Source organism: Acidiluteibacter sp., from assembly GCF_055129545.1.
Genome location: NZ_JBSRUB010000005.1, coordinates 1 through 57,671, shown reverse-complemented (window position 1 = coordinate 57,671; position 57,671 = coordinate 1). Strand labels below are relative to the sequence as shown.

Here is a 57,671-nt window from a genome sequence, read left to right as displayed (position 1 = left end):
ATAAATAAATGCCGTTTCGAACCGAATAAATATTTCGCATGGTGTTCTCTACGCCACCTTGTTCGCCCATGTCCATAATAACAGGCGTAAACACATTGCTCAAGGCATAAGAAGCCGTTCGAGCAACTCTAGAAGCTATGTTAGGCACACAATAATGCACCACTCCATGTTTCGTAAAAGTAGGATTGGAGTGAGTGGTTACTTCTGAGGTTTCTATACATCCGCCTTGATCGATACTCACATCAACGATGATGGAACCTTCCTTCATCTTCTCCACCATTTCTTCCGTCACTACAATCGGTGCTCTACCCATTTCTGAGCGCAATGCACCAATCACCACATCTGCCGTTTTCAATGCGGCTTTCAATTCTTGTGGTTGAATGTTGGAAGTATATAATCGTTGGCCTACATCATTTTGTAGTCGTCGTAACTTAAAGATGTTGTTGCTGAATACTTTTACAGAAGCACCTAATCCCAATGCGGCTCTAGTGGCAAATTCGGCTACCGTTCCTGCACCTATAATCACCACTTCTGTTGGTTTTACTCCTGTAATTCCGCCCATCATCAAGCCTTGTCCTTTGTTGACATTGCTCAAATATTCGGCGGCTATTAAAATGGACGTATTTCCTGCAATCTCACTCATGGCGCGTATCACTGGAAATATTCCTTCTCGGTCTTTAATGTAATCGTAAGCAATGGCCGTTACTTTTTTGGCCATCATCTTTTCTAGAAAATTCTTGGGTTGCACTGGCAATTGAATCGCTGAAATCAATGTTTGCCCGTGCTGCATGTATTCAATTTCTGCATGCGACAAAGGCTCTACTTTCAGAATAATATCTGCTTTATATACTTCCTGTGCCGACATGGCTATTTGTGCTCCTGCCTCGCTAAAATCATTGTCACTAAAGTTGGCTTTTTCTCCTGCCTTGGATTCTATCACCACTTGATGCCCATTATTTACCAAGGTACAAACATCATTCGGCACCAACGGAATTCGTTTTTCTTGCAAGGAGGTTTCCTTTGGTATTCCAATGAATAAGTGACACTTTTTTCGTTTCACTTCTAGCATTTCCTCTTGTGGTAGATAACCTGCTGCTGACTTCGCCAGCGATTGTAATAAATCTTTAGACATCCCTATTGTATCGTATAAGTTCGCGCTTCTTCTTTTTGTTCAATCCTGACTGTTACGTATGATTCAGGCAATAGGTTAGAAATTTTCTCTGGCCATTCTACCAAGCAATAATTACCGCTGTAAAAATAGTCTTCCACTCCCATGTCCATCGCCTCTACTTCATCATCAACTCTATAAAAGTCAAAATGATAAACCGACTCTTTCAATAATGGCGAATAATATTCATTCACCAAAGAAAAAGTAGGGCTACTTGTCAAATCTTCAACTTTAAGCAATTTACAAATTATCTTGATTAAAGTCGTTTTTCCGGCCCCCATTTCTCCGTAAAAAAGAACAATTCGTTTATCTTCTGCATGTTCAATTATCTGTTTTGCAATGGGTGCTAAGTCGGTCAATTTAGAAGCGGTTAATCTCATAGTTTTGATGAAAGTGTCACAATAGGAACCAGCATTTCTTCTAAAGAGATTCCTCCATGCTGAAAGGTATCTTTATAGTATTGAACATAATGGTTGTAATTGTTTGGGTATGCAAAAAACAAATCATTTTTTGCAAAAATATAAGATTGACTCATATTGACACGTGGTAAGAAAGCATCTTTCGGCTCTTTTATCAACATAACATCTCCTTTGTCAAAACTCAAATTCTTTCCTTGCTTATACCGCAGATTGGTATTTACATTTTTATCTCCAATCACTTTCGAAGGATATTTTACCTTTATAGATCCGTGATCGGTCGTTAAAATCACTTTCGCTTTCTTACTCGCCAATACTTTGATGGCTTCCATAAAGGACGAATGCTCAAACCAACTCAATGTCAATGAACGATAAGCTGCTTCGTCTTCCGCCAATTCTTTGATCACATTGGTGTCTGTTCTTGCATGTGAAAGCATGTCGATAAAATTGTACACGATGGTATTGAATTTATTCTTCATCATGTTTGGAATTTCATCCACTACTTTTCGACCAAAACTTTGGTTCAACACTTTGTAATAATTGTAACGGATATCTTTACCACCCAATCGCTTTAGATTCAAGCCCAACAATTCTTCTTCGTGCAGATTTTTCCCACCTTCTTCTTCATCGTTCAGCCACAATTTTGGATACATTTTTTCAATTTCTGATGGCATTAAACCAGCAAACAATGAATTACGGGCATATTGTGTGGTTGTTGGCAAAATACTCAAATAAGTATCTTCCTCCTCTATCCAGAAATATTCTCTAATCTTTGGCTTCAAAATCTCCCACTGATCGTATCGTAAATTGTCCACCACAATTAAAAAAGTAGGCACCTCATCGTTGATGTGAGGAAACACTTTTTCCTTTATAACACCCGGCGACATCAATGGCCCTTTTTCTCTTCCGTGCAACCAATCTTCATAATTGTCTTCAATAAATCGTGAAAACAATTGTCTGGCTTCATCCTTTTGAGTTTGTAGAATTTCATTCAAACCAGTCTCTTCGATTCGATCCAATTCTAGTTCCCAGTAAACTAACTTTTTATAGACATCTTGCCATTCATCGAACGTCATGTTTTTATGCATGCTCATTCCGATGTTTCTAAACTCTTGCTGGTAGTTAATCGTCGTTTTCTCACTCACCAATCTAGACGTATCTAAATTCTTTTTAATGGTCAATAAGATTTGCTTTGGATTTACTGGCTTAATCAAATAATCAGAAATCTTCGAACCAATGGCTTCCTCCATGATGAATTCTTCTTCACTTTTGGTGATCATCACCACCGGAAGCGAAGAATGTGTGCTTTTTATTCTGTTCAGTACTTCCAAACCAGAAATTCCAGGCATGTTTTCATCTAAAAAAACTAAATCATATCTGTTTTCATCCACCATTTCAAGTGCATCTGCCCCTGAAGTTGTCGTGCTAACATCATATCCCTTCTCCTCTAAAAAAATTATGTGTGGTTTGAGTAAATGAATTTCATCATCTGCCCAAAGAATTTTTATCTTCGCCATTAATTATTAGTTTTAAATTTCAACTCTCAATATAAGTTCTACAACGCAAGAATATTGTCGAGTATGATTTTAATTTTTCATAAAATTAGTTAAAGGAAAATCCTTGGAAACAACTCAGCCGAATAAAAAGAAAATATTTAATGATCCCATCTATGGATTTATCTCCATTCCTTACGATCTCATTTATGATTTAATAGAACACCCTTACTTTCAAAGATTAAGAAGAATCAACCAACTGGGTTTAACTCATTTGGTTTATCCAGGAGCGCTACACACTCGTTTTCATCATGCTATGGGTGCCATGCATTTGATGCAACGTGCCATAGAAGTCATTCGCTCGAAAGATCACGTAATCACTGCAGAAGAAGCCAAAGGTGTCACTATTGCAATTCTTTTACACGACATTGGCCACGGTCCATTTTCGCATGCTTTGGAGTATTGCATTGTAAAAAATGTGACTCATGAAACCATTTCTGCTTTATTGATGGATCGATTAAACGATCATTTCAATGGGGAATTGGATTTAGCCATTCAAATTTTCAAAAATCAATACCACAAGAAATTCCTACATCAATTGGTTTCTTCTCAATTGGACATGGATCGATTGGATTATTTAAAAAGAGACAGTTTTTACACCGGAGTTTCTGAAGGTGTTATTTCTGCTGATCGAATCATTTCCATGCTGAATGTAAAAGACGATGCCTTGTGTGTGGAAGCAAAAGGAATCTATTCGATAGAAAAATTCATTATCGCAAGAAGACTAATGTATTGGCAAGTGTATTTGCACAAAACAGTTTTATCTGCTGAGCAATTATTGGTTCACATTTTAAAACGTGCGAAAGAATTGGCTAGCAACAAAGTGGAATTGTTCTCCACTCCTACTTTTCGTCGATTCTTATACAATGATTTCGATACGGAATCATTCGCGAAAGACAAATCAGTTTTGAATGATTTTGCCGCCTTGGACGATTTTGACATTACGGCCTCTATTAAAGCTTGGCAGCAGCATGAAGATGCCATTTTGTCCATGTTATGTAAAAGTATGTTGAACCGAAATTTGTATAAAATTGAGTTGTCCAATGACCCAATTTCGGCTGAGCGATTCGATACTATGAAAAAGAAGGTGATGGATGAATTGAATATTACTGAGCACGAAAGTGACTATTTAGTTTTTTCAGGAACCATCGCAAACAATGCCTACAACCCTAAAAATGATAAAATTAACCTACTCTACAAAGACGGAACCATTTTGGACATTGCGGCAGCGGCTGATCAGTTAAATATTTCGATGCTATCCAAATCTGTCACAAAATATTACACTTGTTTTCCTAAACAAAACATGGTTAATAACTTCAAAAAACAGGAAGGATAAGAACGTGTAAATAATTACTATTTTTGAAACATGGAATTTTCTGCGCATCAAATTGCCCAAATGTTAGGCGGAACAGTAGAAGGAAACCCCGAAGCAACTGTTAATACGCTCTCTAAAATCGAGGAAGGAACTAAGAATTCCCTATCCTTTTTAGCAAATCCAAAATATACACATCACATCTATCAAACAGATGCTACAATTGTTATTGTCAACACTACTTTTGTTGCTGAAGAGCCGCTAAAAGAAGGTTGCACTCTGATTCGTGTAGAAGATGCGTATGGAAGTTTTGGAAAATTGTTGGAAGCTTACAATCAAATCAAAAACAATAAGGTAGGAATCGAGAAGCAAACGGCCATCTCAGAATCTGCTCAATTGGGAGAGAATTTATACATTGGTGCTTTTACGTCTATCGGTGACAATGCTAGAATTGGAAACAACGTAAAAATTTATCCTGGATGTTACATTGGTGACAACGTAACCGTTGGAGACAATACCATAATTTTTGCTGATGTAAAAGTTTACACCGATTGTGTGATTGGAGCTGAATGCTTGATTCACGCGGGCGTTGTAATTGGTGCAGATGGATTTGGATTTGTTCCGAATGCAGAAAACCAATACAATAAAGTGCCACAAATCGGCAATGTGATCATTGAAGACCATGTGGAGATTGGCGCCAATACTTGCATCGATCGAGCAACTTTGGGCTCTACCATTATTCGAAAAGGAGTAAAGTTGGACAACCTCGTTCAGATTGCTCACAATGTAGAAGTTGGAGAAAATACAGTTATTGCAGCTCAAACAGGCGTTGCAGGATCTACCAAAATTGGAAAAGATTGTATGATTGGTGGACAAGTTGGTTTCGCAGGTCATTTACTAATTGCCGACAAAGTTAAAATAGCAGCCCAATCAGGTATTGGAAGTAATATTAAAGAGGGAGAAATTGTGCAAGGTTCTCCTGCCTTCCCTATTGGAGATTATAAACGTTCATACGTAATGTTTAGAAATCTACCACAAATGAGCACAGATTTAAGAGATTTAAAATCGGAGATTTCCGAAATGAAAAAATAGAATTTTCGCCACTATGAGTGACAAGCAAAAGACAATTAAAAATGAAGTAAGCGTATCTGGAATAGGCTTACATACAGGAGAAAAAGTAACCCTAACGTTCAAACCAGCTCCTGACAATCATGGTTATAAATTCCAACGAATTGATCTGGAAGGGAAACCAACAATTGATGCAAATGTAGACCTAGTCGTGGATACTTCTAGAGGAACTACATTGGAGCAAAACGGAGCTAGAGTGTATACTACAGAGCATGCATTAGCTGCTGTTTATGGTTTGGGAATTGACAATATCCTAATTGAGTTGGATGGCAAAGAAATTCCGATCATGGATGGAAGTTCTCGCTTTTTTGTGGAAGCTTTGAAGAAAGCGGGTACGGTAGAGCAAACTGAAGAAAAGAATTATTACGTTGTCACTGAAAACTTGGCTTTTGAAGATGTTGAGAAGGGCACGGAGATGTTGATGGTTCCACAAGATGAATTCCGATTAACTGTAATGGTTGATTACAATTCTAAAATACTAGGTACGCAGCATGCTCACATGTATCACATCGGTGAATTTGAAAAAGAGATTTCTACTTGCCGCACATTTGTTTTCTTAAGAGAACTAGAGGTATTGGCAAAACATGGTTTAATAAAAGGTGGAGATTTAGACAATGCGATTGTATTGGTCGATCAAATATTACCTCAAGAAAAAATTGATGAAATCGCTGACTTACTTGGAAAACCAAAAATGGAAATCAAGGAAGCAGGCGTTTTAAATAATTTAGAATTGCATTTCCAAAACGAACCAGCACGACACAAATTATTGGACATGGTGGGTGATTTGGCTTTGGTTGGTCGTCCAATTAAAGGACATGTTTTGGCTGCAAGACCTGGTCATAAAGGAAATACCGATTTTGCTAAATTGATTAAGAAAAGAATCAAAGAGGAAATCAAAAAACCACCTTTATACGATCAGAACAAACCACCAGTATTTAACATCGAAGAGATTCAGAAAATGTTACCTCATCGATATCCTTTTTTATTGGTCGATAAAATAATAGAGCTTTCAGACACCCATGTAGTGGGAGTTAAAAATGTCACCATGAATGAAGATTACTTCCAAGGTCACTTTCCTGGAAGCCCTGTAATGCCTGGCGTACTTCAAATAGAGGCGATGGCACAAACGGGTGGAATTTTAGTGTTAAATTCGGTTCCAGATCCTGAGAATTACTTGACGTATTTTATGAAAATCGACAATGTAAAATTCAAGAATAAAGTTGTGCCAGGTGATACATTAATTTTCAAATTGGAGTTACTTTCACCAATAAGAAGAGGTATTTGCCACATGAAAGGAACAACTTATGTAGGTGATAAAATTGCCACAGAAGGTGAAATGTTGGCACAAATTGTAAAAGTAAAATAGTAGATGAGCCAAAATTATATACATCCTGATGCTAAAATTGGGAAAGACGTAATCGTTGAACCTTTTTCCTATATCGCTGGCGATGTAGAAATTGGAGATGGAACTTGGATTGGACCCAATGTCACCATCATGGATGGAGCTAGAATTGGCAAAAATTGTAAAATATTTCCTGGCGCTGTTATTTCTGCGATTCCACAAGACTTAAAATTTGATGGTGAAATAACCACTGCCGAAATTGGTGACAATACAACCATCAGAGAGTGTGTTACAATCAACAGAGGAACTGTTGATCGAAACAAAACTACGGTTGGAAACAACTGTTTGTTGATGGCTTATGTTCACCTTGGCCACGACGTTTCTGTTGGAAACAATTGCATTTTGGCGAATTCTGCAAACATAGCTGGTCACGTCACCATTGAAGATTTTGTAATCTTGGAAGGAATTGTTGCAGTTCAGCAGTTTATTTCAATCGGAGCACACAGCTTTATAGCCGGTGGATCATTGGTTCGTAAAAATGTTCCTCCATTTGTGAAGGCAGCGAGAGAACCATTGAGTTACGTTGGTGTGAATTCAGTAGGTTTGAGAAGAAGAGGATTCTCCAATGAATCTATTCTACAAATTGAAGACATTTACAGAACACTTTATGTGAAGGGAAAAAATGTATCCACATCACTTGATATCATTTCTCTAGAAGCACCTGAATCTCAAGAAAAAACATTAATTCTAGAATTTATTCGGAATTCTGAAAAAGGCATTATTCGAGGACCGCTGTCTCTTTAATTCATGGAAATTACACTCAATAATTTAGGTAGACGCTTCAATAAAGAGTGGATTTTTAAAGGTATTACTGCGAAAATTGATTCACAACACCCTACCGTGATTTTTGGGTACAATGGTTCAGGAAAAAGCACATTATTGAAACTAATTTCTTCGAGTGAAATTCCTTCAGAAGGATCCATTACTTATAAAAAGAATAATTCAGCCATTCCACCTGAAGAGATTTATAGCGAACTCGGAATCGCCACTCCTTATATGGATTTGCCCGAAGAGTTTACCTTAAGAGAATTGCTTCAATTTAATTTAAAATTCAAGCCCTTTATTGAGGGTCTAAAAGTAGAAGATATCGCTGAGATTGCCTACTTGAGCGAATCCATGCACAAGCAAGTTAAAGTATTTTCATCTGGAATGAAGCAGCGTTTAAAATTGGCGTTGGCTTTCTACACCGAAAATTCGATTTTACTGCTTGATGAACCTACTTCTAATTTAGATCAAAAAGGAATAGACTGGTATCAGGATGAATTAAAAAAGGTAAGTTTCAAAAAAACAATTGTAATTTGTTCCAATGCGAAGGTTGAAGAACACTTTATATGCAATCAAGAAATAGACATTAATCAATATAAATAGAATATAATTTAATTCTCAGATTGCGTAAATTTGGGAAAAATATCAAACAAATAGAATATGGCCAATACATCAGATTTTAGAAACGGACTTTGTATCAAATTTAATCATGACTTATACTCAATCGTAGAATTTCAGCATGTAAAACCCGGAAAAGGAGCTGCTTTCGTTCGTACGAAATTAAAAAGTTTAACTTCAGGAAAAGTGATAGACAACACTTTTAATGCAGGAGTAAAAGTAGAAACGGTAAGAATAGAAAGAAGAAAATACCAATTTTTATTTAAAGATGATAGCGGTTATCACTTCATGGATTCTGAGACCTTTGAGCAAACTTTTTTACCTGAATCATTGATTACAGCGCCAAAATTCTTAAAAGAAGGAAATGATGTAGAAGTAATCTTTCATGCGGAAGAAGAAAAGGCTTTAGAGTGTGAAGTTCCTGCATTTGTTGAATTAGAAATTACTTATTCTGAGCCAGGGATTAAAGGAGATACAGCGACTAACTCAACTAAAAAGGCAACTGTTGAAACCGGTGCAGAAGTAAATGTTCCTTTGTTTATCAATGAAGGCGATAGAATTAAAATTGATACACGTAGTGGAAGCTACGTAGAACGTGTAAAATCATAAGATATTGAAACTAGAACGACCATCTACCTTGCAAACTATTGCAGGTTTACTCGACGCTTCCTATAAAGGTGAAGCTAATTTAGAAGTATTAGGAATCAATGAGATTCACCGCGTAGAGGTTGGTGATATCGTTTTTGTAGATCATCCAAAATATTACGATAAGGCATTAAATTCCAATGCCACTATTGTAATTATCAATAAAGATGTTCCTTTTCCTGCGGGAAAAGGAATCATCATTACTGAAGACCCTTTTAAGAGTTTCAATTTTCTGACTAACTTTTTCAAGCCATTTTCATTCAATTCGGAACAAGTTGCAGACACTGCCGCAATTGGTAACAATTGCCGAATTCACAGCACAGTAGTCATTGGAGATCGAGTGAAGATTGGAAACAATTGCATCATCCATCCCAATGTGACCATTTATGACGATTGCGAAATTGGAAACAATGTGATCATTCATGCGAATACTGTAATTGGTGGACATGCTTTTTATTATAAAAGAAGAGCAGATCACTTCGAGCGCTTAAATAGTTGTGGAACTGTTGTAATTGAGAATGATGTAGAAATCGGAGCTTCTTGTACGATCGATAGAGGTGTTACGGCAATTACTCAAATTGGTGCAGGCACTAAAATAGACAATATGGTACAGATCGGGCACGACACAATTGTAGGGAAAATGTGTCTTTTTGCTGCTCATGTTGGTATTGCAGGCTGCGTAATTATTGAAGACAATGTCACCCTTTGGGGACAAGTTGGGATCGTATCTGGAATCACTTTGAAAAAAGGAACGGTTGTTTTGGGTCAGTCAGGAATTTCAAAAGACACCAAAGAGAATACTGTTTATCTGGGTTCTCCTGCGGATGAAAGTAGATCGAAAATGAAAGAGATGGCAGCATTGAGAAGAATACCTACAATGATTGAGCAACTGAAGGAGAGCAAGTAAATGAAGAAAGAAGTCAAGCCGAATAGAGCCAGTGAGAAGCTTCAGCTCTCAAAAATAAAGCTTGACTCTTTATTGAAAGTCACCATTGGTATCAATGAAAACTTATCGACTAACGAGTTACTATCCTTATTTTTATCAATTCTTTACAATGATTTAAGAATCGGGAAGATTTGTTTGTTCGTCAAAAGAGAACAATGGGAATTAAAACTAAATCAAGGAGTTTCTGAAAGTACACTTAAAATCGACTGGGAGAAAGTAGAAAAAGAAATTCAAGAAATACACGTGGTCAGTAGTTCTGATCTTGAGTTTTTACACCCTTTTGATGTAATCATTCCAATAAGACATAAAAGTAAACCCCTCGCCTACTTATTGCTGGGTGATTTTGATGGCGAAAAGTTAGAAGTTAGCCCGATCATTAGACACTTGCATTACATTCAAACTTTGAGCAACATTATTGTTGTTGCTTTTGAAAATAAAAGATTGTATCAAAACAGCATCAAGAATGCTGCCTTTCAAAAAGAATTGGAAGTGGCTCGTGATATGCAACGTCTGCTCATCCCAAACAACTTACCAAGCAACGAATTCTATCAGTTTAACTCTCTTTATCTTCCCTTTGAGGAAGTAGGCGGCGATTACTTTGATGTAATACCACTAGAAGAAGATCGCATTGCATTTTGCATTGCCGATGTTTCGGGCAAGGGAGTTTCTGCAGCATTATTAATGGCCAATTTTCAAGCTAATTTAAGAGCGTTGATTAACGTTGCAGGTTCTTTAGAGGAACTAATCGTTAAACTGAATCAGAAAGTAATTGAAAGTGGCGGAAGGGAGAAATTCATCACCTTCTTTATAGGTATCTATAATCCCAAAACGAGGAAATTGTATACTGTAAATGCAGGTCACAATCCACCCCTTCTTTTTCAAAACAATGAAGTAGTGGAACTAAAAAAAGGTTGCACCATTTTAGGCATGTTTGATGAATTACCAGAAATATTAGTGGAACAATATCAATTAGAGGTCAATTCAAAGATTCTGTGCTACACAGATGGGATTACAGAGATTACGAATGATAAAAATGAAGAATTCGGTATTGACCCTTTGCGGAATGTTTTGGTCGAAAACAAAGTAAAAAACATCGCTGATGAGTTGAAAAAATCGGCTGATTTATTTAGAGGAAATCGTCCGCTGCCTGATGACATCACCTTACTTGCCGCTATATTCCAGTAAATTCTTTTTGTGGTAAACATCAATCGCCACCAAAATGGCAATAAATCCCCAAAAAGGAACAGCCATTTTATCGGTATCCAAGAAGTTATTTAAAAACCCATGTACAACATAGGTCGTCAAACCTAAAAGAATGGCTAGAACCAAAGATTTCGCCTCCCCCTTTGGCAAACAATGGTACAATTTTGAGCCTCTATAAAAAACAACAATTATGATGATCACATAGGTCAGACTTCCAAATAGACCCATTTCGGCTAAAGGTCCAATGTATTCACTGTGTGCATTCCCTACATCTCCTGAGTTTGTTGAGATAATGGTTAAATCCTCAGCCGACTGAAATGGGGCATATTGAAATTGATAGGTTCCTGGGCCAAATCCAAAAATCGGTCGTTCTTCAAACATTCGAATTGCAGATTTCCATCGATTAATTCGCTCTAAATTCGATGCATCGGTGGTAATATTAGAAATCGATTGAATGTGTTCTGTAATATTAGTTCCTGTGGAATCCTGATTATTTCGCTCTAGGTTTTTTATTATTTGTGTCCAGAATAAGGTAAAAAACAACCCTAGAAAGAGTGCGATTGACATGATCGCACTAAAACGAATCTTGAGCTTGTAAACAAAATAGAGAACCAAAGCCACCACCACACTAATCCAAGCAGCACGACCATAAGACAAAATTAGTCCTGTGGTAAATATTAATATCAGCACAAAACTTGTGATTTGAAATCGTTTAAAGCGAGGGTTAAATGCCAAGTAAAACAATATTGGGTATACCAATGCTAAAACAGCACCATATACCGTGTGATCCTTTAAAAATGGCTGCATCACCCAATGTCCAGATCGCTCGCTGAAGCCATTTAAACTATGATGAATAGATGTATAAACAACTACTGCACCCATTGGAATCACAAACAACCAAAAGAATCGATTAATATTTTTATAATTGACGAATAGTTGTGTCGCAACAAAGTAAAAACTAACGATAAACCATAATCTCGAAACTAAGTATTTCAAAGACACGATAGGCATCTCAGAAGTTAAAGTGGTGATGAATATCCAAAAAAGGTAAAACAGTATAGAGAGGGTAATCGGATGCTGAATAATTCGATAATCAAATTTTCGTTCGTATAATAACCTCAACAAGAAAATGATCATTACCCCAAACATCAATGGTTCTGTGGGTAAAAACATCCCAACACCACCAATCGAAAATTCTTCAATACTCAGTGATAAAGGGGTTGTTAGTACAATAAACAACATTAACTTATCCAAAGCCAAGAAAGCCATCAAACCTAGCGCAAGAGCAAATGGAACTAAAGAAAACCAGTAGTTTTCCATAGCGATTAGCACACCATTTGTCATGATAAAGAGAAAACTCAAAATCAGAACAGCGTTATGTTTGACGTAGTCGGTCATTAATCCTTTAAATTGATTCTACTCACAATTAGAATAGTCGCTGTAAAGATCACAGCCCCAATCATAGACAAGGCCACAATAAGCCATCTAACAGGATATGCTTTCTTATCCGGAACTTCAGGAGTGACCAATACATTTGAATAAGTTACTTCTTTTACCAAATCAATTTTCAACTTTTCAAAATCAGTAAGTAATTCAGCGTATTGTTCATTTAAAAATTCGATTCGACCATTTATGTTTTGAATATAGGCACCATGCTGTGCTACATTCTTGAATAGTGTTTCAGTCTCGTCAAAACTATTCCCTCGAGAACCAGATGACAATGCTTTTAAATATCCTTCGGTTACTCTTTCAGATTGACCAGCATACTCCATTATACTGTATTCTTTTCCGTATTTATTTACAATCCCGAGCAAACTATCTATTTGTCCTGAAAGGTTTGTTAACACCACTTTTTTATACTGATATATTTCTTGCACTTTACTACGGTTTACACTTGTAACCAATTGATTCAATTGCTTTATAATCTCCAAAACCATATCTCTAGCTCGTTCAGGGCTTGTGGAAAGTACAGTAATTTTAATCGATTCGAATTTCGTTTCGCTTGCTCCTACATGCTCTCCGTATGACAACATCATCCATGTTCCAGCATTGATGTCGGCAGTGTCAATTTTATACTCATTATATAAATCAAATTTTCTTACCAATGAGTCTCTTATAATATTTGATTCCAAGTATTGTTGCAATTGTTCTAATGCAGTTTCATCAGAATACTCCCAAACATTGGAAGGATAAATCACTGCAGATGATTCATACTTTGGTGTGATAAATGCCGAACTTGAAAAAACACCAGCTAATATGGCAGCAACAATTGCAACTCCTGCAAGGAGTTTCAAATTTTTAGCACCAAACTCTAGCAAGTTCTTACTTCCTTTCATATAATCTTCTTGATTGTCTTGCGTGTTCATCGGATTAATTTAAATCGAAAAGTGTAATGAGTATTAAAGTGAACAAGAATGTTCCAATTGTAGAGACAAGTACAATTAACCATTTTACAGGGTAAGCTGGTTTTTCAGACTTGTAGGCTTTATTTACAATAAACTTATGCTCCACATTTTGAGTAGCATCTACTTTTGCTTCTTGATATTTGGTTTTTAAGAAATTGAGTTGTTTCAACTTGAATTCTAGATCCAAGGTCATTGTTAAGTATTCTCCACCATACTTAGCCAAAGTATCCAACTGATTCTGCATTTGTTTCATTGCAGATTGGTTGTTCTTTTGCAAAGCAATGGCATGTTGCTCACTCAACACCTCAACCTGGGTAAAATAATCCTGAATCCCCTTCGCTCTCAATTCATCCATCCGCTGATACATTTGATTCAATTCGTACTGAAAGCTATTGTACTCTTCTTCAACAATTTTAAGTGCCTGGTTGGCCACTTGGTGCTGCATCATATTAATAGCAGTATCCAATAAAGAAGAAATATCGTTGGCTATACTCGCAGCAATCTCTGGATTACGATCCAATACACTTATTTCAACTGACATAAATGGAGTCCGTTTAAATGTAATATTTGATTCATACTCATTGTATAGTTCAGTCATTTTGTATTTCTGAACTTGGTCGATTTCATAGTGGGTCAACAAATCATATTTCTCTATAATTCTGTTTCTGATTTCATCAGAATTCAAAATCTGAAGCATTTGTTCAGCTTGCTCTTCTTCACCAAACTCCAATAAACTTTTATCGTCGAATCCTCTTTCTGCGATAAGAGTTTTGGAAATATTAGTAGTGGCAGCAGGAAATAAAATCACACTTGACTCATATTTTTCCTCTATTAAAAAAGAAACCATAATAGAGATAAGAAATGCTAATGCACTAACCGTAATCAATAGTTTCTTCCATTTAATGATCAATGGAACCATTGTCGTAGGCTTTAATTCGTAGGGATTTTCTGATTTCATTCAAAAAAATTTCAAAGGTTCAAAAGTAGTAAATTGATCAGACTAATTGCCTGCTTTATTTTTAAGTATCTGCAACATTGCTTGTGGTTCAATTAACTTTAAAGATAAAGCCAAAGTTCCTCCAATTGCAATGGTTAAAATAGATTGCAACATCCAATCTAAGGTTCTAATTGATATAAAATAACTTATAACAAAAAATAAGATTAAAAAGAAACCCATTCTAATCACGTAATTCAAATGAGTTTTCCATTCTAAGATTCGTTTAACAACAATAATTTGCGCCACTATGACGAATATTTGGGTAATAAGGGTTGCAACGGCTGCCCCATAAGATGCATATTTTGGTATTAAAATATAGTTCAATATCAAATTAATGAGCAACCCAACAATTGCAATTCCATTCAATGCCTTTAGACTACCATTGGCAGTTAAAAATGTACCGAAGATATAGGTTGAAGCAATAGCGACAAAATTCAACATCAATACTTGAAGCACTTTGGCAGATTCAATCGTATTTTCAACGTATAACAATTCCATAATTTCCGTGGCATAGAAAAAACAGACTCCAAATAAAGTAATTGCTGGGATGAATATTAAATTAAATGACAATTTGATCAGTTCACTTGGCGACTCTTTCGTTGAAATCATTTTAGAAAACATCGGTAGCAATAAACCAGCAAACAAATAACCAAAACTAGCGGAAGCCTCCAGTAAACGATATGCTTGAGCATAAATACCCGCTTGTTCCCTGCCGTTGGGCAACAATCGTTCAATCATCACAGAATCTACTCTATAATAAAAAGCCATCAACAAAACGAGTAATGCAAAGGGCATACTTTGTTTAAAAATGACCCTTAAAAGGGGAATATTAAGCGCTAGTTTAAAAGTATTTATGCGATTTCCGAGAATTAGTATCGCAACTATACAACTTAAAACATATGCGAAAGTTTGTGACCAAACAAAGTGATTAATAGTAAATTTAAAATCACTAATTCCCCATAACATTGTTCCGCATACCGCAATCATGGTAATTCGGTCCAACACCGACAAAAAACTATCCCACTTAAATAGTTGCAGCCCTGCGATATTTGATCTTAAGTACAATAAAAAGGATACCAAAAACTGGTTCAAACACAATACCAATAACAGAACTAACTCTTTTCCTTGATAGTCGAAAAGAAAGGCAAATACCAAAGTTGCGATCAAATAAGCAACTCCAAGAAGGAGTTTTAACATAACAATGGACGAAAAGTAACGTCCTAGCATGTGATTGTGCTGCGCTATATTTCGGTTGTTGTAATTAGTAATTCCAACATCGAGAATGATGTTAAGTAAAATTGAGAAACCGAAAAGTGCATAATAAATACCATATTCTTCAGCACCTAACGTGTTTTGAACCGTTCGATCGATGCCAAAAATCCAAAAAGGTTTGATGAGCAGATTGAGAAAAAGTAAGAATAGGAGATTAATTAAAAACTTCCGCTGCATTTGTAATGATGGTAAATCAAATACAATAGTAAGCAAACCCATTCTTTTGGTCTCTATAAATTGATGAAAATACATCAAACAACTCTAAAAGGAATTGATATATTTGCAGGCTTTATTGAAAGCCAACCAATATGGAACTAAAAATGACAGTCGAACAGTTTTTCTCTATTTTCTTGAAAGAATTGGAGCAAAACAAAGACCTGCATTATTACTATAAATTTCTAGATAAACCTGAACGATTCGAATACAGAAAAGCATATTTCTGTCAGCGACTTCAATACATTATAGACCATATCAACGATCCAAAGCTTGACATTTTAGATTTAGGTTGTGGCTTTGGAACTACTGATATTTTTTTATCCATCAATGGGTTTTCCGTTCATGGCACTACATTGGAGCATTATTATAAATTGCTGCCAAAGAGGATGGAATATTGGTCACAATATGGTGATGTTTCTAAATTCACGTATTCCTATGAAAATCTTTTTGACCACAAATTCGAAAGCGAATCTAAAGATTTAATCATTATCCAAGACACCATGCACCATTTGGAACCTTTGGATGATGCCATCAAAATCCTAAATCAAGTATTACGACCTAACGGAAAATTGCTGATTATAGAAGAGAATGGGAATAACATCATTCAAAATGCCAAACTATTCCTGCAAAGAGGCAATAAAAAAATCATTGAAATATATGATGACACACTGAAGAAAAACATCTTGCTGGGCAATGAAAACATCAAAAGTTTAAAGGAATGGCGGAACGCTTTTAGCAAGCAAAACTTAACAATTGATGGGTCTTCAGTTCAATACATCAGGTACTATTTACCATTTAACTTTCCGGCCAATAAACCTGCAGACGCGATTGCAAAAGAGCAACAAATCTGGAAAAAGAGCCCTTTCTTAAAAGAGTATTTTTTCTTTGGAATCAATTTTATGGTGAATAAGAAGTAACTTTCTCTTTTACAAAAAAACATGAAGATAGCTGTAAATACACGTCTATTAGTTCCCAGAAAAATGGACGGTATTGGTTGGTTTACTTTTGAAACGCTAAAGCGAATCACACAGCAACACCCTGAGCACGAGTTTCATTTTATTTTTGACAGAAAAATTGATTCGCAATTTATTTTTGGGTCAAATGTAATTGCTCATGTGCTAAGTCCTCAAGCTCGACATCCCTATTTATGGATTTATTGGTTTGAGTATGCTTTAAAAAGGAAAGTGAACAAAATTGGTGCAGAATTATTGATTAGTACTGAAGGTTGGCTTCCGCCTATGAAGAACATTCCTATGTTAGGAGTAATTCATGACCTTAATTTTGAACATTTTCCTGAAAACATAATCCCTATTCAGCGAAATTATTTATTAAAATATTTTCCAAAATTTGCCAATCGAGCGACACGAATAGCGACTGTTTCTGAATTTTCTAAGCAAGATATAATAAAACAGTACCAACAGAACCCTGAAAAAATTGATGTGGTATATAATGGAGCGAACGAAAGTTTTGTTCCATTGAATGAAGATGAAAAAGCCCTTGCAAAAAGAGATTTCAGTGATGGGAAATCTTACTTTCTATTTGTTGGAACACTGCACCCAAGAAAAAATTTAGAAAACCTCTTTTTAGCATTCGAAATTTTCAAACAAAAAACAGGTGCTGATTTAAAATTATTGATTGGCGGCAATCGAAAATGGTGGCCAAATCAACTCGAAGAAACTTATCAATCGCTTACCCATAAAAAAGACATTGTATTTTTGGGACGAGTAAAAAGCAAGAAACTTCCAGCGTTAGTTGGTGCTGCCTTTTGCTTGAGCTATGTTCCCCAATTTGAAGGTTTCGGTGTGCCGATTATTGAAGCAATGCAATGTAACGTTCCGGTGATTACATCCAATACCTCATCAATGCCAGAAGTGGCCAACGGCGCTGCATTATTGGCTGATCCTTTTTCTGCTGAAGACATTGCCGATAGAATGATTCAATTATACAGTGAACCCAATTTAGAAGCTCAATTAAAAGAAAAAGGATTGAATCAGGCGAAAGAATTTTCTTGGGAAAGAACAGCTAATCTATTGTGGAAGAGCGTTGAAAAAACACTAGAACAATGGCATTAGCATTGCATTTTAATTCAAAATACATAGAAGCCGGATGTGATGAAGCCGGTAGAGGATGCCTTGCAGGACCTGTATACGCCGCAGCAGTAATTCTACCTAAAACATTCAATAACGAATTGCTCAACGACTCTAAAAAACTATCAAAAAAAAATAGAGATCAATTAAGAATTGTCATTGAAAAAGAAGCAATTGCTTGGGCTGTAGGCATTGTTACTGAAAAAGAAATAGATGAGATAAATATTCTAAACGCTTCTTTTTTGGCTATGCACCGAGCTATCGATCAACTTTCTACAAAACCTGAGTTATTATTAATTGACGGCAATAGATTCAATCCATATTTGGGAATTGTGCATCGATGCATCATCAAAGGAGATTCTAAATTTGCACCAATTGCAGCCGCTTCTATTTTGGCGAAGACACATCGAGATGAATATATGCAAGAGATTCATTTAGAGCACCCTGAATACTCTTGGGACAAAAATCAAGGTTACCCTACTATAAAACATAGAGAAGCAATTAAAAAAATTGGCTCTTGTAAATTTCATCGACAATCTTTCACCCTTTTATCGACAAAAAAAGGGCATTAACCTTATTGGAATTTAAAAAAAAGCTTCTATCTTAGCTTTTCACTTCTAGTTCAATAGATACGTTATGAAATTAAAAATACCCAAGATAATAGTATACGGCCTGATTGCTATTTCAATAAATTCTTGTACAGAGGATTATTTCGATTTCGATAAATTAAAACTTGAACCGATTGATCCTGAGTTGGCTATTCCACTTATAAATTCTTCACTTAGCCCTGCAGATTTATTTGCTACGGAAGACGATCTAGAGATTTTGAAAACCGACCAAGATGGACTCATTACCATTCTATACAATAGTGATGCATTTACCATTGATACAAAAGAGGCGTTTGAATTACAAGACCAAGAGTTCAAAGATAAAATAACCCTTAATGGTGTAGAAGTAATTGCTTTACCAATTCAAGGAACGATCACTAAAAATTACAGCACGACGTATCCATTTGACAATGGTAATGGCGCGAGGTTAGATTCAATGATCATAAAATCAGGACTTTTAAAGTGTTCACTAGTTTCTTCAATACAACATGGAGGAAATATAAAAATTACTTTTCCAACTTTTAAGGCAAATGGAACACCACTTAGTTTCAATCTTCCATTAGATTACAATGGAAATATTCCGGTTTATTCGAACAGTACTATATCATTGGATAATTTTAAGATAGAAACTGACCAAAACACGACCAATGATATCCCAGTAGATTATGAAATTACTTTAAACTATTCAGGGCAACCCATCAATTCTAGTGATAGTATAGGGATTACCATACAAACTGAAAACCTAGCGTTCGACTCGTTTTATGGATATACAGGTCAGCAGTCAGTTAACTTTCCTGAGGATACATTGCTTTTATCCGTATTTAAGAATGCAGTAAGTGGTTCCTTTTTTATAGCAGAGCCAAGACTAACCATACAAACGAACAATCAATTTGGAATTCCTTTAGATTTAACCTTCCAAAGATTTGTTGCAACAACGGTAACAAACGGCATAGTTCCACTACAATTGGTACAAAATCCCATTGCAGTGAATGCACCTACAAAACCGGGTGATTCAGCGATTACCGACATTATTTTGGACAAAAACAACAGCAACATTCCAACAGTAATATCTTCCCTCCCCAAGGATTTTATATATGATATTTCTGTGCAGACTAATCCAAATGGGGATGTACAACAGAACTTTATACAATCAACCAATCAGGCTAAAGTGAAAATTAACATGGAATTACCATTAGTTGGCTCTGTAGATAGATATGCATTAGTGGATACGTTAGATTTTAATTTTGATGACTCCGGAGATTTAGTAAGATCTGCCATTTTCAGAACAAACATTACGAACTCTTTTCCCGTTGAGGCAAATCTTCAAATCTATTTTACAACTGAAGACTATGCCGTGTTAGATTCACTGTTTGATGGCTCTAAACAAATCATTCAATCTTCAACTATTGACAATAATGGCAAAACTATCTCTCCAAACAACTTAACGATAGACACTAAGGTCGATGAGTTTGGATTGAAAAATATATTTAAGAGTAAGAAAGTTATTATAAAAGCAGAAATGTCAACTACAAATAGTGGTCAATCAATAGTAAGGTTCTATGATTATTACCGATTAGATGTAAAGTTAGGATTGAAAGCAAAATTTAACATAGAACTTGATTAATATGAGAAAATATATACTATTTGTTATAGTTTCAGTTGCTTTCATAACTCTTAAAGCACAGCAAGAGTTTACATCCTATTACATGGATGCTTTGCCTCAAACAAGTTATTTGAACCCTGCAAAGAAATTCAATGGAAAGTTTTTTATTGGCTTGCCAGCATTATCTTCCACCTACTTGATGTATAGTAACAGCTCCTTTGCATGGTCAGATGTGATCCAAAAAAATAATGATTCACTGGTTTTCAATATGTCAAACCTTGTGTCATCTCTTTCTCCAATTAACTATATGTCATTTGCTGCTCAAACAGATCTACTTTCCTTTGGTTTTCGGATTGGCGATCGTACTTCTTTGAGTTTTAATGTGAGTGAAAAGGTCAGGTTTAAATTTTTATACCCTAAAGATTTCATGCAGTTCATCGATCAGGGAAATGCAGGGTTTGATGACAATACAGCTAATTTTGATGGAATGGGCATTAATATGACCCATTTCAGAGAATATGGAGTGGCTTTTAATCAATCCTTGTTGGATGATCGGTTAGTGGTAGGAGCTAGATTCAAGTACTTATACGGCATGGAAAATATTGATTCTAAGAAATTTGAAGTAGAAGTATTTACAGACCCGACGACCTATGAAATGAGGGCTTCGGGTAGTGTTATTATTAATTCTTCCGGAATAAATGATAGTATTGAAGTTGATCAGGATTATGTATTGAATAGAAAGAATAATGGGTTTGGTATTGATCTAGGAGCCACATTTAAAGTCAATGACAAAATCGAATTAAATGCCTCTATAGTTGATTTAGGTTTTATCAATTGGAAAAATGAAGTGAAAAATTATGTAAATGATGGAAGCACTTTTGATTTTAGTGGAATTGATATTGATGATTTTATACTTAAGAAAAATGTAGACTCTTCCAACAATTCTTCGTTGGAACGTGTGCTAGATTCATTGGGAGAGGCTTTTAGCCTGGAGGAAAAATCTGATGCTTACAGGTCTAACCTAATCGCACAAATATATATCGGAGGATCCTACCAATTCTTCGAAAAAGGAAAAGCAGGAGTATTGATTCAAAATGAATATTTTAAAGGAAAGTTAAATCCTTCTTTGACACTTTCATACAATCATAAATTCAATAAATGGTTTCATGCAACAGCTTCTTATACTGTAATTAATAACAGTTATAACAATATTGGTGGTGGAATTATGGTGCATCCTGGACCTGTTCAACTTTACGTTGTTGCCGATAATATTTTAGGTGCTATTCAACCTCAGAATGCACGCCATATGCAAGTAAGAGCCGGAATAAACCTTGTGTTTGGAAAAGGTAAAATAAATGATGTTTCCCGACAGGAAAAGAAGAAATCTGAAAAATCAATAGAAGAAGAAAAATTAACTCCTCCCAAGCAACCTGCTGAAGAGTCCATTCCAAAAACAAAAGAAGCAGAGCAGCCAATTAATGAAGAACTGGAGAATACTCCTCAAACAGATTCCATTATAGAAGAGGCTATTCCTGAACCACAACAAACAACGCCATCTGAAAATGGCGACTCCATTCAAGAGGAGAGCATTACTCCAAATAATTCAGAGACAGATATTCTATTAAATGAGGCAGATTCGCCTGCGAATGATTCTTTGGCTCCATCAAATGAAGAAGTAATTGAAGAAAATAGTGGGGAAGAAATAATTGAACCATCTTCTGAAACGCAAGAGACATTGCCTTTGGAGGAAGGAGAAGCCATGCAAGAGGAAAATAGTACTCCGAATAATGCAGAGATTCCTTCAGATGAATTGGAAACACCTTCAGATGAAAACACATCTTCACCTGAGGAGATAAATGAGAAAAATGGCGAAGGTTCTGAGGAACCAACTCCTGAATAGTCAGAATAGATTTGATCAAAAAAAGAGCAGCTAAAATAAATTTAGCTGCTCTTTTTGTATGGTTTAGAACGAGACTTATTTTGTTGCTCTTGCTCTTCTTTTTGGTTTTGCCTCTTCTACTACTTCTTCAATTCCTGCAATAGCTGCATCAACTAAAACTCTTCCACAGTGCTCGCAAACGATCACTTTCTTGTGTGTTTTAATATCCAATTGTCGTTGTGGTGGAATCTGATTAAAACAACCTCCACAAGAATCTCTTTCAACTGGCACTACTGCCAAACCATTTCTAGCGTTGGTTCTAATTCTTGTATAAGCAGTCAATAATCTATCATCGATAGACTCCATTGCTTTTTCAGATTGTTTCTGTAAATCTGTTTCTTCCTTTTGAGTTTCTGAAACAATTTCATCAAGCTCACCTTTTTTATGGGTCAACTCTTTTTGACGAGACTCTAGAGTTTCTTTAGCCTCATTGTTGATTACTTTTTTGTCATCAATTTTGACTTTATACTCTTTAATTCTCTTCTCAGCCAATTGAATTTCTAAATTTTGGAATTCAATTTCTTTTGTCAAAGAATCATACTCTCTGTTATTTCTAACGTTATTTTGCTGTTCAGTATACTTTTTTATAGCATCTTTTGAAGCAGACATCGCGTTTTTCTTAGCTGAAATATCAGCTTCTAGTGTATTGATTTCGTCGTCGTACTTAGAAATTCTAGTTTGAAGACCTTCTATTTCGTCTTCTAAATCTTGAACTTCTAATGGTAATTCACCTCGAACTGTTCTAATCTTATCAATTTTAGAATCAATTTCTTGAAGGTTATAAAGTGCCTGTAGTTTTTCTTCTACTGTTTTTACGTCTTTTGAAGAAGCTTTACTCGCCATAGATTAAAGGTAATTAATTGGATTGGTAATTACTTGAGATAAATGAGTGGCAAAATTAGGTATTTTTTTATGAAGAATTTCTTTAATTAAAATTTTCGTGAATTGTTCACTTTCATAATGCCCTACATCTGCTATGATCAGTTTATTCTCAGCATCAAAAAATTCATGGTACTTAAAATCTCCTGTAATAAATACGTCAGCACCCGCTGCAATCGCATTCTTTAATAAAAAGGAACCCGAACCACCGCAAACAGCAATTCTCTTTACTGTTTCTGCAACTACTTTAGTATGTCGGACACAATCCGTATTTAATTGCTTTTTAAGCCCCTTTAAAAAGGTCATTGAATCAATAGGCAATTCTAATTCTCCTATAATTCCACTCCCAATTTCTTGATGGCTATTCTGTAACAACAAAATATCATAAGCCACTTCTTCATAAGGATGACTTGCCTTTAATGCTGAAATTAATCGAGATTCATCCGCTAAACTGAAAATCACTTCCAAACGATGTTCTTTTTCTAAATGCAACTCTCCTACTTTTCCTAATGTTGGATTGGCATTTGAATTCCCACGATAACTGCCTGTACCTTCTGAAACAAATGAGCAACTGTCATAGTTACCAATATTTCCTGCTCCCGCTGCAAAAAGTGCTGACTTCACTTTCTCAACTGATTCAATAGGTAAATAAGTGATTAACTTTTTCAAAAAACCATGTTTAGGAGCCAATATTTGAACGTTTTTGAGGTTCAATCGTTCAACAATCTTATAATTCACGCCTCCTTTTACATTATCCAAATTAGTGTGAATGGCATACAGCGCTATGTCATTTTTTATGGCTTTTAAAACTGTTCGTTCAATATAATTTTTTCCAATCAAACTTTTCATTCCCTTAAAAACAATGGGATGATGGGCAATTATTAAATTACACCCAGCCTTAATTGCTTCGTCTACTACATCCTCAGTACAATCCAAAGTAATCAAAGCTGATGTTGCCTCACGTTCATCATCGCCAACTATCAAAGTACAATTGTCGTAACTTTCTTGATAAACAGGACTGGCAAAATCTTCTAAATGAGCAATAATCTCTTTAATCTTCATAAATTATATTCTTTAAACATCTATCCAATGAAGGACCTATTAAATTATTAAATTTGTCGTAAATTAAACTCAAAAATAGCTTGATTAAATTTCTTCGACTGTTTCTTTTCCCTTTTTCGTTCATTTATGGCCTAATTACAGGGCTCAGAAATAACCTATACAACCTTAACATTCTTAAATCTAAATCATTTGAGATTCCTATCATCTCCGTTGGCAATTTAAGCACAGGTGGCACAGGAAAAACACCACACATTGAATTTCTAATTTCAAATTTATCCAATCAATACAAATTAGCTACACTAAGTCGCGGATATAAACGAAAGACCAATCAATTTATATTGGCTGATGACTCTCATACATCAGAGGACATTGGTGATGAACCCAAACAATTTCAATCTAAGTTCCCCAAGATACAGGTAGCTGTAGATTCTAATCGTGTAAACGGCGTGAAACAACTTTTAAAAGAACATCCTGATTTAGAGATGGTTTTATTAGATGATGCCTACCAGCATCGAAAAATTGGTCGTTCAATTAATATTTTACTTACTGAATATTCCAATCCATTTTTTAAGGATTACATTCTTCCAGTGGGAAATTTGAGAGAATCTAGGTCGGGATACAATCGTGCTAACATAATAATTGTTACCAAATGCCCTACTGTTCTATCTCCTCTAGATATTAGAAGGGTAAAGGCGGAGATAAACCCTAAACCCTATCAAGAAATATACTTTTCATACATTAGCTATAGCAAACCAATAGCTTTAACTGAGTCCGCCCAATCAATTGGCAAAGTTAAAATGGAAGATTATGCGATAACAATTTTAAGTGCGATAGCTAATCCTGAAGCTCTCAAATTTTACGTAAAACGATATGCCAAGGAGGTCAATAGCATTAAATTTCCGGACCATCATTATTTTAACTCTTCCGATATAAAGAAGATAAAATCTAAGTTTGATGAATTATTGCCAACGACCAAAATACTAATTACGACAGAAAAGGATGCGATGCGAATTGATAAAGAAGCTTGCAGAGATTTACCTATATTTTATATTCCAATAAAAATAAAATTCCATCTCAACCATGGAAGTGAACTAATCGATCAAATCAATACCTATGTTAAAGCAAATTCAAGACGCAGCTAACTTTATCAAACAAAAACTTTCAGACCAACCTATCATCGCTATCGTGTTAGGATCAGGACTAGGAGACTTTGAAAAAGAAATAAAAAATGCTGTAGCAATTCCATACAGCGACATCCCTCACTTTCCAAAAAGCACCGTAGAAGGCCATAAAGGTCAACTTTTAATAGGTGTAGTTGATGGCATTTCAGTAATTGCTTTGCAAGGTAGGTTCCACTATTATGAAGGATACACGTTGCAAGAAACAACGTTTCCGATCCGAGTTTTTAAAGCATTGGGAATTCATAACCTTTTGCTGTCAAATGCAAGTGGTGGATTAAATCCTGAACAACGAATAGGTGATTTGATGGTTTTAACAGATCACATTCATTTATTTCCTGACAATCCTTTGAGAGGAATCAACATTGATGAATTAGGTCCTCGTTTCCCTGACATGAGCGAACCTTATTCTTCAAAATTTGTTGATTGGTCGAAAGAAATTAATCAAAAACATAACCTTGAGCTAAAATATGGCGTCTATGCTGGTGTACAAGGGCCAACATATGAAACTAAGGCAGAATATAAGTATCTTCGGATAATTGGAGCGGACGCAGTGGGCATGTCAACAACAGCAGAAACTATTGTAGCCGTGCACAGCGGAATGAAGGTTTTTGGTGTCTCTATTGTATCAGACTTAGGTGTCGAAGGTAAAATAGTGGAGATTAGCCATGAAGAAGTTCAAGAAATTGCCAAACAAGCTGGCCCTAAAATGAATTTGTTATTTAAAGAATTAATTAAACGGATAGGAAATGAAAAGTAAACTACTTGCTCTCGGATTAATTTTAAGCACAGTCGGATTTTCGCAAATCAGCTCTAACATAACATTGGAGTCTAATTGGGAATCACCTGCATTATTGAATGACAATTCGTTCAATACCTATAATGAAATTTGGGGGCATGCCCTCAACGGAAGAGAGTATGCAATCATGGGTTCTGTATTGGGAACTCATTTTGTTGATGTTACTGATCCGAAGAATCCGGTTGAAGTAGATTTTGAGGCAGGAGCTGCTTCAGGTAGTTTTGTTATTCATCGAGATTACCATAACTATAGAAATTACCTTTATGCCGTTTGTGATGAGAGCCAGAATAGTACATTGCAAATATTTGACATGAGTTTCTTGCCAGATTCTGTGCATAAAGTATATGATTCCAACAACCTATTTACCAATTCGCACAACATATACATAGATACAGCTCTTGCGAAACTCTATGTTTGTTATGCCAGAAAACAAGGATCTTCCTTAAATGGAGAATTAGCTGTCTATAGTTTGGCTAACCCTATTTCGCCAACCTATTTGGGTCAAATCCAACACACTCCACATGATGTATTTGTTCAGAATGACACCGCATACCTCAATGACGAAGGAAGAGGTTTAATAATTTACAAGACTACCAATGTTAGCAACCCTGCTTTCTTAGGCTCCTTAGCTAGTTATCCGGATAAGGGATACAACCACAGCGGCTGGCTAGATGACAATGGCAAGAATTACTACTTTGCAGACGAGACACATGGCATGCAAATGAAAGCTACTGATGTTTCAATTATGACGAATATAAATGTGACTGATTTATTTGGGAGCACTTATTCCAATACCTCAATACCGCACAACTTAATTTCTAAAGGCGATTATATATATGTTTCTCATTATTATGATGGACTTAGAGTTTATAACACTTCAGACCCTAGTAACATAACAGAAGCGGGGTTTTACGACACCTATCTAGGTCCTAACGCGTCAGGCTTTAAAGGGGCTTGGGGAGTTTATCCATTCTTACCTTCGGGTAGAGTAATTGTTTCTGATATGCAAGAAGGGCTTTTCGTTTTTGACGTAAGTGCAATTACAGGAATTACTAATGTGAATAAATTAGGCTTGAATGATGAAGTTAGTGTTTATCCAAACCCTGTAACCGATCAGATTAAAATTCATTTTGAAGATGCGACAAATAGTAATTTTCAATACCAGTTGCTCGATATGAAAGGAAATATAATTCGTTCAGGAAGAACAAGTGCTAATCAGAATACGATTGATTTAGATGCAACAATCCAGAACGGACTCTATCTGTTGAAACTTATAAACGAAAACGAAACAACTCATTTAAAAATAGTTAAAAGCAACTAACAGCGAGTCTTTCCAGAGTCTATTTGGGTGATTTTTTTGCTAATTTTGCCCACGATGGAAAAGGAAACGATTTACGACAAATACGAGGCAGTAATTGGTCTCGAAGTACATGCTCAGTTGATGACTGAAAGCAAAATGTACTGTTCAGATTCTACAGAATTTGGGTTAGCCCCAAATACCAACATTAGTCCTATTTCATTAGGTCACCCTGGCACTTTGCCTACCTTTAATACTCGTGCTATGGAGTTCGGTGTTAAGATTGGTTTGGCTTGTGGCTGCGACATTACGTATGAAAATCAATTCGCTAGAAAGAATTATTTCTATGCTGATTTACCAAAAGGATATCAAATCACCCAAGATAAAACACCTATTTGTACAGGTGGACAAATTCTCATTAAAGACGATGCTGGAAATGAAAAGCGCATTGGACTGACAAGAATCCATATGGAAGAAGATTCAGGAAAATCGAATCATGATATGGATCCTTTTAAAACACTAATTGATTTAAATCGTGCAGGTGTTCCTTTACTAGAAATTGTGAGTGAACCTGATTTAAGAACCCCTCAAGAAGCATATAATTACCTGACTGAGGTTCGAAAGCTTGTTCGTTACTTAGAAATTTGTGATGGCAACATGGAAGAAGGAAGTATGCGATGTGATGCCAACGTTTCTGTACGTTTAAAAGGAGCTAAAGACTTTGGGCAACGAACTGAAACAAAAAACCTAAACTCTATCCGCAATGTATTCAGAGCGATCAGTTATGAAATTAAAAGACAAATAGAAGCGGTAGAAGCAGGCGAAGAAATAACCCAACAAACAATGAATTTTGATGCAGTGACAGGCAAAACGGCTGTCATGCGAAGCAAGGAAATGGCACACGATTATCGTTACTTCCCAGAACCAGATTTACAGGCTGTTTATGTGGAACAAGGATACATAGAAGATGTAAAGAAAATGCTACCTAAGCTGCCTGCTGAATTGATTCAGAAATACACTAACGAACTATCATTATCTACTTATGATGCTGAGCTTCTAACTGAAGACAAGTCGATCGCTCTGTATTATGAGGAAATAATAAAGCATACAAAAAATTACAAATCAGCTGCCAACTGGCTAATGGGAAGCATTAAATCTCATTTGAATGAACATGCTATGCTCATCAATCAATTCCCGATTGAGCCAAAAAAGATAGCAGGTTTGATTGATTTAATTGATTCAAATAAAATCAACAATTCTATTGGTGCTCAAAAGGTTTTTCCAGCGATGCTTGAAAATCCAGATAGAACAGCTGAAGAAATAGCAAAAGCGAACAATTGGATTCAGGAATCTGATAGCTCCTCTATTTCAGAATATATTTCAGCAGCAATTGCCAAATATCCTGATAAGGTTACCGCATATAAAAGTGGCAACAAAAACTTGTTGGGTCTGTTTATGGGTGAAGTCATGAAACTTTCGCAAGGAAAAGCGGATCCTAAAATGACCAGTCAAATATTAAGAGAAGAATTAGAGAAATAAAGAACTATGAAAACAATTCTTACAGGATGTATCGGAATTATGTTGTTGGCTTCATGCAATACGGAAGGACAACAAACCAATGATGTTCAAGCTAATATTAAAAACTACAATAACCCTCAAGTTATTTTAGAAAAGTTAGCAGAGGGCAAAGTAACACCTATAGATACCTCAACAGTTGATCCTGAAGGAAATTTCTCCTTTGATGGTAGCATTGATGAAAAATCGTTTTATCGACTAAATTTCAACAACCAAGGATTTGTATTTTTTGTAAGCTCGCCCGACGAAAGCGTAGAAATCAATCTGGATGCTAACAATTATAGAGATTATACGATAACAGGATCAGAAGATGCTGTTATTCTGCATGAATTCAATAATGGACTTGTTAAGTTTTACACTTTTCAAGACAGTTTAAATAAAGCATTTTCTCAGTATCAAAACCACCCAAACAAAGATTCCATCATTCAAGAATTCAGGACTGTATACTTAAATTCTGAAGTTGAAAAAGCTGCCTTTGTAAGAGGTTTTTTGGATAATCATTCTGATAGCTATGCAGCAATGGCAATTGTAGAACAGCTGGATAAAGATGAAGCAATCGATTATTATATTAAAGTAAAAGATGGCTTATCGGCAAAATACCCTCAAAATAGCACTTACATTGCTTTTGCAAACCGGATTAATGAATTGTCGAAACTTAAGGTAGGTTCTCAAATTTCTGAAATAAATTTACCTAGTCCGAATGGTAGCAACATTGCACTATCTTCTTTACGTGGAAAATATGTATTAGTTGACTTTTGGGCTTCTTGGTGCAAGCCTTGTCGAATTGAAAACCCAAACATTGTAGCAGAATACAACAAATATAAATCTCAAGGATTTACAGTATATGGTGTTTCTTTAGACCGAGAAAAACAAGCTTGGACTGATGCAATCGCATCCGACAAATTAGATTGGTCTCATGTAAGTGATTTAAGCTTTTGGAATTCTGAAGTTGTTCCTCAATTTGGAATTGAAGGCATTCCTTTTTCTATTCTAATTGATAAAGAGGGAAAAATTATAGCTAAAAATTTACGCGGGCCAGCTTTAGGACGTAAATTAGCAGAAATCTTTAACTAGTTCCTATTGACATCATCGGCTATTTTACCACCTGGCAAAAAACTTTATTTCGCCTCAGACTTTCACTTAGGAGCTCCAAATGCTGAAGAAAGCTTGAAGCGTGAAAAGCTGATTGTAAAATGGCTAGATGAAGTAAAAGTTGATGCACAGGAAATCTTTTTAGTCGGTGATTTATTCGACTTTTGGTTTGAATACAAACACAGCATCCCTAAAGGCTTCATTCGTTTACAGGGAAAGATGGCTGAAATAGTAGACAGTGGTATTCCAATCACCCTTTTTATTGGTAACCACGACATGTGGATGTTTGATTACCTGCCAAAGGAAATTGGTGTCACCCTGCATCGTGATTCTATTCGGAGAACCATTAATGGCAAAGAGTTTCTAATCGGTCATGGTGATGGATTAGGCCCAGGAGACCATGGTTATAAATTCATCAAAAAAGTATTTGCTAATCCTGTTTGCCAGTGGCTATTCGCTCGAATTCATCCCAACTTAGGAATAGGAATGGCTAATTTTTGGTCGCAGAAGAGTAGAAATGCCAATCGGGAAACAGATGAAATCTACCTCGGTGAAGAAAATGAATGGCTAGCCATTTACAGCAAAGAATACCTTCAAAAAGAACACATTGATTATTTCATTTTTGGACATCGTCATTTACCGCTTGATCTTAAAGTTGGTGAGAATAGCAGATACATCAATCTAGGTGAATGGATAAACTTCAACTCTTATGGTGTTTTTGATGGCAATCAATTTGAATTGAAATCATACGGTGAGCCAAAAAAGGCTATGCCCCAATAAAATCCAAGTAATTTTCTTGAGAAATCACCTCAAATGTAGCCGAAGTATAATTTTTCGTCCATGCTCCAGGAGCCTTTACTTTCTTCGTTGGACTCCATTTAAATTCATACCCGCTCAACGCATCTCCAGTCTCTTCTACTAAATCTATTTCTTGCTGATCATACGTTCTCCAGAAATAAATATTACTCCTTTTGTTAGTATAACTATTGAACTTAATTCGCTCAGCCATTAAGTAATTTTCCCACAATTCGCCTGTATCCATTCGGAGATTTAATGGATTAAAATTTCGAATAATTGCATTTCGAATTCCATTGTCTACAAAATACCATCGGTTTGATTTGGTAACTTCTTTTCTCAGATTACCACTGTAACCACCAACTTTATAGATGATAAATACCTTCGAAAGCAAATCTAGATAGCTCTCCACTGTATTTCTAGAAATTCCTTTTAACCCTTTAGACAATTCGTCCACACTCACTTCTTTTCCAACTTGAAAAGCCAATAAGCGCAGTAGATCTAAAATCTTATCCGACTTTTTAATGCCGTCGTAAGCCAAAATATCTTTCAGTAAATACGAATTTACGATGCCTTCTAAATAGGTTATCTTGTCATTATTATTTGACAAATGTGCCAGTTCGGGATAACCTCCAAAGATCAACCGATCTCCTAAATTTTCTTTTGTCTCTAATAAATTCTCGGACTTCCCATATTCCATCTGTGCCAATGGGAAAAGTTGAATAATATTGGATCGACCAACCAATGGCTCACCCAATGTATTGCTTAAATCAAAAACTGAAGATCCAGTCACTACCACCCGGAGACCTTCAATTTCATCTACCATCAACTTTAATTTCATACCAATATCAGGAATGTGTTGCGCTTCATCAATTGCCAACAATGTGCAATTTCCTAATAATCGTTTGTAATTCGCTACAGACCTGACCTCCAATAAATCAAGAGAGGTTTGGTCTTCTCCGTTCAATAATAAATAACTTTCTTTGGGTTGTGTCTTCAGGTAAGACCTAACTAGTTCTGTTTTTCCTACTCGTCTCGCTCCAAACAAAATAAGGACTTTGTTTGGAAGAATCTTACGAACCATTTCATCAAATACAACACGTTGAACTTTTGTTGCTGCCATACTCCATCAATTTACCTCAAAGATACGCCAATTCCGTATTCAAATGAAGGAATTAACGTTAATTCATTGAATGAACTGAAGGAATTAACGTTAATTCATTGAATAGAAATTTTAAAAAAGACAATTAATTAATTGATTTTTAGCAATAAGAGACAAAGAAAGAAGATTAATTTACGACCTACACAGGAATCCAACTGAAGCAATTAACGTTAATTCATTGAATCAACTGAAGTAATTAACGTTAATTCATTGAATAGAATGTATAAATTTAGCCTATCCAATCCGTTTAACTAGTTCGATAATTCTGTTTGAATAGCCCATTTCATTGTCGTACCAACCGACTACTTTCACTAAGTTGCCGATAACTGAAGTTAATTGAGAATCAAATACACAAGAAAAAGGACTCCCAACAATATCAATAGACACTATTGGGTCTTCCGTGTATTCTAAAATACCTTTTAAATTGGTTTCGGCAGCCTTTTTAAAAGCTGCATTGATCTCCTCAATACTTTTAGGGTCCTTAACCACACAAGTAAAATCAGTCAATGAACCATCAGGAACAGGAACCCTAATCCCTGCTCCACCTAACTGCCCATCTAACTTTGGAAATATTTTTGTTATCGCTTTAGCAGCACCAGTTGTGGTTGGCACAATAGAAACTGCAGCAGCTCTAGCTCTTCTTAAATCTTTATGTGGAGCATCGTGAAGACGCTGATCTCCTGTATAAGAATGGATCGTTGTAATGTAACCACTTTCAATTTCACACAACTCATCCAAAATCTTCACTAGCGGGGCCAATGAATTGGTCGTACAAGAAGCATTAGAAAATATAGTTTGATCAGTGATAATCTCATCATTAATTCCCAATACAACAGTCGCAACATCATCTGAACTAGCTGGCGCAGAAATAATCACCTTCTTTGCTCCTGCCTCTATGTGTTGATTGGCATCTTCTCGTTTTCTAAAAAACCCGGTAGATTCAATTACGACATCAATTTTCAATTCTTTCCATGGCAGATCTTTCGGTGATTTCTCAGAAAACAATTTAACCTTAGCACCATTGATTACAAGTCCATCTTCTACAGTCCCAATAGTTCCATTGAATCGACCATGCACTGAATCATACTTAAATAAATGGCCCAACGTTTTAACATCTGCCAAGTCATTAATTGCGACCAACTCTATGCCTTCATGTTGCTGAACAACACGAGCTGCCATTCTACCTATTCTACCAAACCCATTTATCGCTAATCGTATCATTATAGTTGCATTTTTATCAAAATTAAGCACAAAAAAAAGGTCTCAGTAACACTGAGACCTTTAATTCTTGAATAACATTCAATTAATCTTTATATGTTTTTTCGCTAGAAACAGTTAAGTTATGTCTTCCCTTAGCTCTTCTTCTAGCCAATACTTTTCTACCGTTAGCAGATGCCATTCTGCTTCTGAATCCGTGCTTGTTCTTTCTTTTTCTTCTTGATGGCTGATAAGTCCTTTTCATCTTTATGTTTTATTTTGTAGCGTCCTATATTTCGGGTCACCCCTTATTAAAGTCCGCCGAGGGTTTTTCTCAAACGGAGAGCAAAAGTATTACTTTTTTGAATAGTAATAAAACTTTATAGAAAATATTTTTGGAAAATTTCCAATTGTTTTACCATTCTATTGACTGCAAATTTATATAATACTTACTTTTGCTGCAAATATAAGTAATGGCTGGATTTAGAAGAAAGAAGCACGACCAAACAGATACTCCAAAAAAGAAAATAACAAAGCAAGATTTAAAGAAATCGCTACGTCTTTTCAAGTATGTAAGGCCATACAGAGGCACCTTCGCGATTGGATTCGTATTCCTTTTGCTTTCTAGTGTTACTTCAATGGTGTTTCCATACCTCACCGGTCAATTAGTAGACTCTGCTAATTCTGATATGTTGAAGGACATTAATAATATCGCTTTAGCACTTTTAGGCGTTTTTGCAGCAAATGCAGTCTTTTCTTATTTCAGAATTTACCTATTTGCTATCGTTACTCAGAAAACATTAGCAGACCTTAGACAAAGCACCTACAATCATTTGATCAAATTGCCGATGCATTTCTTCTCTGAACGCAGAGTTGGAGAGCTAAACAGTCGCATCGCATCTGACATTTCACTACTTCAAGAAACATTAACGACGACAATCGCTGAATTGATTCGTCAAGTAATTACGATAATCATAGGAATTGCATTATTGAGTTACATCTCAGTTAAACTGACATTATTGATGCTTTGTTTGGTTCCAGTTGTTATCGTTATAGCCATCATCTTCGGAAAACACATTAAGAAATTGTCGAAAGAAGCACAATCTAAAGTAGCTGATTCAAATACCATTGTAGAAGAAACTTTGCAAGGAATTACGACAGTAAAAGCCTTCGCCAATGAGTTTTTCGAAAACATGCGTTACAGCGAAAAGACCAATGAAATAGTAGGCATTTCCTTAAAAGGTGCAAAATGGAGAGGAGCTTTTGCTTCCTTTATTATTTTCGCTCTTTTTGGCTCTATAGTAGGTGTGATCTGGTATGGCGTCATTCTAGTCAATCAAAATGGACTGAGTGTTGGTGATTTATTCACCTTTATTTTATACTCTGTTTTTGTTGGAGCTTCCATGGGTGGTATAGCAGATCTTTATTCTCAGTTGCAAAAAGCCATCGGTGCAACTGAAAACCTGATGGAAATCTTGGATGAAACTCCAGAAGATATTTCAGATGTACAATTGACTTCCTTGAAAAGAGTAAATGGAAACGTATCTTTTGATAACGTAAGTTTCGCCTACCCTAGCCGTAAAGACATCCAGGTATTAAAATCTGTTAGCTTTTCTGCAAACAGTGGTGAGCAAATCGCTATCGTAGGACCTTCAGGAGCAGGAAAATCTACGATTACCAATCTTTTACTTCGCTTTTACAACCCAAACTCAGGAACTATTTCAATAGACGGAAAGCCAATTCAGGACTTTTCGCTGTCTGAATTGCGTTCTCAGATGTCAATTGTACCGCAAGATGTATTGTTGTTTGGTGGAACGATCAAGGAGAACATTGGCTATGGAAAAATTGGAGCTACAGACGAAGAAATTATAGATGCAGCAAAACAAGCCAATGCCCATTTATTTGTAGAAGGATTTCCTGATAAGTATGAAACCATTGTTGGTGAAAGAGGAATTCAATTGTCTGGTGGACAACGTCAGCGAATTGCCATTGCAAGAGCGATCTTGAAAAACCCTTCTATCTTGATTCTTGATGAAGCTACAAGTGCATTGGACTCTGAGTCTGAGAAACTAGTACAGGAAGCATTGGAAACATTGATGAAAGGACGAACTTCTATTGTTATTGCACACCGCTTGAGTACGATTCGAAAAGCAGATAAAATATTGGTGATGAATGAAGGTCAATTGGTAGAATCAGGAACCCACCAAGAGTTATCGAATATGGAGAACGGAATCTATCAAAACTTGTCTAATCTGCAATTAGAAGTATAAACTACTTCACTGCTTTAATCATTCGGTCATTACCATTGATGTCTTGTCGCAACTCAACTTGGCTGTAACCGATTGTTTGAAATAACTCGATGGTTCGCTGACTTAAGTATTGATTAATCTCGACATAAATAGCTCCGTCTTTTGCTAATTGCTGAAGTCCGATTTCTGCTATTTTTCGGTAAAAGATCAATGGATCCTCATCGCTGACAAACAATGCCAAATGCGGTTCATAATCCACCACATTTTGATGCATACTTTCCATTTCTTGCTGTGCGATATATGGTGGATTACTCACAATGACATCCCATTGCTGATTTTGATCAAGGGCTGTATTTAGGATATCTACTTCTTGAAAATCAACCGTTACTTGATTTAATTTAGCATTCTTTGATGCAATTTCAAGGGCTTCTTTTGAAACGTCATAAGAAGTTATACTCGTCTTAGATAAATTCTTTTTCAAAGCAATTGGAATGCAACCACTACCAGTTCCAATCTCTAAAATAGTTGGCGTTTGATTACGCCAATCATTCAAAACCCATTCCACCAACTCTTCTGTTTCCGGTCGTGGGATTAGCGTATGTTGATTGACATAGAATTTCAATCCAAAAAATTCTGTCTCTCCGACTATTTGAGCAAAAGGTTCGTGCTTTAGTAATCGCTTGACACAATGAATAATTTTCACCAATTCAGATTCTGTAAACCGATGGTCCCGCTTGAGCACCAAATCTGTTGCCGAAAAACCAAAATAATGGTCCATCATTAATCGATAAGTCACTCTGATCTCCGCATCATCCATGATTGGACAAAGCTGCTGCTTGACATAAGTTGAAACGGCTTGTATGGTATTGTCTGCGATCTTCACAATTGGAGGAGGTTTGAGCTGCTAAAAGTAAATAAAAAAACTACTTTTGACGGCATGAATGTGCATGAAAAGTATATCCTCAGATGCTTAGAAATCGCCCAAAAAGGACTTGGAAGTGTTAGCCCAAATCCAATGGTGGGATCAGTAATTGTGCACAATGACAAAATTATAGGAGAAGGTTATCATCAACAATATGGTGGCCCGCATGCTGAAGTGAACGCGGTGAATGCGGTGAAGGATAAATCGCTGCTGAAAGAATCGACTATTTATGTGAGCCTGGAACCGTGTAACCATTTCGGGAAAACACCGCCTTGCTCCCATTTGATCGTAAAACACCAGATTCCAAAAGTGGTGATTGCCAATATAGATCCTTTTGCAGCAGTCAATGGAACAGGCATCAAATATTTACAAGAAAACGGAGTTGACGTCACTTTTGGCATTTTGGAGAATGAGGCGGCTTTTATCAATCGACGGTTCTTTACTTTCCACACCAAAAAACGGCCGTATATTATTCTGAAATGGGCGCAAACTCAAGATGGATTCATGGACATTGACCGGACTGACAATCCAAACACCCCTTATTGGATTACGAATCCAGCATCGAAACGATTGAGCCATCAATGGAGAAGTAAAGAAGACGGCATTTTAGTCGGGTTCAATACAGTAAAAAATGACAATCCTAGCTTGACGACTCGTGAAGTCACAGGAAAAAATCCAACACGGATTGTGATTGACAGAAACTTAGAACTACCAACAGACAAAGCCATTTTTGATGAATCGAGTAAAACGATTGTCATCAATGAGGTAATCGAAAAAGTAGAAAAGAACATTCATTATAAGAAAGTCAATTCGACTCACTCAATCAATGAAGTACTAACTGCTTTGCATGAAGAAAACATACAAAGCGTCATTATCGAAGGCGGAAAAGCCACCTTGAATCAATTTATTGAAGCTGGCATTTGGGATGAAGCTAGAGTATTGACCGCCGCCAAAAACTTTGAAAAAGGATTGAAAGCTCCATTGTTGAATCAATCCCCGAATTCTATTGAAGCAGTTGACACTGATCAATTGGCACTTTACTATTCTACGAAGAAATGATTTATTTACTGCTCAGTATACTTTTTGCTTCTTTCATATTTGTGATTTTTAGAAGTTTCAGCAACTATTCAGTGAATACGTTTACAGCTATCGTCATTAATTATACCGTAGCGGCTATCATTGGCTTTATCGTTCCTAACGAAACCATTGAGGTCTCCCAAATCATTTCAGCCGGTTGGATCTCCAATGCACTTATTCTTGGAGGAAGCTTCATCGCTTCCTTTTATTTAATGGCCATTACTGCCCAACGATTGGGAGCTTCTGTGGCTTCTGTCGCTAATAAAATGTCGGTTATCATTCCAGTGTTTTTCGCATTTTGGTTGTACAATGATTCCATTAATGTTTACAAAATCCTTGGAATTATTCTAGCGCTTATCGGGCTTTATTTAGCGACTAAAAAGGAAAAAGTAGTAGATGTCTCTCGTCAATGGTTGCTGCCAGTATCACTATTTATATTTAGCGGCTTGCTTGACACTTATGTCAAACACACCCAATTTCTTTACCTTACTGAAGAAAGCAACTCCACCTATTTTATACCCACTCTTTTTACTGCAGCTGCTTTAGTAGGTTGGATTATTTTGATTTTTCAATTTCAAAAACTTAGAACAACCACCTTGTCAACAATCATTGGTGGAATTGTGTTGGGAGGAGTTAATTATTTAAGCATCACATTTATCTTTAAAGCACTGGCACATGACAATATGGAAAGCTCAGTCGTATTTCCGATTAACAATATGGGAGTGGTTTTATTTACGAGTCTCTTCTCCATTGCGTTTTTTAAAGAACGACTATCAAAAATGAACGTTGTCGGATTGATCGTTTGTTTTCTAGCCATTGCATTAATAGCTTGGGGGATTTAATGGATTACTTTTTAACCATATCAGCAGAAAGCGAAAGCTTGTACAAAGAGAAAGGCAGCAAGTTTATTGGCTATGCCATTCCTGTGACGGATGAAGCCCAAGTAAAAGAACACCTGGAACGATTGGCGGGAATGCATCACCAAAGCAGGCATGTTTGTTATGCTTACCGACTTGGGGCGGATCTAGAAACCTATCGAATCAATGACGATGGAGAACCTTCCGGTTCGGCGGGACAACCCATTTTTGGACAAATTCGTTCTTTTGAGTTGACCAATGTATTAGTGGCTGTGGTGCGGTATTTCGGAGGAACCAAGTTAGGCGTTGGCGGATTGATTCAAGCGTATAAGACAGCCGCTAATGATGCACTAGAGCAAGCCAAAATCATCAAAGAATACGTCCCTGTGGTTTTTACCGCTAAATTTGAATATGCCCGCATGGGTGATGTGATGGGAACGGTTGAAAAATACAATTGGAATGTGGTGGAAACGGACTTTCAATTGAGTTGTAAACTGATCTTTAGCTGTAAAATTTCAGAACAAGAACAGGTATTGCAGGCTTTTGAGCCGTTGCATGATGTGGAGCTTTTAATTGTTAATGGTTGATTGTTTCTACTGTAGGGTTGCAAACATAGCGGAGCTGTGTTTTCCGAAGGAAAATCAGAAGCTAGCAAACGAGCAACAAACTTTGGTTTAGCTAAAACTAGCATTTTTTTTATACGGTGTTACCCAACGTTTTTTATTCCACGTTTGTCAAGTTCCGCTTCTAATTCAATTCGTCTTGAATTAATACTCCTTCTTGTTTTCTTATATTGAGGACTATTTGCACTTTTTTCTAAATCAATAAGCAAAAACAGTATTTCCTGTTCGGTCAATTCATTCGGTTTTTTAGAATATAATTCGCGACCAAATTCAATTGGCTCGAATGTTTGATTTTCAAATTCGTAAATTCTCTCAATTGGTATTTCCGTTTTTACATCAGTCAGTTCATAATCGGATTTCGGCAGTTTGGTTCTGTCAATAATTTGTAAGTAATCATTTAAGATTCTTTTTTCCACAAATATTTTTCCTCCACCAGCCCAATGTCTATCACTCATATCTTTTTTAACGCTCGAAATCCAATATTCATCATTAGTTTCAATGTCAAAATAATTTCCGCCAGAACGTGCTCCTTTAAGACTCTGAAGAGCTTTTCCATCAAAGTATAATGTCTTTCCGCTTTTGGAATAGGAAACTAGTCCAATCCAAGCTGGTCCTTTGTCTGAAAATCCATTCTTTTGTTCTATGTATTTTATTTCTGATTTCATTTTTTTAATGTTGGGTAACGTTTTGCATATGGCTTGTGGCGGTTTCGAAGCACTTTCCTGCCCACCCGAGACGAACTTAGTTAATTACCGAAACCTTGAATTTAGCGTTTTATCCGCCATAAGCTATATGCGTTGTTGTGCATAGTATTTTTTAATTTTTCCATTCTAAATATTGGGTCGGACTCTCTGTTTCTTCCCAATGAATTTTCAAAGTGTCCTTAATTACCGAAACAATCTTTCCTTTTTGAATAAAGTCGTTGTAGAATATTGTCAAGCTGTCTCGATTCAATAAGTACGGCATTGCTCCATCACCGTCATAGTCCACGACATAAAATTCAGTAGGTTTAAACCAAAAGTCCGCATGAGGTCCGTCAGGGTCTAAAGTCCAAATTTTGAATAGCTCTGTGGTATCAACTGTTGGGTTGGTGATTATTGTCTTTTCAGGTCGGTCAATATTTTTATTTTCTAAATCTGTGTTGTATTCTGAAATTGTGTAAGTCTTTCTGTTTTGCTCATCAGCAAGTTGATTATAACCCTTCGAGCTGTCAGTCTTGTGTGAAACTGTATGCTCTTCCTTGGATTCGAATTCACACTTTTTAGTTTCATAATTCCATCTTCCGCCTTTATCCAAGCAACTGTCAACTTTGAAGAATTGGTCAATTTTTGGATAAGCCCAAATTCCTGCCAGAATTAAGAGAAGTCCTATGGTTAATATGATTAGTCTGTTTCGGTTCATTTATATTATGCACAACAAATGGATATGACGCACTCAATGCGTCATATCCAAATTATATTTTTTACACAACCGAAGATAAGAGAAATAGTTGAAATATAGTTACAGACCACCTATCTATTAATGAGTTAACTGTAGAAAACAGTCCCCCACTAATAAATGACCAAAAAACTATACAAATATGATTTTCATAAACCAACTCCGACAAGTCCAACCAACGCATTTCTTGTTCTTCCAAGTCATTGTTAATGGTAGACAGTTCTTTTGATAGGTTGAGCATTTTTTCAGACAGGATCAAATCCCTCTTTCTTAGCGATAGCGACCATTTCAGAAAATAAATCATTAATGTCAGCATAAGTTACCCTTAGTATATAGTCAAGATTCATTTCTTTACTAAAACTCATTTTTGAATCAATTGCATATCCAGAAGATTTATACCTTTTTGAAAATTCAACCATTTTTCTTACCCCCCCTTTTGTCTTTACAAAAGGAATATAACAATCAATAGTTGCATAAACTTTTAAACTTGATTGTGGGTCTTCATGCCAATAAAGTCCTATTTGATAACCTTGATAGATACCTGCAATTCTATTTTTATCAACTTGCTTGTATCCATTAACAAGCATTTCCCTAAATAAGTTAGAATTCTTTAGCTCATTCATTAACCTTAATTGCTTTTTGCGTCTATAAACTACAAATCCAACTAATATACCACAACATACAATTGCAAACACAACCTCCATATGATACTATTTTTAAGTATCTGCTAACTTAACAATTAGATCAGTCACTATAATTGACTTTGAAGAAATTTTATTAATCAACCCTATACCAACTCCGACAATTCCAACCAACGCATTTCTTGTTCTTCCAAGTCATTGTTAATGGTAGACAATTCTTTTGATAGGTTGGTGATCTTTTCCGCATCAGAAATACCGCTTAGCATCAATTCATTGATTTCAGCTTTCCGCTTTTCCAATTGAGCCATTGATTTTTCCAAACCGTCAAATTCTCGTTGCTCATTGAAGCTCAGCTTCTTTTTCTCCTTGGTTTTCTCAACCACTGGAGCCGCATTTTTTACTTGCTCCGCTTTCGCTAATTGAGCTGCTTCTTTGGCCTCTCGCTTTGTTTCTTCTTTGTAGTCGGTGTACTTTCCATTAAAGTCTTTGATGACTCCTTCGCCCTTAAAGACAAATAAATGATCCACAATCTTGTCCATAAAGAAACGATCGTGAGTTACCACCATCACGCAACCTTCAAATTCCATCAAGAAATCTTCCAGTACATTCAGTGTCATTATGTCCAAGTCGTTGGTTGGCTCATCCAGAATCAAGAAGTTCGGGTTGTCCATCAATACCGTCAATAGATATAATCGACGTTTTTCTCCACCACTCAACTTTGAAACATAAGTATATTGCTGCTTTGGAGGAAATAAGAATCGCTCCAAAAATTGAGAAGCCGTAATTTTTCGCCCTTTCGCCAATGGAATAATCTCTGCGATGTCTTTTACCACATCAATGATTCGTTTGTCCTCGTCAAGGGTCATCCCATCTTGCGCATAATGCCCAACCACAACAGTTTCTCCTTGTACAATTTTCCCAGCGTCAGCTTCTAGCTCACCGGTAATCAATTTTATAAAAGACGACTTCCCTACTCCATTCGGACCAACGATTCCAACTCGGTCTCCACGCTTAAAAGTATAGTTGAAATCTTCTACAATTTTCTTCTCGTCAAAACTCTTGCGCAAATGGTGAAATTCTAAAATCTTTCCACCCATTCGTTGGCCAACTACTTCTAGCTTCACTTCTTCTTTCGTGATTCTTCGTTTCGCAGATTTCTCTACTTCATAAAAAGCATCTTGCCTAGATTTAGCTTTGGTGGCGCGTGCTTGTGGCATTCTGCGCATCCAATCGAGCTCTTTCTTGTATAAGTTCTTCGCTTTCTCAATTTCGCTCATCGTAATCGATTCCCGCTCTTGCTTTTTCTCAATGTAGTACCCATAACTTCCTTTATAGGCATATAATTGTCCATTATCAATTTCGATAATTGAATCACACACCCGCTCCAAAAAGTAACGGTCGTGAGTCACCATCAACAGTGTCATATTCTCCGTAGCTAAATAATTCTCTAACCACTCAATCATTTCTAAATCTAGGTGGTTGGTAGGCTCATCGAGAATAATAAACTCAGGTTGTTCAATTAGCACTTTAGCCAAAGCCAATCGTTTTTTCTGCCCACCTGAAAGGGTATTTACTCTTTGCTCTAGGTCATACAACTGCAACGAACCTAGAATCTGCTTTAGTTTTGCTTCGTAATCCCAGGCTTGCAAACTGTCCATCTGATCCATGGCCTGCTGAAAAGTATCCGCATCAGCTCCATTCTCAACAGCGTCATTATAGAAATTAATGGCTTGCATAAAAGTGTTATCCGCCTTAAAAATCTCCTCATTAATACTATGCGTTGAATCAAAGATTTGCTCTTGACTTAAATACCCAACAGTAATATCATTTCTCCACACCACTCTTCCTTCACTAACTGGTTCCTTACCAATTAAGCAATTTAAAAAAGTCGTTTTTCCAGCTCCATTTTTTGCGATCAAGGCAATTTTTTGCCCTTTTTCTACTCCGAATGATATTTTATCAAATAATACTCTGTCGCCAAAGTTTTTACTCAATTCTTCTACAGATAGGTAATTCATTCGTTTATTGTTCTAATATCAGTTACACGGCTCATTCCATTTGCCGCAGCCGTATAATCCGGCTTAATTTCTAGTGCTTTTTTATAAATTTTCTCAGCGTTTTGAATGTCTCCTAACAATTCAAAACAGTAGCCATAATTGTAATAGGCTTCATAGTACTTAGGGTCAATTTTAATCGCTTTTTCAAAATACTTTTTTGCTTCGCTGTATAATTTCAAATGAACCAAATGAATGTACCCCATATTGTAAGGAGCTTCACGCATCTGTGGATTAATTCTCATGATTTTGGTGTAGTTATCCATTGCTTCATTCAACAAATCGTGCTCTTGCTGATACATGGCTTGAGTATACAGCGCATTTACATTTGAAGAATCAATTGACAAAATGTTATTGGTGTAATCAATCACCAATGGATCATTTTTATCGCCATAGGCGATAGCCAATTGCAAATAAGATTTAACATTTTTAGGATCTTGCTCCACAGCAGTTTGCCAAGAACTCAATGCACGCTCTTCATTGCCCTGAGCATCAAACACCAAACCTTTTAAATAGTATATATCTGCGTTGTACTGATCTTCTCTTAGTGATTTATCAGCAAATTCCAAGGCTTTATCATAGTCTTGAATGACATAATAGATTTCTCCAATCTTCAAGTAGGCATTCGCTCTTTCTTCTTTGTTTTTTGCATTTTTGTAAGCCATTTCAAAGGCATACTTCGTTGGCTCAAACTGCCCTTGAGCAGCTTGCAAATCACCCAAAACAATATACACACTGTAGTTATTTGAATCTAAACTCAATGCTCTTTTCAAATCAGCTGAAGCTGCAGCTAAGTCACTTACTTCTAGAAATAATTTAGCTCGATCTGCATAAAGGTTCGCATTATTTAGATCAGCCTTTATCGCTTGATTAGCTGCCGACATTTTGTCCTTAAAAGCTAATTCCGTTTGACTTTCTTCTGTGATTTGCTGTTCCTCAACGGCAACAGAAGTTTCATTTTTAGCAGCATCACCGCAAGAAAATAAGATAATCCCAACGGAAAAGAATAGAATGGTTCGTTTTATCATAATCAGTAAAATTAAAAATGCCCTGTTTGTAATCAAACAGGGCATAAAATTAAATATTTTAAAATCGTCAGGACTGAATTATTGACTTCGTTTTAAATTAAAACCTTCAATACTCCTTAAACTCGTCTATCTTCAATAGAATCTATTGGAAAACTAAAGAATAAGTAGATTCAAATTCAATCTATGATTAGACAGGTTGTTGCATTCTTTCTTTAATCTTTGCTTCCAACTCATCCATCAATTCAGGATTGTCTCCAATTAACATTTTAACGGCGTCACGACCTTGACCTAATTTAGTCTCTCCGTAGCTGAACCAGCTACCGCTCTTTTTAATGATATCGAAATCTACCCCTAAATCGACAATCTCACCTACTTTAGAGATACCTTCTCCATACATGATGTCGAACTCTGCCTTTCTAAATGGTGGTGCAATTTTATTCTTCACGATTTTTACTTTCACTCTGTTACCAGCGATTTCTTCACCGTTTTTAATTTGCGAACTTCTTCGAATATCAATTCTAACAGAAGAATAAAATTTCAATGCATTACCACCAGTGGTTGTTTCTGGATTACCGAACATGACCCCAATTTTCTCTCTTAATTGGTTGATGAATATACAGCAACAGCCAGTTTTATTGATGGTTCCCGTCAATTTTCTCAATGCTTGAGACATCAACCTTGCTTGTAATCCCATTCTTGAATCACCCATTTCTCCCTCGATCTCCGCTTTAGGAGTCAAAGCAGCTACAGAGTCAATAACGATTAAATCAATTGCTCCTGAACGGATTAAATTTTCAGTAATCTCCAATGCTTGTTCCCCATTATCTGGTTGAGAGATAAATAGGTTTTCTGTATCCACACCCAAATTCTCAGCATAGGTTCTATCAAAAGCGTGTTCCGCATCAATAAATGCAGCGATACCACCTTGTTTTTGAACTTCTGCAATAGCGTGAATTGCTAATGTAGTTTTACCAGACGATTCTGGTCCATAAATTTCTACTATTCTTCCTCTAGGGAAACCACCAACTCCTAACGCTAAATCTAGCGAAATTGAGCCTGATGGAATTGAATCAATGTCCTCCACAGCTTGATCTCCCATTTTCATGATTGATCCTTTGCCGTAAGTTTTCTCTAGCTTATCAATGGTTAATTGAAGTGCTTTTAACTTCTGGTCTTGTACGTCTTTTTCTGCTTTTGCCATCTTTGTATAATTATGCGATTGTGTCTAATATTTGTTGACTATGATCTTTTGTTTTTACTTTTTCTATAACGGATGAAATAATTCCTTCTTCATTAATCACAAATGTAGTACGGATAATTCCTTCGTATTCTTTTCCCATGAATTTTTTAGGTCCCCAAACTCCAAATTGATTGATTATTTCTTTGTTGGTATCCGCAATTAAATGAAAAGGCAACTCATACTTGGAAATGAATTTCTGATGTCTTATCCCATCATCGGCACTTACACCTATGATCTCAAAACCATTCTTAATCAATTCATCATAATTCTCTTTTAAATTACAAGCTTGATTCGTGCAACCTGGAGTCATGTCTTTTGGATAAAAATACATCACTAATTTTTTACCTTTAAAGTCAGACCATTTAATCGACTTTCCATTTTCATCTTTCCCTTCAAATTCAGGAACTTTACTACCTACTTTTAATTTGCTCATATATTCATCATTATTTTGACGATTATTTCGTCATTTTGAACTAAAGTAAAATACTTTTTAATTTTAAATCTCCAAAGTTTTATTGATTTTTTTTCAATTTTATTTACCAAACATTAATCCGTTATACCGATTGCGTTATCAAATGTCGTATCCATCGTTCCTCGTCTACTCGTTTGCTAACAGCTCGGCATTCCCAATTTACACCTTTTAACAATTAAGCTTTTAACCATTTATCTTATATACCTAGCATGACAATTAAAAGGTTAATTGGTGTTACTTTTGTTTTTTATCTCTCAACCATGACTAAACAAGAAAAAGTAACCTTTGTATTAGAGAAGCTAGAAGAATTATATCCGACTGTTCCAATTCCATTAGATCACCACAACTCCTACACCTTATTAGTAGCCGTATTATTGTCTGCGCAATGCACCGATGTTCGGGTGAATCAAGTTACACCTCATTTATGGCAATTGGCAGATAATCCTTATGACATGGCAAAACAAAACGTAGAAGATATTAAAGCTATCATTCGACCTTGTGGCCTTTCCCCGCAAAAATCAAAAGCCATTTCGGTACTTTCTCAAATGATCATCGACAATCACAATGGTGAAGTTCCAGATTCATTTGAAGAATTAGAAAAATTACCTGGAGTAGGACATAAAACAGCTTCAGTAGTGATGTCACAGGCTTTTGGTGTTCCTGCTTTTCCTGTAGATACGCACATTCACCGTTTAATGTATCGATGGAATTTAACCAACGGAAAAAACGTCGTTCAGACTGAAAAAGATGCGAAGCGTTTATTTCCTAAGGAATTATGGAACAAACTACACCTTCAAATCATCTTTTTTGGACGAGAATATTGTCCAGCTAGAGGGCACAAAATAGAGACCTGCCCGATTTGTTCGGTAGTTGGAAGAAAAAGTTTAGCGCATTAAAAAAGGAGAAACTTTCGCTTCTCCTCTTTTTCTTTTTAACTAATTATTCAAATTTTCTATCCAACCAAAGGATTTCGATTTTTTTACCTCAAGTGCTCTTGAGAACGATAAAATTGTTCTTATCGATTGTTGAGTGGGTTGTTTCTGTATCATTTTTTCTTTTGAAGTTTCAGCGTAATGCTCTAAACTTCTATTTTCTTCACTCAAATATGCATTTAAATCAAAAGTAGTATTGTTACCCATTCGCTTTGTTTTTTATGTTTATTTCTATCAAAACGCCAAACAATTCGAATTATTGCCAACTACCTTTTAATTTGTCAAAATAATGTTGTTTTCTTTAATCAGCTTACGCAAATTAATTAAAGCATATCTCATACGCCCCAATGCTGTATTGATGCTTACGCCAGTTTTATCGGCTATTTCTTTAAAACTCATGTCAAAATACATCCGCATCATTAACACTTCTTTTTGATCATCCGGTAAATGTTTTATCAATGCTTTCACATCAGACATCATTTGAGATTTCTCCATCCCATCAGATACATTTCCTTCATTGGAAGGGATCACTTCAAAAATATCAAAATCATCACCTCCACTCGTGGTTGGCATTTTTTTCAATCGTCTGAAATGATCGATAATTAGATTGTGAGCTATTCTACTCACCCAAGGCAAGAATTTGCCTTCTTCATTGTATTTTCCACGTTTCAATGTGCGAACAACTTTTATAAAAGTGTCCTGAAAAATATCATTGGCGATATCTTCGTCTTTAACAGTATATAAAATGTAAGAAAATACTTTTGATTGATGTCTTTTCAGTAAAGCTTCAAATGCTGCTTCACTCCCACCTAAATACTGCCTTATTAAATCTCTATCAGTTGCTTTAATTAGATTCATAAATTTAACTTTTTCAATTGGTTAGTACAGAAAGAATTGATTAAAAAAGTAAAATTTATACGATAGGCTATTTTGGTTTAAATGGTGTTTTGGTTGAACTTATAACGACAGGAATTATGCATTATTGTGTACAATGCAAAATTTCTTCGTTCTCAAAGTTAACAAAAGAAAAGTAATTTTGTTATTCTACAAATTTAAGAAATACATGTCTTCCCAAAAATTTGATCAATTAGACCCTCGAAAATTCATTTTAATCAAGGGTGCTAGAATGCATAATTTAAAAAATATTGATGTTGCCATCCCTAGAAATAAGCTAGTTGTAATCACCGGACTGTCTGGTTCTGGAAAGTCGTCTTTGGCATTTGACACTTTATATGCAGAAGGACAAAGAAGGTATGTAGAAAGCCTTTCGTCATACGCCCGACAATTTTTAGGCAAGGTAAATAAGCCGGATGTAGATTATATCAAGGGAGTTGCCCCTGCTATTGCCATCGAGCAAAAAGTAAATAGCACCAATGCGAGATCAACAGTAGGAACGGTGACCGAAATTTATGATTACCTAAAATTGCTCTATGCAAGAATTGGTAGAACCTACTCCCCCATTTCTGGAGATGAAGTAAAAAAGAATACCGTAAAAGATGTAACCGATTTGTTCGAGACATTGGAAGATGGCACAAAAGGACTCATCATCACGCCTTTATTGGTAAAAATGGGTCGAACACAAAAGGAACAAATTGATTTATTAATGCAACAAGGTTATAGCCGACTATTTATAGATGACACCATCATTAAAATAGAGGACTTAGATGAAAAGAGCATTTCAAAAAAATCAACTCTTTATTTGATTATCGATCGATTCATTACTAAAAAAGATGAAGAGACCATAAGCCGAATTGCCGACTCTACTGAAACTGCTTTTTTTGAAGGTAATGGAGATGCTTTAGTAGCGGTTCAAAAAGCTGATAAAACTTACGATTTACACAATTTCTCCAATCGTTTTGAAGCAGATGGAATGGAATTCACAGAACCAAATGTGCATTTCTTTAGTTTTAACAATCCGATAGGAGCATGTCCAAAGTGCGATGGATACGGAAAAGTAATTGGCGTAGACGAACATTTAGTGATCCCAAACCCGGCCTTATCTGTTTATGAAAACGCCATTGCACCTTGGGTAGGAGAAAAAATGTCAGAATGGAAAGATCAATTGATCTACAACGCTGAAAAGTTTGACTTTCCAATTCACAAACCAATAGACGAATTAACTCCTGCACAATATAAATTACTATGGAGAGGAAATCAGCATTTCAATGGATTGGATACCTTTTTTGAATACTTAGAAAAGAAAACATACAAGATTCAATATCGGGTGATGTTAGCCCGATACCGGGGAAAAACTACTTGCCCTGCTTGTGAAGGCAAAAGGCTGAAAGAGGCCACCGATTATGTTAAAATTGATGGCCATTCATTGAGTGATTTGGTGGTTATGCCGGTAGATGAACTTCATCCTTTGTTCACTGACTTAACATTGAATACCTATGACGCCACTGTCGCAAAACGTTTATTGATTGAAATCAAAAATCGTTTAAAATACCTCAATGATGTAGGTGTAGGTTATTTAACATTAAATCGAAATTCTTCAACCCTTTCAGGTGGAGAATCTCAACGAATTAACTTAGCAACTTCATTAGGAAGTAGCCTCGTTGGCTCCATGTATATTTTGGACGAACCTAGCATCGGTTTGCACCCAAAAGATACAGAAAGACTTATTGTCATTTTAAAGTCGCTAAGAGACCTTGGAAATACGGTAATTGTGGTAGAGCACGATGAGGAGATTATTTTAGCTGCCGATGAAGTCATCGACTTGGGTCCTTTAGCAGGATCTCATGGCGGAGAACTCATTTTTCAAGGAAACCAAAAGGAGTTGTTGGCTGATAGTAAAAGTTTAACAGCTAGATACATTAATGGAAAGGAAGAAATTGCAACCCCAGATAAAACCAGAAAATGGAAAGAGTCCATTACCCTTAAGAAAGTTAAGCATCACAATTTAAAAGGATTTGATGTAAAGATTCCTTTGGAATGCATGGTAGTAGTTACAGGGGTGAGTGGGTCAGGAAAATCTACTTTAATAAAGTCGATCTTCTACCCTGCATTAAAAAAGCTGAAGGGTGGAATTGCCGATAAAACAGGAGATTTCTCAGGTATTGAAGGAAATGTTAATCTATTCAATCAGATTGAATTTATAGATCAAAACCCGATTGGAAAATCTTCTAGAAGTAATCCGGTAACTTATGTCAAAGCATATGATGAGATTAGGGCTTTGTATGCTGGATTACCATTGTCTAAGAAAAGAGGTTATAAAGCCGGTCACTTTTCATTTAATATTGATGGCGGTCGCTGTGATGTATGTCAAGGAGAAGGTGAAGTGACCATTGAAATGCAATTTATGGCTGATATCCATTTAGTATGTGAAGAATGCAATGGAAAACGATTTAAAGACGAAGTGCTTGAAGTTCAATACAACAATAAAAGCATTTCTGATATTCTAGAAATGACGATAGAAGATGCCATTGAATTCTTTCAAATTGACGAGAAAAATCGAACAATAAAGAAGATCGTGGATAAACTGTCTCCTCTATATGATGTGGGATTAGGATATGTAAAATTGGGTCAATCTTCAGCAACTTTGAGCGGTGGAGAAGCACAACGCATCAAATTGGCTTTTTACTTAGCCAAAGGAGAAAGCAAGAATAAAACAGTTTTTTTATTTGACGAACCTACTACAGGTTTACACTTTCATGATATCAACAAATTATTATATGCGTTTAATGCATTAATTGAACAAGGTCATTCTCTTATTATAATAGAACACAATCCTGATGTCATTAAATGCGCGGATTGGGTCATTGATCTTGGGCCAGAAGGCGGAAAAAATGGTGGCAACCTTTTGTTTGAAGGGACTCCGAAGGATCTAGCTAAATGCAAAAAGTCAATTACAGGTCAATACATAAAGCCATAAATTTTCATGCTTTAGCTTTTTGATTTAATCATCAAAGTAAATAAACGATCAAAAAAAAGCCCTCAAGATTAAATCTTGAGGGCTTTTGATTGTTATAGTTGAATGAACTTTCTTAGTTCACCACTAACTTCTTAGTTACTGTAGAAGATCCGTTTACTAATCTTACAAAGTAAACTCCTTTCTCAAACTGAGACGTGTTTACCTTTTTAGTAGAATTGCTATTGTTCACAGTAATTACTTCATTCACTACTTTCTGACCTTTCACGTCTTCTATAGTTAAGTTGTAATTTCCTGTTTCTACGTTGTTGAAAGAGATTGTTACATTGTCTTTTGTCGGGTTTGGATACAACCCAAAGCTTGATGCATTCAGACTGTTACTTCCAATTCCTGTAGACAAAATAGACCTTAATTCAAAGTCATCCAATGCAAATCCGTCATTTTCATTCGTTCCATTTGATTTGAATACAAATCTAAACTTCACTTGTGAATTTCCACCAATTCCAACTAAGGTATTCAATACCGGAATATAGTTCCCTGCTCCTGCATTGGAGAATCCATCCCAAGCATTGGCAGTAGCGTTGTTGTAGAAATTAACTGCTAATAAAGGATCAGGCATCACTTTCGTCCAAGTCACTCCATTGTTCATGGTCATTTCCATCCATACTTGATCTGAATCTGATTGTGTTTTAAACAAAGCGTTAAAGCTAATGTCAAAAGGATCAGTTGCAGCAAAGTATGTCAAATCAAAACATGGTGTTTCAATGTAAGACAATTCATTTGCATTGTGATTTGCTGCCGCTGATGTCACATAAGCTTTAGTTCCATTAGCTGCCTGATTGATGTAGAACGTACTTGGTGTTCCTATTTCCCAAGAATTATTGGTTCCATAAGTTACCCAATTGTTCGTAGCACCTTCAAAGCCGTTGAAGTAATCTGGAAAGTTTTGATTCAACGCTTGTGCAAAGCCGCTATTAACGGTTTCAGTCACTTTATCATTCAATACATCCCCATCACCTGGAACGGACACTGTTGCTTCTAACGTATAACTCCCGACAGTTTGTAAATTCACTGTTGATGTAAAGGTATAGTTTAAACTAGTACCTGGGATAATAGTCGCAGTTACTGTTTCTACTACCGGTGTTCCACCATTCAACACATAAGATACTGGGAAGTTAGATATCGCGGATAAACCAACGTTACTGATCTTAACCGTTACATTAGATGCTGCTGACAAACCACAGTTTGAAACTGGAGAGATAATTGAATCCATTCGAGCATTCACTCCAACAGTATCATACACTCTAAAGTCATCAATAGCAACATCTCCTTCATATGAAGCTCCTTTTACGGTCCAAAACCTGAAAGTAGTGATACCCAAACCTTGGTAGGCGCTTAAATCCAAACTACTTAATCTAAAAGTATCCGCATTGGCTGTTTGCTGCTGACCTACAATGGTATCCACATTCACCCATTTTCCTGCGGAATCAATTTGCAACCCTAATGCTACAATATCCGACCCATACATGTGGTACCAATAGTCAACTCTTGTTGAGCTATTTGCTCCATTTACAGGAGTCACATTAATACAGGTAGATTCCAAATAAATAGTATCTCCTATAGTTCCTGAAGATGCTTCAGAATAAATGTAAGTTCCACTACCTGTATGATCACCTGTTGGTCCTGTTCCCGATGATCCTGTAGTACTCGTTTCTGCTCTCCATTCATAAGCTCCTGCATTGGTTGCAGTCCAATTTATTGGTGAGAAATCAGTCGCTCCATCCGTCAATAAATCAAACGTTTCTATACTCGGATTAACGCTTGACAATGTATTCACAACAGTATTAATCAAGGTATCATTAGTCTGAATATTATCTCCCGGTAAGTTAACAAATGCTTTAATCGTATGCGGTCCTGCCGCTGATAAATTAGCTGTTGGGGTAAACGTATACGTTTGTGTTGCAGCGGAAGCTAATGGACCTGCTATATTAGCAGTTACAAAAGCTCCTCCATTTACAGAAAATCCTACTGTAAAGTTAGAGGCTGCATTCTGTCCTGAATTCAAAATGTCTATTGTCACCGTTTCTGAAGCTGTTAAGTCACAAGCAGAAATTGGAGACTGAATTGCTGTTAAACCCAATTCCAATAAGGGTGGCGAGAATTCGTCTGCTCCCATATCAACGCTTGGCGCTCCTGCTGCCGGACGAACATCTCCATCGATATCTGTCAATATCCCTACTGTATTGTCTCCTGTATTACTCACCACTCCACTGATTACATGTAAATCTGTAGGGAAGTTTACAAATTGAGGAGCTCCCTCAAAAGAGTTTGCATTCAAACTTGCATTAGCAGAAACATATGCCGCTAAGTTAGCATACGTAGCACTATTCATTGATAATAGCGAATTTCCTGAGGTATAATAGGCATTGTAATCCATTTGACTCAAAAATACATCAGGTATATTGGTTCTCATTGCAAAGGACCCTCCTGAATACAAAATATTATTTCGCATGTCATAGTTTGCTATTGCAACAGTTGTACTTGAATATATCTGCACTGCAGGTATTGTTGCACTGTTAGTCACAATTGTATTGTGATAGATATTGGTACTATCTATATAATACATGTACATCCCGTAATCATTAGCTGAATAAATCATGTTGTTGATGATTTCATTCTTTCTCGTTTGTGGAAAGTAATGACTAAAATCATAGAAGTATACACCATAATCTAAGACTGAAATCTTATTCTCATTAAACTTAAAGTTTGGAGTATAATAAACATAAGCGCCATCGGCATTTGTATTTCCTCTGGTAATCATATCTACTTCATTACCGATAAACTCTACTGAATCGTTGTAATAAAAATAAGCTCCATAATCGTATTGGTCTCTAAATTCATTGTTCATCACTACTGTTCCTACTACAGGGGTAGCTGTTGAACCATAAGCTCTAATCCCATAATATCCACCAACAACTACATTGTTCGAAAATGTGTTGTAATTGGCGATCGCTCCTGTTGAGTGACTTGAGGGAGCTCCCGAAACTGAAATGGCATAGATTCCACTTAAAGTTGTTGTCGCATCTACATTAATGATACAATTAGAAACTGTATTGTGGTTTGCATTTGCAACAATTACTCCTGAACCTGCTGTTCCAACATATTCTAAAGTCATATTCTTTACAGTAACATAATCCACACCTGACAATGTCAAAGCGGCAAAATCAGTTCCCGTAGCCGAAATGATTGTCGTAGAAGAATCGCCTCCATCAATGGTCAACGTGTTGGTAGAGCTAATTCCTAAAATATTTGACAATTCTAATGCATTGGTATAAGTACCAGCTGCAACATTTACCGTAGTTGGACCACATAATCCATAGTTAGACAGTTGTTGTGACAATAATGAGAAGGAGGTAAAGTTAGCTGCACTTGGAGCCAAATTCGGATCTAATGTATAGGTTCCTGCTAATCCTGTTCGTAGTCCTGGCATTTTTAATGTATCATCAACAGGTATCGGATCCACCACACCATTTGGTTCTTTGGTATAAAACTTAATGTCATAGATAGAAGTAGAGTTAAAAGTAACCGGACTTAAACTTACAGATGCTGTATCTCCAGGTTGAATAGCTGTATTGTATAAAACAGAATCTAATACTCCATTAATTTCCCACATCACTTTTACATTGTTTAGCACGTTTGATCCGAAGTTTTTCACTCCTAGAACAGGTGTAGTTGTTCCTGCGCACAAGGCTCCCGATGGGCTTTGAACTTCAACTACCCCTGCATTTAAAGGGGCAACAATACTTAAACGAATATCATCTAAGGACATGTCACTTTCATAACTACTTCCTCTAATACCTGCAAAACGCAACACAATAGATTTCCCTTGGTAACCCACTAAATTTAAACTTGCCAACCTCCAAGCATCACTTCCTGCGGTTTGCTGTTGACCTGAGAATGAAATTAACAAATCAGAAACCCCATTGGTATCCACATATAGTTTTAAGTCACCCATATTTACTCCATACATGTGATAATAAAACTCCAACAATACATTATTATAAGCAGAGTCGATGTAAATTGGAGGGCTCACCATATCTGATGAATCACCCAATGAACCTCCTGAAGTTTCTAAAAACAAATACATACCACCAACCGTTGATGGGGTTGTATTGTCATAAAAAGGTCCAGTTGATAAGGAATTCTCATTGGATCCTGTCGCGTCTTCTGATTCCCATCTTGGGACTGTAGAACCATTGGTTGATGACCATCCTCTTGGCCATGGGTTATTGATTGTTCCTGCTGTAAACAACTCAAAGTCCTCAAAGTAAGGAAGCCCATATGCGGTATTAAAGGTTAATGGTCCTACCCAAGCTGACACATCACCAGATCCACAATTGGATCGAACATATACATCGTAAGTTGTACTGGCTGACAAATTTGGAATAGTAAATGTTGGAGTACTCGCAGAGCCAAGTGTTCCTGTTGTCTGTGTAAAACCAACGGAACCAAACTCATATTCGATTGTACCGGCTCCTCCTACTGCATCAAATGTTGCTGAATTCAAGGTTGCACTTAAAAATACTAACGAGGTTGGTGCAGTTGCTGTTACAACATTAACAAAAGAAGTATCGTTTATATTTACAGTATCAGCAATACCATTAGGCATCGATGTGTAAACTTTTACAGTATTATTACCTGCAACAAAATTAGCAGAGCCAACAAGAACTCTTGCTGAATTCGGATTAACTCCATTGATGGTGTCTAATAGTTGAGTGTAGGCTAAAGGAGTTTGTGCTACTCCATTCACTTCCCAATTTACAGTTAATGAATTAATCTGGTTGGTTCCTCCATTTGCTATAGTTGCATAAACAGATTGAGCTCCAGCACAAAAAACTTTAGGAGAATCAACTGACAATACTGCTGCATCATTATCACCAGTTACAGAAGGATACTCTAATTTTAAGTAAGCACATGAACCTGTTGCACATAATGTAGTGCTAACATTAGGTAATGCAGTCACATCGATATCGATTGTTGGACCGCCAATCCACCCAATCAGTGTATTAAGTGGAATTGTAAAAGTTGCGGAATCATATGTTGTTAAACATTGACCAGATGATGCAGGCGTATTTCCAATTAACACATTATTTGGATCATACAATTCCATAATTTCCCCGCCAGGTATACCACCGTCGAGGTCACCTTTAAAATAAATGGTCAATTGACCATCATTTGCAGGTGTTTGAGGGTTAGTCAAACTAAAATTAAGGGTCGATGCACCAGTAGCTATACATTGAGGGGCAGTCGTTTCACTATAACCTTGTGCATTTACATTAAATGAAAAAATTACGAGGAATAGCGATAAAAAGCCAATACCTCTCATTTTGAACAACTCGTAAAGGGAGCGATCAACAATCTGATTTAAAGAATTCATAGTATTTTTTTTGGTTAAAACATTATTCAGTTCGTTAAATTAACCATAAAAACTCAGAACTTCAATACAAAAATAAGTATAAACACTTACCTAAATTTTGACATTTATAATACCAAAGCTTATATTTTACTAGTAAACAGCTTATTATTCGAGCAAAAAGAAATACAATTTTTTCAAAAGATTTTTAGTCATAACAAAAAGCCCCCAAGATTAAAATCTTGGGGGCTTTTGACTGTTATAGTTGAATGTACTTTCTTAGTTCACTACTAACTTCTTAGTTACGATTGTAGAACCGTTTACTAATCTTACAAAGTAAACGCCTTTCTCAAACTGAGAAGTATTCACCTTCTTAGTAGAATTGCTGCTGTTCACAGTGATCACTTCATTCACTACTTTCTGACCTTTTACGTCTTCAATAGTCAAGTTGTAATTTCCTGTTTCAACATTCTTGAACGAGATCGTTACATGTTCTCTTGTTGGGTTTGGATATAAACCAAAGCTTGCAGTCTCTGCAGTTTGATTCTCCAATCCAATTATCGTAGAGATTTTAAAGTCATCCAATGCAAATCCATCATTTTCATTTGTTCCATTTGATTTGAATACAAACCTAAACTTCACTTGTGAATTTCCACCAATACCGGTTAATGTGTTCAACACCGGAATGTAGTTTCCTGCTCCTGCGTTGGAGAATCCATCCCAAGCATTGGCAGTGGTATTGTTGTAGAAATTAATTGCCAATACTGGATCAGGCATCACCTTCGTCCAAGTCGCTCCATTGTTCATGGTCATTTCCATCCATACTTGGTCTGAATCAGACTGAGTTTTGAACAATGCTTGGAAGCTAATGTCGAAAGGATCTGTTGCAGCAAAGAAGGTTAAATCAAAACATGGTGTTTCGATATAAGACAATTCATTTGCATTATGATTTGCTGCCGCTGATGTTACATAAGCTTTAGTTCCAGTTGCTGCCTTGTTGATGTAGAACGTACTTGGCGTTCCTATTTCCCAAGAATTATTGGTTCCATAAGTTACCCAATTGTTTGTCGCTCCTTCAAAGCCGTTGAAGTAACTAGGGAAGTTTAGATTCAATGCTTGAGCAAATCCACTGTTTACAGTTTCAGTCACTTTATCATTCAATGTATTTCCATCACCAGGAACAGATACTGTTGCTTCTAACGTATAACTTCCGACAGTTTGTAAATTAACTGTGGATGTAAAGGTATAGTTCAAACTAGTACCTGGGATAATAGTCGCAGTTACTGTTTCTACTACCGGTGTTCCACCATTCAACACATAAGATACCGGGAAGTTAGATACCGCTGATAATCCAACGTTACTAATCTTAACCGTTACATTTGAGGTAGCTGATAAACCACAATTTGATGTTGGAGAGATAATTGAATCCATTTGTGCATTCACACCAACGGTATCGTATACTCTAAAGTCATCAATAGCAACATCTCCATTAAAAGAAGCTCCTTTTATGGTCCAGAATCTGAATGAAGTGACACC

49 protein-coding genes (1 of these 49 running past the window's edge) are annotated in these 57,671 nt (G+C 36.2%); 25 read left to right on the top strand and 24 right to left on the bottom strand.

Features of this window, described 5'->3' with window-relative positions; all coding sequences use genetic code 11:
- The 3 genes in view from ACTB0X_RS01970 to porX are tightly spaced (at most 2 nt apart) and all read right to left on the bottom strand, a layout consistent with a single transcriptional unit that may run on beyond the window.
- A protein-coding gene (locus ACTB0X_RS01970; RefSeq protein ID WP_463023301.1) for an alanine dehydrogenase crosses the window boundary here: on the bottom strand, nt 1-1,132 show its 5' portion. The gene continues 86 nt to the left of window position 1, outside the view; only the first 1,132 of its 1,218 coding nucleotides appear in the window; the start codon lies at nt 1,130-1,132; its stop codon lies beyond the left edge, outside the window.
- Nucleotides 1,133-1,134: 2 nt separating this feature from the next.
- A complete protein-coding gene (gene tsaE, locus ACTB0X_RS01965) occupies nt 1,135-1,548 on the bottom strand; it encodes a tRNA (adenosine(37)-N6)-threonylcarbamoyltransferase complex ATPase subunit type 1 TsaE (protein ID WP_463023300.1) in 414 nt (137 codons plus the stop codon).
- A complete protein-coding gene (gene porX / locus ACTB0X_RS01960; RefSeq protein WP_463023299.1) occupies nt 1,545-3,101 on the bottom strand; it encodes a T9SS response regulator signal transducer PorX in 1,557 nt (518 codons plus the stop codon). The genes tsaE and porX overlap by 4 nt, the downstream gene beginning before the upstream one ends.
- A gap of 103 nt (nt 3,102-3,204) precedes the next feature.
- Here porX and ACTB0X_RS01955 point away from each other — a divergent pair, with 103 nt between their 5' ends.
- From ACTB0X_RS01955 to ACTB0X_RS01920, 8 genes are read left to right on the top strand one after another with little or no spacing between them, the layout of a single operon-like run.
- A complete protein-coding gene (locus tag ACTB0X_RS01955; protein ID WP_463023298.1) occupies nt 3,205-4,473 on the top strand; it encodes an HD domain-containing protein in 1,269 nt (422 codons plus the stop codon).
- Between the two features lie 30 nt (nt 4,474-4,503).
- Complete coding sequence (gene lpxD, locus ACTB0X_RS01950) at nt 4,504-5,541, top strand: UDP-3-O-(3-hydroxymyristoyl)glucosamine N-acyltransferase (RefSeq protein WP_463023297.1); 1,038 nt, start codon at nt 4,504-4,506, stop codon at nt 5,539-5,541.
- Between the two features lie 13 nt (nt 5,542-5,554).
- On the top strand, nt 5,555-6,943 hold the full coding sequence (locus tag ACTB0X_RS01945) for a bifunctional UDP-3-O-[3-hydroxymyristoyl] N-acetylglucosamine deacetylase/3-hydroxyacyl-ACP dehydratase (protein ID WP_463023296.1): 1,389 nt from the start codon (nt 5,555-5,557) through the stop codon (nt 6,941-6,943).
- A 3-nt stretch (nt 6,944-6,946) separates the two neighbouring features.
- Nucleotides 6,947-7,723 carry an acyl-ACP--UDP-N-acetylglucosamine O-acyltransferase gene (gene lpxA / locus ACTB0X_RS01940; RefSeq protein ID WP_463023295.1) on the top strand — a complete coding sequence of 259 codons (777 nt, stop codon included), beginning with the start codon at nt 6,947-6,949 and terminating at the stop codon, nt 7,721-7,723.
- A gap of 3 nt (nt 7,724-7,726) precedes the next feature.
- The gene (locus ACTB0X_RS01935) at nt 7,727-8,347 is read left to right on the top strand and encodes an ABC transporter ATP-binding protein (protein WP_463023294.1); all 621 of its coding nucleotides are present in this window, start codon (nt 7,727-7,729) and stop codon (nt 8,345-8,347) included.
- Nucleotides 8,348-8,404: 57 nt separating this feature from the next.
- Entirely contained in the window at nt 8,405-8,971 is a 567-nt protein-coding gene (gene efp / locus ACTB0X_RS01930; RefSeq protein WP_463023293.1) for an elongation factor P, read from the top strand.
- 4 nt (nt 8,972-8,975) lie between these two features.
- Nucleotides 8,976-9,914 carry a UDP-3-O-(3-hydroxymyristoyl)glucosamine N-acyltransferase gene (locus ACTB0X_RS01925; protein ID WP_463023292.1) on the top strand — a complete coding sequence of 313 codons (939 nt, stop codon included), beginning with the start codon at nt 8,976-8,978 and terminating at the stop codon, nt 9,912-9,914.
- Nucleotides 9,915-11,138: a PP2C family protein-serine/threonine phosphatase gene (locus tag ACTB0X_RS01920; protein WP_463023291.1), complete on the top strand. Its 1,224-nt coding sequence runs from the start codon at nt 9,915-9,917 to the stop codon at nt 11,136-11,138.
- Here ACTB0X_RS01920 and ACTB0X_RS01915 read toward each other — a convergent pair.
- Genes ACTB0X_RS01915 through ACTB0X_RS01900 form a run of 4 tightly spaced genes read right to left on the bottom strand, consistent with a single transcriptional unit; the run spans nt 11,115 to nt 16,049 of the window.
- Nucleotides 11,115-12,554: an O-antigen ligase family protein gene (locus tag ACTB0X_RS01915; RefSeq protein ID WP_463023290.1), complete on the bottom strand. Its 1,440-nt coding sequence runs from the start codon at nt 12,552-12,554 to the stop codon at nt 11,115-11,117. The genes ACTB0X_RS01920 and ACTB0X_RS01915 overlap by 24 nt on opposite strands.
- The gene (locus ACTB0X_RS01910; RefSeq protein ID WP_463023289.1) at nt 12,554-13,522 is read right to left on the bottom strand and encodes a hypothetical protein; all 969 of its coding nucleotides are present in this window, start codon (nt 13,520-13,522) and stop codon (nt 12,554-12,556) included. Before ACTB0X_RS01910 ends, ACTB0X_RS01915 begins: the two co-directional genes overlap by 1 nt.
- 4 nt (nt 13,523-13,526) lie before the next feature.
- The gene (locus tag ACTB0X_RS01905; RefSeq protein ID WP_463023288.1) at nt 13,527-14,519 is read right to left on the bottom strand and encodes a Wzz/FepE/Etk N-terminal domain-containing protein; all 993 of its coding nucleotides are present in this window, start codon (nt 14,517-14,519) and stop codon (nt 13,527-13,529) included.
- Between the two features lie 42 nt (nt 14,520-14,561).
- The gene (locus ACTB0X_RS01900) at nt 14,562-16,049 is read right to left on the bottom strand and encodes an oligosaccharide flippase family protein (RefSeq protein ID WP_463023287.1); all 1,488 of its coding nucleotides are present in this window, start codon (nt 16,047-16,049) and stop codon (nt 14,562-14,564) included.
- A 101-nt stretch (nt 16,050-16,150) separates the two neighbouring features.
- On the opposite strand from ACTB0X_RS01900, the gene ACTB0X_RS01895 reads away from it, so the two are divergent.
- From ACTB0X_RS01895 to ACTB0X_RS01875, 5 genes are all read left to right on the top strand, one after another.
- Nucleotides 16,151-16,963, top strand: a complete 813-nt coding sequence (locus ACTB0X_RS01895) for a class I SAM-dependent methyltransferase (protein ID WP_463023286.1) — start codon at nt 16,151-16,153, stop codon at nt 16,961-16,963.
- Nucleotides 16,964-16,984: 21 nt separating this feature from the next.
- Nucleotides 16,985-18,118 (top strand): glycosyltransferase family 4 protein, encoded by a 1,134-nt coding sequence (locus tag ACTB0X_RS01890; protein WP_463023285.1) that lies wholly within the window; start codon nt 16,985-16,987, stop codon nt 18,116-18,118.
- Complete coding sequence (locus tag ACTB0X_RS01885) at nt 18,109-18,705, top strand: ribonuclease HII (protein ID WP_463023284.1); 597 nt, start codon at nt 18,109-18,111, stop codon at nt 18,703-18,705. The genes ACTB0X_RS01890 and ACTB0X_RS01885 overlap by 10 nt, the downstream gene beginning before the upstream one ends.
- A 64-nt stretch (nt 18,706-18,769) precedes the next feature.
- Nucleotides 18,770-20,365 carry a hypothetical protein gene (locus ACTB0X_RS01880; RefSeq protein ID WP_463023283.1) on the top strand — a complete coding sequence of 532 codons (1,596 nt, stop codon included), beginning with the start codon at nt 18,770-18,772 and terminating at the stop codon, nt 20,363-20,365.
- Between the two features lies 1 nt (nt 20,366).
- On the top strand, nt 20,367-22,244 hold the full coding sequence (locus ACTB0X_RS01875) for a DUF5723 family protein (protein ID WP_463023282.1): 1,878 nt from the start codon (nt 20,367-20,369) through the stop codon (nt 22,242-22,244).
- A gap of 75 nt (nt 22,245-22,319) precedes the next feature.
- On the opposite strand, the gene ACTB0X_RS01870 is transcribed toward ACTB0X_RS01875, so the two are convergent.
- Together ACTB0X_RS01870 and ACTB0X_RS01865 are read right to left on the bottom strand one after the other, a co-directional pair.
- On the bottom strand, nt 22,320-23,126 hold the full coding sequence (locus ACTB0X_RS01870) for a zinc ribbon domain-containing protein (protein WP_463023281.1): 807 nt from the start codon (nt 23,124-23,126) through the stop codon (nt 22,320-22,322).
- Between the two features lie 3 nt (nt 23,127-23,129).
- Nucleotides 23,130-24,224 (bottom strand): Nif3-like dinuclear metal center hexameric protein, encoded by a 1,095-nt coding sequence (locus tag ACTB0X_RS01865; RefSeq protein WP_463023280.1) that lies wholly within the window; start codon nt 24,222-24,224, stop codon nt 23,130-23,132.
- An 80-nt stretch (nt 24,225-24,304) separates the two neighbouring features.
- On the opposite strand from ACTB0X_RS01865, the gene lpxK reads away from it, so the two are divergent.
- The 6 genes from lpxK to ACTB0X_RS01835 are packed head-to-tail and all read left to right on the top strand — an operon-like array spanning nt 24,305 to nt 30,945.
- Nucleotides 24,305-25,366, top strand: coding sequence for a tetraacyldisaccharide 4'-kinase (lpxK, locus tag ACTB0X_RS01860; protein ID WP_463023279.1), 1,062 nt, complete (start codon nt 24,305-24,307; stop codon nt 25,364-25,366).
- Nucleotides 25,338-26,162 carry a purine-nucleoside phosphorylase gene (locus tag ACTB0X_RS01855; protein ID WP_463023278.1) on the top strand — a complete coding sequence of 275 codons (825 nt, stop codon included), beginning with the start codon at nt 25,338-25,340 and terminating at the stop codon, nt 26,160-26,162. Before lpxK ends, ACTB0X_RS01855 begins: the two co-directional genes overlap by 29 nt.
- Nucleotides 26,152-27,522, top strand: coding sequence for a choice-of-anchor B family protein (locus tag ACTB0X_RS01850; protein ID WP_463023277.1), 1,371 nt, complete (start codon nt 26,152-26,154; stop codon nt 27,520-27,522). The genes ACTB0X_RS01855 and ACTB0X_RS01850 overlap by 11 nt, the downstream gene beginning before the upstream one ends.
- A 54-nt stretch (nt 27,523-27,576) precedes the next feature.
- Nucleotides 27,577-29,037 (top strand): Asp-tRNA(Asn)/Glu-tRNA(Gln) amidotransferase subunit GatB, encoded by a 1,461-nt coding sequence (gatB, locus tag ACTB0X_RS01845; RefSeq protein WP_463023276.1) that lies wholly within the window; start codon nt 27,577-27,579, stop codon nt 29,035-29,037.
- Between the two features lie 6 nt (nt 29,038-29,043).
- Nucleotides 29,044-30,147 (top strand): redoxin domain-containing protein, encoded by a 1,104-nt coding sequence (locus ACTB0X_RS01840; protein WP_463023275.1) that lies wholly within the window; start codon nt 29,044-29,046, stop codon nt 30,145-30,147.
- A 6-nt stretch (nt 30,148-30,153) separates the two neighbouring features.
- The gene (locus ACTB0X_RS01835; protein ID WP_463023274.1) at nt 30,154-30,945 is read left to right on the top strand and encodes a UDP-2,3-diacylglucosamine diphosphatase; all 792 of its coding nucleotides are present in this window, start codon (nt 30,154-30,156) and stop codon (nt 30,943-30,945) included.
- Here ACTB0X_RS01835 and ACTB0X_RS01830 read toward each other — a convergent pair.
- From ACTB0X_RS01830 to rpmH, 3 genes are all read right to left on the bottom strand, one after another.
- The gene (locus ACTB0X_RS01830; protein WP_463023273.1) at nt 30,932-32,083 is read right to left on the bottom strand and encodes an ATP-binding protein; all 1,152 of its coding nucleotides are present in this window, start codon (nt 32,081-32,083) and stop codon (nt 30,932-30,934) included. The genes ACTB0X_RS01835 and ACTB0X_RS01830 overlap by 14 nt on opposite strands.
- 273 nt (nt 32,084-32,356) lie before the next feature.
- The gene (gap, locus tag ACTB0X_RS01825) at nt 32,357-33,343 is read right to left on the bottom strand and encodes a type I glyceraldehyde-3-phosphate dehydrogenase (RefSeq protein WP_463023272.1); all 987 of its coding nucleotides are present in this window, start codon (nt 33,341-33,343) and stop codon (nt 32,357-32,359) included.
- Nucleotides 33,344-33,425: 82 nt separating this feature from the next.
- Nucleotides 33,426-33,584 carry a 50S ribosomal protein L34 gene (rpmH, locus tag ACTB0X_RS01820; RefSeq protein WP_463023271.1) on the bottom strand — a complete coding sequence of 53 codons (159 nt, stop codon included), beginning with the start codon at nt 33,582-33,584 and terminating at the stop codon, nt 33,426-33,428.
- 208 nt (nt 33,585-33,792) lie between these two features.
- Between rpmH and ACTB0X_RS01815 the strand changes: the two genes are divergently transcribed.
- Nucleotides 33,793-35,589 (top strand): ABC transporter ATP-binding protein, encoded by a 1,797-nt coding sequence (locus ACTB0X_RS01815; RefSeq protein ID WP_463023270.1) that lies wholly within the window; start codon nt 33,793-33,795, stop codon nt 35,587-35,589.
- 1 nt (nt 35,590) lies between these two features.
- Here the strand turns inward: ACTB0X_RS01815 and prmC are convergent, their stop codons facing one another.
- Complete coding sequence (gene prmC, locus ACTB0X_RS01810) at nt 35,591-36,451, bottom strand: peptide chain release factor N(5)-glutamine methyltransferase (RefSeq protein WP_463023269.1); 861 nt, start codon at nt 36,449-36,451, stop codon at nt 35,591-35,593.
- Between the two features lie 54 nt (nt 36,452-36,505).
- On the opposite strand from prmC, the gene ribD reads away from it, so the two are divergent.
- The 3 genes from ribD to ACTB0X_RS01795 are packed head-to-tail and all read left to right on the top strand — an operon-like array spanning nt 36,506 to nt 39,011.
- Complete coding sequence (gene ribD, locus ACTB0X_RS01805) at nt 36,506-37,549, top strand: bifunctional diaminohydroxyphosphoribosylaminopyrimidine deaminase/5-amino-6-(5-phosphoribosylamino)uracil reductase RibD (protein ID WP_463023268.1); 1,044 nt, start codon at nt 36,506-36,508, stop codon at nt 37,547-37,549.
- A complete protein-coding gene (locus ACTB0X_RS01800; RefSeq protein WP_463023267.1) occupies nt 37,546-38,409 on the top strand; it encodes an EamA family transporter in 864 nt (287 codons plus the stop codon). Before ribD ends, ACTB0X_RS01800 begins: the two co-directional genes overlap by 4 nt.
- Entirely contained in the window at nt 38,409-39,011 is a 603-nt protein-coding gene (locus ACTB0X_RS01795) for an IMPACT family protein (RefSeq protein ID WP_463023266.1), read from the top strand. Before ACTB0X_RS01800 ends, ACTB0X_RS01795 begins: the two co-directional genes overlap by 1 nt.
- A 119-nt stretch (nt 39,012-39,130) precedes the next feature.
- Here the strand turns inward: ACTB0X_RS01795 and ACTB0X_RS01790 are convergent, their stop codons facing one another.
- The 7 genes from ACTB0X_RS01790 to bcp all read right to left on the bottom strand — a co-directional run bounded on the left by ACTB0X_RS01790 (nt 39,131) and on the right by bcp (nt 45,880).
- Nucleotides 39,131-39,712, bottom strand: coding sequence for a hypothetical protein (locus ACTB0X_RS01790; protein WP_463023265.1), 582 nt, complete (start codon nt 39,710-39,712; stop codon nt 39,131-39,133).
- Nucleotides 39,713-39,863: 151 nt separating this feature from the next.
- On the bottom strand, nt 39,864-40,448 hold the full coding sequence (locus tag ACTB0X_RS01785) for a hypothetical protein (protein ID WP_463023264.1): 585 nt from the start codon (nt 40,446-40,448) through the stop codon (nt 39,864-39,866).
- A gap of 281 nt (nt 40,449-40,729) precedes the next feature.
- Nucleotides 40,730-41,188, bottom strand: a complete 459-nt coding sequence (locus ACTB0X_RS01780; RefSeq protein ID WP_463023263.1) for a hypothetical protein — start codon at nt 41,186-41,188, stop codon at nt 40,730-40,732.
- Nucleotides 41,189-41,271: 83 nt separating this feature from the next.
- Nucleotides 41,272-43,143: a ribosomal protection-like ABC-F family protein gene (gene abc-f, locus ACTB0X_RS01775; RefSeq protein WP_463023262.1), complete on the bottom strand. Its 1,872-nt coding sequence runs from the start codon at nt 43,141-43,143 to the stop codon at nt 41,272-41,274.
- Nucleotides 43,140-44,207, bottom strand: coding sequence for a tetratricopeptide repeat protein (locus ACTB0X_RS01770; RefSeq protein WP_463023261.1), 1,068 nt, complete (start codon nt 44,205-44,207; stop codon nt 43,140-43,142). The genes abc-f and ACTB0X_RS01770 overlap by 4 nt, the downstream gene beginning before the upstream one ends.
- Before the next feature lie 187 nt (nt 44,208-44,394).
- Complete coding sequence (recA, locus tag ACTB0X_RS01765; protein WP_463023260.1) at nt 44,395-45,408, bottom strand: recombinase RecA; 1,014 nt, start codon at nt 45,406-45,408, stop codon at nt 44,395-44,397.
- Between the two features lie 10 nt (nt 45,409-45,418).
- Complete coding sequence (bcp, locus tag ACTB0X_RS01760; protein WP_463023259.1) at nt 45,419-45,880, bottom strand: thioredoxin-dependent thiol peroxidase; 462 nt, start codon at nt 45,878-45,880, stop codon at nt 45,419-45,421.
- Nucleotides 45,881-46,179: 299 nt separating this feature from the next.
- Here bcp and nth point away from each other — a divergent pair, with 299 nt between their 5' ends.
- Nucleotides 46,180-46,815 carry an endonuclease III gene (nth, locus tag ACTB0X_RS01755; protein ID WP_463023258.1) on the top strand — a complete coding sequence of 212 codons (636 nt, stop codon included), beginning with the start codon at nt 46,180-46,182 and terminating at the stop codon, nt 46,813-46,815.
- 39 nt (nt 46,816-46,854) lie between these two features.
- On the opposite strand, the gene ACTB0X_RS01750 is transcribed toward nth, so the two are convergent.
- Nucleotides 46,855-47,058: a hypothetical protein gene (locus ACTB0X_RS01750; protein ID WP_463023257.1), complete on the bottom strand. Its 204-nt coding sequence runs from the start codon at nt 47,056-47,058 to the stop codon at nt 46,855-46,857.
- Nucleotides 47,059-47,124: 66 nt separating this feature from the next.
- A complete protein-coding gene (locus tag ACTB0X_RS01745; protein ID WP_463023256.1) occupies nt 47,125-47,709 on the bottom strand; it encodes an RNA polymerase sigma factor in 585 nt (194 codons plus the stop codon).
- A gap of 205 nt (nt 47,710-47,914) precedes the next feature.
- Between ACTB0X_RS01745 and uvrA the strand changes: the two genes are divergently transcribed.
- Nucleotides 47,915-50,725: an excinuclease ABC subunit UvrA gene (uvrA, locus tag ACTB0X_RS01740; RefSeq protein WP_463023255.1), complete on the top strand. Its 2,811-nt coding sequence runs from the start codon at nt 47,915-47,917 to the stop codon at nt 50,723-50,725.
- Between the two features lie 112 nt (nt 50,726-50,837).
- Here uvrA and ACTB0X_RS01735 read toward each other — a convergent pair whose 3' ends face one another.
- Nucleotides 50,838-56,159: a T9SS type A sorting domain-containing protein gene (locus ACTB0X_RS01735; protein ID WP_463023254.1), complete on the bottom strand. Its 5,322-nt coding sequence runs from the start codon at nt 56,157-56,159 to the stop codon at nt 50,838-50,840.
- A gap of 255 nt (nt 56,160-56,414) precedes the next feature.
- A partial coding sequence (locus ACTB0X_RS01730; RefSeq protein ID WP_463023253.1) for a T9SS type A sorting domain-containing protein occupies nt 56,415-57,671 on the bottom strand: 1,257 nt, incomplete at its 5' end.

Bases quoted from the DNA above. Each gene is read 5' to 3' on its own strand.
- tsaE (WP_463023300.1), bottom strand. From the start codon at position 1,548: ATGAGATTAACCGCTTCTAAATTGACCGACTTAGCACCCATTGCAAAA.
- porX (WP_463023299.1), bottom strand. From the start codon at position 3,101: ATGGCGAAGATAAAAATTCTTTGGGCAGATGATGAAATTCATTTACTC.
- lpxD (WP_463023297.1), top strand. From the start codon at position 4,504: ATGGAATTTTCTGCGCATCAAATTGCCCAAATGTTAGGCGGAACAGTA.
- ACTB0X_RS01945 (WP_463023296.1), top strand. From the start codon at position 5,555: ATGAGTGACAAGCAAAAGACAATTAAAAATGAAGTAAGCGTATCTGGA.
- lpxA (WP_463023295.1), top strand. From the start codon at position 6,947: ATGAGCCAAAATTATATACATCCTGATGCTAAAATTGGGAAAGACGTA.
- ACTB0X_RS01935 (WP_463023294.1), top strand. From the start codon at position 7,727: ATGGAAATTACACTCAATAATTTAGGTAGACGCTTCAATAAAGAGTGG.
- efp (WP_463023293.1), top strand. From the start codon at position 8,405: ATGGCCAATACATCAGATTTTAGAAACGGACTTTGTATCAAATTTAAT.
- ACTB0X_RS01920 (WP_463023291.1), top strand. From the start codon at position 9,915: ATGAAGAAAGAAGTCAAGCCGAATAGAGCCAGTGAGAAGCTTCAGCTC.
- ACTB0X_RS01915 (WP_463023290.1), bottom strand. From the start codon at position 12,554: ATGACCGACTACGTCAAACATAACGCTGTTCTGATTTTGAGTTTTCTC.
- ACTB0X_RS01910 (WP_463023289.1), bottom strand. From the start codon at position 13,522: ATGAACACGCAAGACAATCAAGAAGATTATATGAAAGGAAGTAAGAAC.
- ACTB0X_RS01905 (WP_463023288.1), bottom strand. From the start codon at position 14,519: ATGAAATCAGAAAATCCCTACGAATTAAAGCCTACGACAATGGTTCCA.
- ACTB0X_RS01900 (WP_463023287.1), bottom strand. From the start codon at position 16,049: ATGGGTTTGCTTACTATTGTATTTGATTTACCATCATTACAAATGCAG.
- ACTB0X_RS01895 (WP_463023286.1), top strand. From the start codon at position 16,151: ATGACAGTCGAACAGTTTTTCTCTATTTTCTTGAAAGAATTGGAGCAA.
- ACTB0X_RS01890 (WP_463023285.1), top strand. From the start codon at position 16,985: ATGAAGATAGCTGTAAATACACGTCTATTAGTTCCCAGAAAAATGGAC.
- ACTB0X_RS01885 (WP_463023284.1), top strand. From the start codon at position 18,109: ATGGCATTAGCATTGCATTTTAATTCAAAATACATAGAAGCCGGATGT.
- ACTB0X_RS01880 (WP_463023283.1), top strand. From the start codon at position 18,770: ATGAAATTAAAAATACCCAAGATAATAGTATACGGCCTGATTGCTATT.
- ACTB0X_RS01875 (WP_463023282.1), top strand. From the start codon at position 20,367: ATGAGAAAATATATACTATTTGTTATAGTTTCAGTTGCTTTCATAACT.
- ACTB0X_RS01870 (WP_463023281.1), bottom strand. From the start codon at position 23,126: ATGGCGAGTAAAGCTTCTTCAAAAGACGTAAAAACAGTAGAAGAAAAA.
- ACTB0X_RS01865 (WP_463023280.1), bottom strand. From the start codon at position 24,224: ATGAAGATTAAAGAGATTATTGCTCATTTAGAAGATTTTGCCAGTCCT.
- ACTB0X_RS01855 (WP_463023278.1), top strand. From the start codon at position 25,338: ATGTTAAAGCAAATTCAAGACGCAGCTAACTTTATCAAACAAAAACTT.
- ACTB0X_RS01850 (WP_463023277.1), top strand. From the start codon at position 26,152: ATGAAAAGTAAACTACTTGCTCTCGGATTAATTTTAAGCACAGTCGGA.
- gatB (WP_463023276.1), top strand. From the start codon at position 27,577: ATGGAAAAGGAAACGATTTACGACAAATACGAGGCAGTAATTGGTCTC.
- ACTB0X_RS01840 (WP_463023275.1), top strand. From the start codon at position 29,044: ATGAAAACAATTCTTACAGGATGTATCGGAATTATGTTGTTGGCTTCA.
- ACTB0X_RS01830 (WP_463023273.1), bottom strand. From the start codon at position 32,083: ATGGCAGCAACAAAAGTTCAACGTGTTGTATTTGATGAAATGGTTCGT.
- gap (WP_463023272.1), bottom strand. From the start codon at position 33,343: ATGATACGATTAGCGATAAATGGGTTTGGTAGAATAGGTAGAATGGCA.
- rpmH (WP_463023271.1), bottom strand. From the start codon at position 33,584: ATGAAAAGGACTTATCAGCCATCAAGAAGAAAAAGAAAGAACAAGCAC.
- ACTB0X_RS01815 (WP_463023270.1), top strand. From the start codon at position 33,793: ATGGCTGGATTTAGAAGAAAGAAGCACGACCAAACAGATACTCCAAAA.
- ribD (WP_463023268.1), top strand. From the start codon at position 36,506: ATGAATGTGCATGAAAAGTATATCCTCAGATGCTTAGAAATCGCCCAA.
- ACTB0X_RS01800 (WP_463023267.1), top strand. From the start codon at position 37,546: ATGATTTATTTACTGCTCAGTATACTTTTTGCTTCTTTCATATTTGTG.
- ACTB0X_RS01795 (WP_463023266.1), top strand. From the start codon at position 38,409: ATGGATTACTTTTTAACCATATCAGCAGAAAGCGAAAGCTTGTACAAA.
- ACTB0X_RS01790 (WP_463023265.1), bottom strand. From the start codon at position 39,712: ATGAAATCAGAAATAAAATACATAGAACAAAAGAATGGATTTTCAGAC.
- ACTB0X_RS01785 (WP_463023264.1), bottom strand. From the start codon at position 40,448: ATGAACCGAAACAGACTAATCATATTAACCATAGGACTTCTCTTAATT.
- ACTB0X_RS01780 (WP_463023263.1), bottom strand. From the start codon at position 41,188: ATGGAGGTTGTGTTTGCAATTGTATGTTGTGGTATATTAGTTGGATTT.
- abc-f (WP_463023262.1), bottom strand. From the start codon at position 43,143: ATGAATTACCTATCTGTAGAAGAATTGAGTAAAAACTTTGGCGACAGA.
- ACTB0X_RS01770 (WP_463023261.1), bottom strand. From the start codon at position 44,207: ATGATAAAACGAACCATTCTATTCTTTTCCGTTGGGATTATCTTATTT.
- recA (WP_463023260.1), bottom strand. From the start codon at position 45,408: ATGGCAAAAGCAGAAAAAGACGTACAAGACCAGAAGTTAAAAGCACTT.
- bcp (WP_463023259.1), bottom strand. From the start codon at position 45,880: ATGAGCAAATTAAAAGTAGGTAGTAAAGTTCCTGAATTTGAAGGGAAA.
- nth (WP_463023258.1), top strand. From the start codon at position 46,180: ATGACTAAACAAGAAAAAGTAACCTTTGTATTAGAGAAGCTAGAAGAA.
- ACTB0X_RS01750 (WP_463023257.1), bottom strand. From the start codon at position 47,058: ATGGGTAACAATACTACTTTTGATTTAAATGCATATTTGAGTGAAGAA.
- ACTB0X_RS01745 (WP_463023256.1), bottom strand. From the start codon at position 47,709: ATGAATCTAATTAAAGCAACTGATAGAGATTTAATAAGGCAGTATTTA.
- uvrA (WP_463023255.1), top strand. From the start codon at position 47,915: ATGTCTTCCCAAAAATTTGATCAATTAGACCCTCGAAAATTCATTTTA.
- ACTB0X_RS01735 (WP_463023254.1), bottom strand. From the start codon at position 56,159: ATGAATTCTTTAAATCAGATTGTTGATCGCTCCCTTTACGAGTTGTTC.